The organism is Ancylobacter sp. VNQ12, assembly GCF_049445835.1.
Lineage (GTDB): Bacteria > Pseudomonadota > Alphaproteobacteria > Rhizobiales > Xanthobacteraceae > Ancylobacter.
This window is the reverse complement of sequence record NZ_JBMSDU010000010.1, coordinates 1-55,012: the sequence shown is the minus strand read 5'-3', so window position 1 is coordinate 55,012 and position 55,012 is coordinate 1. Positions and strand designations below refer to the sequence as shown.

Here is a 55,012-nt window from a genome sequence, read left to right as displayed (position 1 = left end):
CGTCATAAGGCCGAGCTCGCTGAGCTTGTCGCGGGCGATCTTCTGCATGGCCGGCCGGTCGAGCATGCGGAACACCGAGCCAAGGATGCCGGGCCGGCGGATCTCGCGGCCGAGGAACATGTTGTCGGCGATGGACAGGCTGGGCGAAAGCGCGAGCGACTGATGCACCGTCTCGATGCCAGCCCGCTGGGCGTCCATCGGCGAGGCGAACTTCGCCACCTCGCCGTCGAGCCGGATCTCGCCGTCATCTGGCATCAGGGCGCCGGAGAGCGCCTTGATGAGCGAGGACTTGCCGGCGCCGTTGTCGCCGATCACCGCCAGGATCTCGCCGGGATAGAGGTCGAAATCGGCGCGGTCCATGGCAGTGACCCGGCCGTAACGCTTCACCAGACCACGGGCGGAGAGGACGGGGGTGTTGGGGGCAGCGGGCTTGGACATGGCTTTCAGCTCTGCGAGAACCGTGTTCGTGATCATGCTGACACCCTGCGGATCCACTGGTCGAGGGCGACCGCGACGATGATGAGGATGCCGACGGTGAATTCCTGCCACAGCACGTCGACGCCAGCGAGCGCGAGGCCGTTGCGGAACACACCGACGATGAGCGCGCCGATCAGCGTACCGATGATCGAGCCGCGTCCGCCGAACAGGCTGGCGCCGCCGATCACCACCGCAGTGATGCTGTCGAGATTGGCGGTCTGACCGGCCTGCGGGCTGATGGAGCCGATGCGGCCGATCAGCGCCCAGGCGCCGAGCGCGCAGATGACGCCCGCGGCGACATAGACGGTGAACAGCACCTTGCGGGTACGGATGCCGGAGAGCTCGGCTGCCGCCGGATCGTCGCCCACCGCATAGAGATGCCGGCCGAAGGCGGTGCGGTTCAGCACGTACCAAACCAGCGCAATCAGCCCCAGCAGGAAGAAGGAGCCGTAGGTAAAGCGCGCGCCCAGCACGTCGACCGGCGTGCCGAGCAACTGGAGGAACGGCGCCGCCTTGGCAACGTCCTGCGAGCGGATGGTCTCGGAGCCCGAGTACCAGAGGTTCAGCGCGAAGAAGATCGACCAGGTGCCGAGCGTGACGATGAAGGGTGGCAGCCTCAGCCGCGTCACCAGCACGCCGTTGATCGCGCCGCAGCCGCCGCCGACCATGATGCCCGCCATGAAGGCCAGCGGCGCCGGCAATCCGAGCGTCACCGCCAGCTTGCCCATCACCACCGAGCACAGGACCATGATGGCGCCGACCGACAGATCGATGCCGGCGGTGATGACGATCAGCGTCTGGGCGATGCCGATGATGCCGATGATCGTCACCTGCTGGATGATCAGCGACAGGTTGAAGGACGACAGGAAGCGGGCGCCCACGATCAGGCTGAAGCCGATGATGCCGAGCGCCAGCACGATGGCCGGCACCGCGGTCGGGTTGGCGTGCAGGAAATGCTGCACGCGCTGAATCGGCGATTTGGGCGCAAAGTCGAACTCGGCAACACGGCTGTCGCGCTTTTCGAGCACCTGCTCGAAAGCCTGCATCGCCGGGTGACCCGAAGGGTTCGCTCCGGGGCTGCTCAGATCGGTCATCGCCATACCCTCCCGCAGACCGGCTTCGCGCTGGCGACGCACAGGGCCGGGAGAGGCACCCAGCGGGAGCCTCTCGGTTGATTCAATTGGACGATCCGTGCCGCTGGGGTGGCACAATGTCAGACCATCCGCGCCGCCCGGGGGATGGCGCGGAGTGCGATCAGCCCCAGCACTTCTTCAGCGCTTCCGAGGACGGGATCGACTTGATGCCGGTCACCGGCTTGTCGGTGACGAGCTCGACGCCGGTGTTCAGGAAGTCGAGGCCAGGGGTGGCCTGCGGCTTGGCGCCGGTGTCGGCATAGGCCTTCACCGCCTCGATGCCCTTGGATGCCATCAGCAGCGGGAACTGCATGGAGGTGGCGCCGATGACGCCGTCGGCGACGTTGCGCACGCCCGGGCAGCCGCCATCGACCGAGACGATCAGCACGTCCTTGTCGCGGCCGACCGACTTCAGCGCCTCGTAGGCGCCGGCCGCCGCCGGTTCGTTGATCGTGTAGACCACCGAAACGTCGGGATCCTTCTGGAGCAGGTTCTCCATCGCCTTGCGGCCGCCCTCCTCGTTGCCAAGGGTGGTGTCGTGGCCGACGATGCGTGGGTCCTTCTCGTCGCCAATGTCGGCGGGGTTGCCAAGGTCGACCCCGAAGCCCTTGAGGAAGCCCTGGTCGCGGGCGACGTCGACGGAGATCTCGTTCACGTTGAGGTCGAGCAGCGCGATCTTCGCCGTGCCGGCCTTCTCGCCCAGCGTCTTGGCGGCCCACTGCCCGATCATCTGGCCAGCGAGGAAATTGTCGGTGGCGAAGGTGGCGTCTGCCGCGCTGGCGGGATCGAGCGGCGTGTCGAGCGCGATCACCAGAATGCCGGCCGCGCGGGCCTTGTCGATAGCCGGGACGATGGCCCGCGAGTCGCTCGGGGTGATGAGAATGCCCTTGGCGCCGGCGGCGATGAGGTTCTCCACCGCCGCGACCTGCGAATCGTTGTCGCCATCGACCTTGCCGGCGAAGGAGCGCAGTTCCATGCCGAGTTCGTCGGCCTTGGCCTGTGCGCCCTCCTTCATCTTCACGAAGAAGGGGTTGGTGTTGGTCTTGGTGATGATGCCGACGATCGGCTTGTCGGCAGCAGCGGCGAGCCCGACGCCCGCAAGCGAGACACTGGCGAGCGCGACGGCGGAAACCGCCGAGAAAACGAGGTGATGCCGGAACGAGCGGCGCATTCTTCCCTCCCTTGGGACGATGTGAAATCGCGCAGGTTTGCCCCGCGACGTGCTCTTTGACGCTTTCATGAAGCCGCAGGGTCGAACTCCTGTCAATAAATAAATCACGAAGATTTAATAATTGACAGGGCCAACTTGCCTGCCTCATCCTTTCGACGATAGAGCTGCCCGATGAAGCGGTGGCGCGAGAACAAGACGACGAGGAGCACAGGGAGCATGGACGAGACGGCGTCCTTTCCGATCCCGGACGAGTCCGTGCCGCTTTCCCCTGCCGGCCGCGGCACCAACCCGACCGGCGTGCGGCTCTACAATGAGCGTGTCATCCTCTCGTTGATCCGCCGGCACCGGGCACTCGGCAAGGTCGATATCGCCCGCCTGACCGGCCTCTCCACCCAGACCACCACCGTGATCATGAACCGGCTGCATGCGGATGGCCTGCTGACGGCCGGCGAACGCCAGCGCGGTCGTATCGGCCAGCCCTCGGTGCCGTTCTCGCTGAACCCGGACGGCGCCTTCGGTGTCGGGCTGATGATCGGCCGGCGCTCCTCCGATCTCGTGCTGATGGACTTCACCGCCGGCATCCGCGCCCGCGCCCGCCTCACCTATGCCTATCCGCTGCCGCAGGCGCTGATGGATTTCGCGGAACGGGAGATCCCCCGCCTGACCGCTGTGCTCACCGAGGAGCAGCGCGCCCGCGTCACCGGCATCGGCGTCGCCATGCCCTTCGAGCTGTGGAACTGGGAAGCCGACCTCGAAACGCCGCCCGGCGCGCTTGCCGGCTGGCGGACCTTCGACGTCACACGGGAACTGGGGCAGCTGTTTCCGGACTGGCCGGTGCGCATGTGCAACGACGCCACTTCCGCCTGCGCCGCCGAGCTGACCTTCGGCCGCGGGGCAGCGTTCCACGATTTTGCCTATCTCTATATCGGCACCTTCATCGGCGGCGGCATCGTGCTGAATGGCAGCCTGTTCCCTGGCCGCTCGGGCAATGCCGGCGCGCTGGGCTCGATGCCGATCCTGCGGCGCGAGGCGGACGGCACGGCCAGCCTGCAACAGCTCATCCGCACCGCATCCATTTACCGGCTGGAGCGACGGCTGATCGCCCGCGGCCTTCCCGGCACCGACATCTGGCTGTCCCCGGACGACTGGTCGAAATTCGCCGAACCGCTGGAAGACTGGATCGACGAGGCGGCCGATGGCTTGGCACAGGCCATTGCCGCCATGCTCTCGGTGATCGATTTCGAGGCGATCGTCATCGACGGCGCCTTTCCCACCGCTATGCGGACCCGCCTGGTCGAGCGGACACGCCAGCGGCTCGCCACCATAGACCGGCAGGGCCTTACCGACGCCGTGGTGGTGGAGGGCTCGGTCGGGCGCGACGCCCGCGCCATCGGCGGCGCCGCGCTGCCGCTGCTGGCCACCTTCGCGCGCGATTTCGACGTCCTTTTCAAGGAATAAGCCATGCTCAAGGGCATCGATCCGCTTGTCGGTCCCGACCTGCTCAGGGCACTGCGGGCCATGGGGCATGGCGATGAAATCGCGATCGTCGACGCCAACTACCCGGCCGACGCGCATGCCCGGCGCCTTGTCCGCATGGACGGGCATTCCGCCCCGGCGATCCTGGACGCGGTGCTTTCGCTGATGCCGCTCGACGCGGCGGTCGAGCACGCCGCCTTTCGCCCGTGCGCCCATGGCGACTGTGGGCGGCTGGAGGAGGTATTCGTCGAATTCACGCGGATCATTGATCGTCGCGAGCCCGGATTCCGGCTCGTGCCGATCTCCGGCGAGCCGTTCTACGAGCGCATCCGCGCCGCTTACGCCATCGTCGCCTCGGGCGAGCGACGGCTCTACGGCAACATCATCCTGCGCAAGGGCGTGATCCGACCGGAGGGAGCCGCGGCATGATACTGGTCTGCGGAGAGGCGCTCATCGACCTGTTCGCCGGCCCGCCGGAGGGCACCGAGATGCCGGCCCGCGCGGTTGCCGGCGGCTCGCCCTTCAACGTCGCCATCGGCCTTGCGCGGCAGGGCGCGCGCGCCGCCTTTCTCGGCGGCATCTCGCGCGACCGCTTCGGCATGCTGCTCGCCGACATTCTCGACCGCGAAGGGGTCGATACGCGTTTCATCGTGCGTACCGACCGGCTGTCCACCCTCTCGGCCATCGCCACCGCTCCGGACGGGCAGCCGAGCTATTCCTTTCACGGCGAGGCGGCGGCCGACCGCTCACTGGCGCCGGAGCATCTGCCGCCGCGGCTGCCGGACGAGGTGCGCGCGCTCGCCTTCGGCTCCTACACCATGGTGGTGGAGCCGGTGGGCTCGGCCTATGCACTGCTGGCGGCGCGCGAGAAGGGTCGCCGGGTGATCAGCGTCGACCCCAATGTGCGCCCGACCGTGGTGCGCGACATGAAGCGCTGGGGTGCCGCCGCCGAGCGCTTCTACCGCTGCGCCACCATCGTTAAGGCGAGCGACGAGGATGTGCGCATCGCCCTGGGCGAAGACACCTCGCTTGCCGATGCCGCCACCTATTGGCTGGGTCTCGGCGCCCGGCTGGTGGTGATCACCCGCGGTGCCGCCGGGGCGGTTGCCTTCAGCACCGCCGGCACCGTGAACGTGCCCGGCCGCGAGGTGAGCGTGCGCGACACGGTGGGGGCCGGCGACACGTTCCATGCCGCATTGCTTGCCCGCCTTGCAGCCACCGACCGGCTCGACGAGGCCGTCATCGCCGCGCTGGATGCCGAGGCGATCGGCGACCTCCTTGCCTATGCGACAGCAGCGGCAGCGGTGACCATTACCCGCCGTGGCGCCGACCTGCCGCGCCGCGCGGATATCGAGGCGGTGCTGAGCACGCAGACCGCCTTGCCTGGCACGGCCGCCGCGGTCTTGTGCAATATCTGACACGGAGCTCATGATGATGTCCGCGACTGCGGATGTTGTCTCGCGTCTGGTGTCCGAAGCGGTCTGGAGCTTCCAGGTTTCCGGCGGCGTCCCAGGTACAAATGCCTGCAATTTCGGGCCTGATCCGAAGCCGGTGGAGCCAGTCTCCTTCGTGGCCGGCGCGCCGCGCGCGCACCCCGCAATTATCTCAGATCTTGCCGTTCGCCTCAGCGATCCCCTTCGTCAAGCTCCCGCTTGCCGGGAAGAGAGGGATGAGGCAGGTCGGAGATTCGGCTGATGGGAAACAAAGCGAACCTTCTGCGCACGCTTGCTGCCGCATCAAGCGTAGGAGCGGCGGCGAACGGCGTTCGCAGTTTTGTACCGAAGTGGCGCACCCGGCACGATTCGAACGTGCGACCTTTGCCTTCGGAGGGCAATTCATTCTTCACCTCATGACGTCCATGACGACCACAACGAATTGATTTTACACACTTCTCCCTTATAGTCATCGTGCTTGGCACGAACATCTATGTGGGACAATTTGTGGGACGCGCACCGCAGAGCGAAATTGATACCGCCCCGAAGAGAGCCCGGCTGGCTACACGGAAGAACCCATACTGGCAGGGTGTGAGCGGCGGCCGCGGTGGGGTCAGTCTTGGATACCGCAAAGCCACAACGGGACCAGGGAGTTGGATCGCCAAGATTGCCGTGTCAGGCAAGCGATACGAGCAACGCATCGGCATTGCCGATGACGACGGGGCACCATCCAACTGCGTTACGTATCGCGTTGCCGTGGCGGCTGCGCTTGAATGGGCTAGCCGGCAGCACGCCGCGATACAGGCGCGGGCGGAGTCGCCAGCATCGGCGACGGGGCCGACCGTTCGTTCTGCCGTCGAGGCTTATTCGCAGGCTCGGAAGCGCAAGTCAGAAACGACAGGGAAAAACGCGGAGGGCCGCCTAGCGCTTCACGTTCTCAGCGACCGGGAGTTTGCCGGTACATCGCTCGCCAAGCTTCGAGCTTCAACGATAGAGGCATGGCGAGACCGATTGCCGATGAGAGGTATGGAGAAGGAGACCAAAGGCGACCGGAGCACTCTCGCGCCTTCGACGGTGAACCGCCTGATGAGTGATCTCCGTGCAGCGCTGAACGCCGCCGCAGAGCGCCATCGCCGTGAGCTTCCGGCGCATATCCTGGCCGAAGTGAAAATCGGAACCCGCGCATTGCCGCTGGCCGCCGCTACGGCCCGCAAGCAGATCCTAGCCCCCGCCCAGATACAGAACATCATCGGCGCGGCCTTCAGCGTGGACGACAGCGGCGATTTCGGGCGCTTGGTTCTGGTCGCGGCCGCCACCGGCGCACGGTACTCTCAGATCACCGCAATCCGCGTGGGCGATGTTCAGGCGGCCCAAGGTCGAATTCTCGTGCCGGGTTCGCGTAAGGGTCGGTCGCCGCGCGCCAAACCGCCGGCCGCGGTACCGGTGTCGCAGGACGTCATCGAGAAGCTGAAGCCAGCCCTCGATGGCAGACCGGCCGATGCCCCTCTCCTCTCCCGCTGGGCATATCGGAACATTGGCCCTTTCAAATGGGAGCGTGATCACCGGCGGCCGTGGGGGCCGGCGTACGAGATCGAGAAGCACTGGGCTGCGTGTGTTGCAGCCGCCGAGGTGCCGCCGGAAACGGTGATGTACGCTTTGCGGCACAGCTCGATAGTTCGAGGCCTGACGGTCGGCATTCCCGTCCGACTTGTTGCGGCACTCCACGACACTTCGATCGAAATGATCGAGGCGCACTACTCAGCGCATATCACCGAAGCGACCGATGAGATCGCCCGGCGCGCAGTGCTTTCGTGGCCCGCAGCCTGATCGAAGCGCACCGCGCCAAATATTGTTGTATGTCGTTTTCTGTATGTCGCGGATGTATGACACATTTGTATGTCGTATTTGCTGTTGTTGCAATCGTCACAGTCGTATTGATCATCGCATTACTTTGATATATCCTTCCACTTGTCGCCGCAGAAGAACATGCCGAACCGGAAAAATGGAGACAGGCGACACTTTTTCGTGCACCTGATGACCATGAGGTTCGGTTATGCCTGCGACGCCCTCGCAAAAATCTAAGCCGTCCACGCTGATGGTGCCCCCCGACTGGCGCCAGCTTCCTCTCTTGCCGATGAAAGTCGCGAGCAAGATCGCGGGTGTATCCCCCGCTTCGCTGTACGCCTGCGCGAGCGATGGACGCCTAACGCTGAAGCGGCTGGCCGGACGTACGCTTGTGGCAACGGACAGCCTTATTGCGCTTGTCGATAGTGCCGAAGCCTGGACGCCGTCCCGTAAGACCGCCGTCGCGGTCGCCCGGCGCGCCGAACGGGCTCGCGCCAGTTGGGCCGCCTAGCTCCAAGCCCGCGTAGAATACTGGCGTATCCAAATAAAAGGCCGGCCGCTCCCGCGAAGAGCGCACCGGCCATAGAAAGTCTGCATATGAATATTAAGCAGAATTTCCCGGTGTCGCAAGACAAAGACACCGGAACGTTTGGCGATGTGTTGGGCCAAATGATGCGCGCTGCTCCGAGCGGGCAGTCGGAGACTACTGGCTTCGCGTCGAGGGCGGGAGACAACATCGTCGGGTTTCCGTCCGGCCAGGATGCCCGCAGATCTTCGGTGGTATCAACCAATGCCATGCTTTCGTTAGAAGCGGCGGGATTTGGGCCTTACATACGCCCCTGTGCGCCTCCGGGAGTGAACGTCGAATTCAAATCGGGCATCCGCCTGAGCGACGGAAAGGTGCCCTCGCGTTTTGAGAACCGGAGGTGGTTCGGCTTCCGCGGATGGCAGGCGTTCGCGCCATCTGGCGGAGACATCGCAGTTTGGGCTGAGTATCCCGACGTAAACTGTTGCCTAGCGACGGGTGACATCCTCGTGTTGGACGTCGACATCAAGATCGCCGCCAATGAACAGTCGGCTGAGGCCCAACGCGCGCGTGCCCTGGTCGGCGCAATTCGAGGGGAAATTGCTCGTAGCCTCGCGACAGAGCCTGACAAGCTGCCGATCCGTGAACGAGATGGCTCCACCAGCTGCGCCGTCTTCTTGCGCTGGACCGGAGCCCCGGCCTCGAAGCGGAAGTGGTCCCTAACCGATAAAGCAACCGGCCGCACCTTCTACGTCGAGGTGCTAGCCACGGGGCAACAGATACTCGTGGCTGGTCGCCATCCGTCGGGCGGCGCCGTTCGCTCGAACCTCGCCGAAATTGGATACCCGGACCTGCCACGGATCGGGTTTCAGCAGCTTGATGCGCTGGCCAAGTCGCTTTCTGAGGTCGGGGAACGGCATGGCTACGACTGGCAAGAAGGCAGCAAGCCGAGCGAAACGCACCAACGGGGCGAGACAGGGCCGTTCACGGCGGATCAGGCTGTTGAGCGAGCCGTGTGGCTTCGGCGGTCTGAGTGGGCGCGCGACATTCTACCCTACGACGCCACAGTGCCGAGCGTGGGAGAGTGGTCGGTTTCGTCGGAGCAGCTCGATCGCGACTTGGATGAGCGCCTTGCGATTTTCGACAACGGTCGTGGGGCCTTCGACTTCGGCACGGAACGACCTCACACGCCGATCTCTCTGATCTGCGAGTTTGGCGGCATCGATGCCCAAGGGGAAATAGTATTCGGCGGCTGCCCTGAATACGGACCTGCTGGCCCCCTGCCCTTCGCTGTGGTTGGTGAAGGCGACCCATCTGTAAGTCGGCCCACCAGCAGCCAAGCGCTAACATGGCTCTGCCGCCGCCTTGGTCGATCGGACTTCCCTGTCTTCGCGCCGGCGGCCGACTGGAAGTCGTCGTTGCCGTCCGTCGCGCAAGCTGTAGGCCTCGCATGGTCCGCCTTGCAGAAGGCGGAAGAAGCGTTCTGGTTCGAAGCTTCCGATAGCCAGGATGCCGCGCCATTCGCCTCGCTGCGCGGCTGGTCTGCAGATGATATCCGGCAGAATGTTGCCATGCTGCCCGCAGTGCAGGCGCGGTATCCGCGTCACTACGCGGAGTTGGTATCGCGATGGGGTCTTGCCGGCGCACTGCCAGAAAAGTTCGATCAGTTGGTCGAGATGGAGGCAGAGCGCGTCGCCAGGGAGATGCCGACCGTAGGTCTAAGCCCGGCGCAGCCGCCACTCGCCGGGGCGGCACCCGACACAATCAAATGGATCAACCCCGAAGACTGGCGCGACCGACCTGTCCCGGCGCGTGAGTGGGAAGTCGCGGGCCTAATCCCTCGAGGTGAAGTAACCTCGCTTTACGGTGACGGTGGCATCGGCAAGACGTTGCTTATGCACCAGTATGCGACTTGTGCGGCCGCGGGAGTGCCGTGGCTCGGGCAAGAGACCCGCCCCGCGCGCGTACTTTGCTTCTTTTGCGAGGATGGGGAAGACGAGCTCCAGCGCCGCCATAGCAATATCCTGTCGGCGCTCAGGCTCGATTACGGATCAACCGGCGGCCGTCTCCGGCTGACAAGCCGGCGCTTCATGGACAATCTGCTAGCCGTTTGGGACCGCTCTACCGGGCAGATGCGCCGTCAGGCAATTTGGGACCAGCTGCGTGCCGCCGCCATCGACTTCGCTGCGGACGTCGTTGTTATCGATACGCTTGCCGATGTGTTCGCCGGTGAAGAGCAGAACCGCGTTCAGGTCACCGCGTTCGTCAAAGGATGCCTCGGCCGTCTGGCGCAGGACATCGGCGGTTCTGTAATCGTGTTGGCTCACCCGTCACTTAGCGGACAGTCGTCGGGCCAGGGCACCTCCGGTTCGACCGCGTGGAGCAACGCGGTTCGGTCCAGGCTGTATCTGCGGCACCAGAAGGGCTCCGCGAAGGGAGACCTTCGAGAGTTAGAGGGCATGAAATCGAATTACGGCCCGAAGGGCGGACTTCTCAAGCTCCGCTGGCATCGGGGCGCATTCGAAGTGCTCGCCGGCTCTATGCCGGCAACGGCTGCTGGCGCATCTGTGCCGTTGTTGGACGACGCGGCAGAGCGAGCCGTGATCTCGGCTTTGCTCGACTGCCAGGGGGTTCAGCTCGGCGTCGCAAAGAATAGTCCGTACTTCGCGCCACGCGTTCTGAAAAGCCGGGCTGGGGAAGCCCTCCAAACATTGACGGAAACCGAGGTCTCGGATGCGATCGCTCGCCTCGAAGGTCGAAAGATCATTCGGCACGACACCGTCGGCCGCGACGCCAGCCGCCGCCCGATCAAAGGTTACGTCGTTCTGACGGACAATTTGTCCACCAGCAGCGCCGAGGAGGCCTCGGTATTCGAATGACAGGACGCCGAGCAATGTGCAGCAAAGTGATCGGCAGTTGCTGCAAAGTGCCTGCTAAGTCATTGATATTGCTGCTGCAAAGTACTTTGCGCAAAATGGCCGTGCAGAGTGCCGCAAAGTGCTGCAAAGCCCAGCATTCCCAAGGGTTTAAGGTGCAGCAAAGTGAAGTGCTGCAAAGTGCACCCCTACGGGGAAGGCCTGGCTTCGCCGCCGGGGGGCTCGGCCTTCTCCCCGAGTGGGTACGGGGTCAAATTCGGATGGCTTCGTCCGATAACTCCGCGACGCGGACAGAATGTCCCGACTGGTCGGGCGGACGGATACCTCTTGGTCCCGCTTTTCCGATGCTGCGCCTGGAGACTTCCCCATGAAGACACGTTCACCCCGTCAACAGGCATGGGCTGCCTCCGCACGCTTTCGCGAAATTGGCCGCGCGCTATTCCGAAAGATCAATCGGGAGCGGGCGGAGCTTCCCCGCTGCGGAGCGCACGCGCGATCGACGGGCGAGCCTTGCCGGCAGCCGGCGATGGCGAACGGGCGATGCTGGGTTCACGGCGGCCGAACGCCCTCGGGCGACGGTTGGCACCGGACGCGTTGGCCGAACGCTGACGCGCCCGATGCGATGCCGAAGCTTCACCGGAAGCTTGCGCGTCAAGAGCGGGCCGCAAAGGCCCGTGCTCGGCGCATCGCAGCAATGTCGCCCGAGGAACGAGCCGAGTACGACCGTTGGCAGCGCAGCCACAAGCCCGGCGCGCCGGCAAAGCGTGCTGCGGCACGCGCGGAGCGGGAGGCGAACGCCCGATTCCGCGAAAGCGCGCAGCGTTCGGACGCGCGCCCGCCGACCGCTGAGGGGCAGGCGATTGCGGCGCGCATCGCGGAGCTCGAAGACGAGCGCACTCGCCTGGTGCGCACCACGCCGGACGACGAAGGAGTATTTGGATGACCGACGGCACCTTGAGCTTTGGCAACGCCGAAGAGTTCGACGGCGACGAAGAGGCGGCACGCGCACGCGTTCTGCATCTTGCTCGAACCGAGGGGCTGGAGCATGCCTATAAGGCCCTGGTCGCTATCGCGGGCGACGGCACGTCCCCTGCTGCGGCGCGCGGAGCAGCTGCGCGCACAATATTGGAGATGGCCGGCGCCCTGAATTGGCGCGATCGGGCGGCCGTCGAAACGTCGAAGTCGCCAGCCGAAATGGACGGGATGGAGCTCGAAGCCGCTATCCAGCGGGCCCGGCGCCGCGCCCGAGGGCGGAAGGACACTTCAAGTTCGGGCGAAGGAGTCTTCGAGTAGTGGTCGCTGCTTCACGGTGGCTTCCGCATAGCAAACATGGGCCTAGCCGGTCTATGAGCTCCCATGCGCCCGTCGATCGCCGGGGCGCTCACCTAGCATCGCGATCTTCGCTGCGCCATTAGTGCGCTGCGATATCACTTCAGCGGCGCCGCGAAGATCATCCAGCATGAATTTCGCGTAGACCTTATCGACCATCTCGACAGAATTACCGAGGAACTTTGCGATCTTCCAGAGCGGCACACCGCTTCGCGCCATATGCGTCGCCGCTGTGTGCCGCAGAACGTGCGGCGAAATGCCGGTGGCCTTCGGCTTCGCCCCGGTGGAAATGCGCTGCCTCGGCGCAAGACCGGCTTTCATCGCAATGCTCTGCACAGTCGCCCACACAGCGCCCTTGTTGTCCAAGACCAGATCGCCTTGTCGCTCGCGATAGGCCCGTTCGAGGATTGGCAGAAGCGCCGAAGCGATAGGCACCACGACGCGCCGCTTCTTTGTGACGCGTCGTCCAGGCACATTAAAGTCGATCGTGCCCGTCTCGAAGTCGACCCTGTCCCAAGAAAGATCGAGAATTGCTTCCTTACGGGCGGCCGTATGCAGAGCGATCCATAGAAAACGCTCGGCTCGGCTCAATCGCCGCCTTCCACCATCGCGCGACGGGCGCCTCGTACCGACTGCGGCCGCTAGCAGCGCCTCGATTTCGTCATTGCGCAACCAACGCTGTCGGGGCGCACCGTCTGGCGGTAGGTCGAACGCCGGCACGTCGTCTGGGCGCAAAAATCTACGCTCTGGGCTCGCGCACCACCTAAGTGCCGCGAGCAGTGCCACCAATTCCCGCCGGATTGTTGCGCTCGTGCTGGGCCTCCCGATGGAACCGGCAGCTCTCATCTGCCGGTACTGGCGGACGCAAAAATAGTCGATTTCCGCGGGCTTTAGCTGTCCAAAGTGAGGAGAGAGGTTGCGCCAGGCGAACCCGGCTGAGCTCCCCGTGCCGTCCGTTCGATCCAGATAATCGACCCAGTAAATTGCCCATAGATCGGCACATGTGGCAGCTGGGGTCATTCGCAACCTCCTTGGGGCGAGCCATAACCGTATTGCAAGCAATGTATCTTAAATAATCTCAAATGAGTCAAACTGACAATATTGTAAGTTTTGTCGATATGCGTAGATATACAAAACATACATAAATTATATTGAAGTATATTTTCCTTGAGCTATGCTCGTTAACGGTTCGAAAAGCCACGCAGTGCAAAATACATCTACTAGCAACAGGCTAGCTTCTGGTGTGTCCGGGGTCCGCACGCGCATGTCCAAGGCGCGAGCCCAAAGGCGTGCGGAGCCCACTGTGCGGCTTTTCGGCCCCGGATAACCGCCGTCGAAAACGGCATTGGAGCACAGCCATGTCCAACGTTATTGATTTTTCCACCCGCCAAACCTCCCGCACGAACGTTCGCCGCGAGCCGATCGCTAAAAGCGGCCTGCGCCCATCGGTCGAAGTCATCCACGATGACGAAGGGGCCGAATGGGTGATCGTGGAGGCGTTAGTCCCGCGGCGGCGTATCGGCGACGTGGTGCCCGCGATATGGGCGGCTGTCCGCTGACAGCAGGCTAGCCGCGGCGCTTCCGGCGCCCCTAAACCGTGCCTTGACCCGAGACACGGCCGCGGCGGTCCATTGTCCGCGACCGGTCGCGGTTGGGATGCCTTCCGCGTTTAGCAGCGCTGCAAGTTCACGCAGAGACAAGCTGCGGTCGGGATCCAAACGGCTCAAAACCGGTTCGATGTCGCGCGCTCTGCCGAGAGCCTTAGCCGTTCGAGCGCTACGGGCGCGCCGGGCATCCTCGTCCGTTGCCGCGCGCCCGCGGAAGCCCCCGAGTACCGTTCCCCGCTCCTTCGCCGCTTTGAGCGCTGCCTTTGTCCGCCCGCTGATCATTTCGGCTTCAGCTTCGGCAACAACTGCGAGAATTCCCACCGTCACGCGGTTTGCGTCGGGCATGTCACAGGCCACGAATTCTATTCCGGCGTCACGGAGGCTGAGCAGAAACGCGGCGTTTCGCGCCAGACGATCCAATTTGGCGACAAGCAAGACGGCTCTGTGAGCGCGGCATAGCGCAATTGCTTCGGTGAGCTTGGGCCGATCCTTGCGTTTGCCGCTCTCGACTTCGACGATCTCGCCTACCAGGCCCGCGTGACCGCCCGCGAGATAGGCAGCGACCGCCGCCCGCTGAGCCTCAAGGCCCAAGCCTGATCGGCCTTGGCGATCAGTCGAAACTCTCAAATACGCAACGTATCGTTTTGCTGTCGACATGACCGTATCCTTCTATGCAACGACCGTTGCACAGAATGATACAGAAATTGATCAGGACGACCAGTGCCTGTTTTCGCTCTTTGAAGCCCTCAAAGAAGCCCCGCAGGCCCCGCAGGCCCCGCGCGGAGCTACCACGCCAACGGGACATCGCGGAGCGCGTCGCGACACATGTGCCGAACACGCTCGCTCCACGTCGTGGTTGCGATGGTCTGCAAACGGTCACGGTGGAAGCTGTGTGCGCTGTCCGAGAACGATCGGCGAAGCGCGGCAGCGCTTCCCCATGCGGCCGCCGCGTCGTCGTCGTCAAGGCCATCACTCGCGTGGTCTGCGGACGGCGACGCGGGCTTGCTGCCCGGCGTCTCGTCGAGCAATCCCGCAACGTGACCACGCGCCATGTGGACCAGGCGCCGCAGCCGTTCCGCATGCGCCGGCGCGCATGCAACGCGGTCCACTTCTCGCGCCAGAACGCTGAGCGCCGCAATGGCGCACCGGCCGCTGATTTCCGCATTGACGTGCACCGCCTTCTCCCTGTCGGTAAGCGACGGGTGCCAGCCCCTGGCCCACCCCCCGGGATCAGTCCAAGCGCATTCCTTTGGCGGCGCGTGGAGGCGCTACAAAATTGCGCCGCGTCTGAACTTTACGGAAACGCGCCAGCCACCTTAGTCATGAGGGTTCTTCCGCCCGGCGCGTTCTTAGATCGAGAGCGCGTCGGCGCATAGACGCCGGACACGAGCGTTGCCTGCGCTATTCATGATCCGGCGCAGATCGGAGCGGTGCATCTCAGCATCTTCCGGCGAATTGGCTGCGCGCAACGCCGCGGCGGCTCGCCAAGCTGCCGTAACATCAAAATGCAGTCGGTCATCAGTCTTGGAGAAAGGCGCCTTGGCGGGCGCATCGCTCAAGCTTACGGGTACGACGTCGTCTTCCCCAAGCAATTCGACAACATGGTCCCGAGCGGTCTCGACCAGACGCCGAAGCCGATGCGCCTGGGCCGGCGGGCATGGCGTATCGCCCAGTTCCCGCGTGAGGACTGCGAGCGCGGCGAGCCCGCATCGAACATTGGTTTCTCGATCGGCGATCATGGGTTCTCTCCGGGGTGTGTAGGCTTAGCGAGGGCGCTGGAATATCCGACCCGCAGGGCGCTGCGGATGGACAATTTGTCTTTGCGTGTACTGCTGTACGCAACGCTTTGACAAATTGTCATAAGCATACATTTTCGTATGCTCGCAAAAATAACCGATAATGGCGATTACGAAAAGTAAAAGATTCCACTTGTTGCCATTTTATGCTAAACACGGCGAGAAAGGTTTTGCGCCATGACTTTGCCCGCACGCACCTCGCCGCCGGATGCCGAACACGACGACGACGAGCTCCAACCGGATCCTCCGACCCAGGAGGATGAGGGGTTCGAGCTGAACGTCGATATGGTCTGGGGTTCGCTTTCAAGCATCCCCGGTCGGCACGATCGAGAGGACATCGCGTGGGCGCTAAACGTAGCGTTTGATTGTTGGGAGTCCGCTCGCCGCCTGAATAGCGCGGGAGTGGAGCTTGGGCCCAGTCAACGAGATGAGCTTCTCGTGGCGCTGTTGGCTGCGCGCCTGAATGTTGAGATTTACCTGGTCGGAGAAGAACGCGACGACGTCGTGAACGCGCTCATGGCGCTTCAAGCCACCGTCGTTCATCTCGCAAAGCCGCATAAGCACCGGACGCTGCCGCCTGATAGGGTCGCCGATCTTCGAGATCTCATTCGGCTGGGCCACAACGCGGCTCGCAATATCGGTCTTCGGGCTTCGCTCCTGGAGCGGGCGCGAAAGCGAGCGCTTCCCACCCTTAATTTCGCGGCCCGCCGAGCATGAGCGGTAGCTTGCTCCAGATTGACGCGATGTCCGAGCAGTCGCCCGTCTCGGATGCTTGTCGGGGCGCACATGCACGCGCAGTCGCCTTCTTCGATGCGGTCTCCGGAGACGAAACGCCGCTGCTTCACGCCATCAATGCGCTGATGGCGCTTCTCGACCTGCTTCAACTGCGAGGCGGCGCCCTGACATCGTCGGAGCTGGATCGGCTCGCGAGTGCTAGCCACTCCGCGTTGCCGCATCTCATCGCTTCCATCGACGGCCAACTGCCAGTGGATCGCGTGGCTGTAGCCATGGGGCAGACGATATTGGCGGTGAGGGCCTGCTGCGGTGGGCCTGAGGAACGTCACTGGATATCTGCCGAGCACGCGGAAGAGATGGGCCACCACATGCATTGGCTGCGGGCTGCGCTCGAAGAATTGCATCAGCGCCGTCAGATCGCGGAACGGGGAGACACGATCTTCCGCCACGTCCTGGCCCGCCGCGCCTTTGATCAGGCAGTCCCGGACGGACTGACGCACTGAGGACCGACGATGGCCATTCGAAGCAATCGCTACTTCAACGACCCGAACATAGCTGCAGCCGCGTCGAACCTCGCGTCGCTGTTCGCCCCGCCGAGCGGCGCGGACGCGGCCGGCTGGGCAGCGGCCAACGCCAAGAGCGCCGAAGCGCGCCGGCTCGCGGAGCTGTTCGACTACGCGAAGTCGCAGGGCGTCGATCAGGGCCAGTTCGACCGCATGGGCGTGGCCGTTGGCAACTACGCGCCGACGCAGAGCTACTATGCTGTGAACACGGACGCCGCGACCCGCATGCGCGGCCAGGACATCGACGCCGACACCTCGCGCGCCAACAACTCCAACACCGTGCGCGGCGGCGTGTTGAGCAATCTCTACGGCCCGCTGAACCCCGGCCAGATCCGGCCGGACGTCCCCTCCAATATCGCGGGCGCCGTCGGCATGCCGGCGATGCCAGGCGTGGCCGGCGCCGAGAAGCCGCTGTCCGAAAGCGAGTGGACCGCGACGCAGAATGAGCGCCTGCGTCAGCAGGGCTTGATCGGCGACGACATCCTGATCGACAAGATCATGGGCGACAAGGCCCCCGTCCAGGCCATGGGACCGGATGGCAAGACGCCGGTGTTCATGTCGCCCGGCGCGGCGGTGCGGCAGGGTGCGCGGCCTTACGAAAAGCCGAGCTCGACCAATCTCGAAGGCGACAACTACCTGGCGATCGCCCCCGATGGAAAGGAGATCCGTTTCGTTGGCCGTCCCGATGCCGCCGGAAGGATCATCGACATCAACTCGGGGCAGGTCGTTCAGAACGTCGTCCGCAAGGAAGGCACCGGCGGTGGGCTGTCGGTCACTTCCGACGGCAAGGGCGGTTTTACGGTCTCGACCGGCAATGCCGCCGGGCAGACGAATGCACGCGTCACCGACCTTCAGCGCCAGGAGGCAGAGGCCGCGCGTGCCACCAGCGAACTCACCTCGCTTTTCGATACGCTGCGGCCGGATGATCTCGGCGCCGCCGGCAACATCAATGAGCTGCTGACGAATTACGGCGCTCAGTTGATCCCCGGCCTTGCCCGACCCGATGTAGCCGCCACGCGGGCGCAACTCGAAGCGACGACGCTCGGGTTGGCGCGGACGCTGGTGCAGGATGAACGGCTGTCCGATGCCGACCGCCGCGCCGTCAACGACGTGATGGTGAGCGGCGGTCTCGGCGAGAGCCTGCCGGGCGCGCAGGCCAAGCTCGCATCGTTGATCGCGCTGAGCGCTTACCGGCAGAAGTTTGCGGGCAATGTCCGTACTGGCGGGGAGCGACTGCCCCCACTGGATGCGGGCATGCTCGGGCAGCTGGTTGACGAGAAGGCCATCTCCCCTCGCGTCGCTCAGGTCTATGCGCGCACCGTCCTGTCGCGGGGGCCACAGGCGACGAACTCGCCACTGCCTGGCGTCACCATTCCGTCGATCGCTGGGCAGTCTGCCCTCCCCACGGTGCGTACCCCAGAGGAAGCCGCAGCGCTCCCCTCGGGCACGCGCTTCCTCACGCCGGATGGCCGAGAGAAGGTCCGACCCTGATGGCTGACATTTGGGATCAGTTCCCCGACGCGCCTCCGGTTGGCCAGACCGCCCCCGCGCCGGCCAATGACGATCCGTGGGCCGCCTTTCCTGACTCTCCAGCGGCGGCTTCCCCCTCGGACGCAGCGCCCGGCGGTTCGGCATTGAAGATCACCGTAGGTGGCCCGACTCCGTATCCGGAACGCACCATTGGCGCCCGCGTGCTGGGCGCGCCCGTCGATGCGGTGAATACCGCGCTTGGTGCCCTCGGCGCACCAGCGAGCGACGCGCCGTTCATGGGCTCGGCGAAGATCGATGATACGATCCGGGCAATTACCGGCAACCGGGAGAGTGCCGAGATCGAGGCGACGAAACCCGATCTTCGGGCCGGCGGCGCACCCGTTGGCCAGCGCGCCTACGCCTCCTTCCTGAACACGCCGGGCGCCCGAGAGCGATATTTCACCGAGACGTATGGCCCCCAGGGCACCGGCTGGCGCTATCTGGAAGATCGGTTCGGCAATCCCACCGAACGCGTCGTTATCCGAGACCCGGCTGGTGCCGAGCGACTGTTTGACCCACCCGGCATCGATACGGGGGACGTCGCCAGCATGGCCGGCGGCGTGCCTGATCTCGTCGGTGCGATCATGGGCGGCGCGGCGAGCGTGCCGGCCTACGCCGCCGGCCCGGTTGTCGGCATTCCGGCCTCGGCGGCGGCCGGTGCCGCCGGCGCCCAGTTGGTCGGTGAGACGGTCGGACGACTGTTCCCCGAGAACCGGGCCGACGAGCCGAGCGTGACGCGCGACGTGCTCCCCCGTGCGGCTGGCGAGGCGGCGAGTGATGCCTTGATCGGTCTCGTGATGGGCGGCGCCGGGCGCGCGGCGAATGCTGTCGGCAATGCGGTGCGCGCTCCCTTCGCGCGCCGCGCCGCTGATCCCGTCAATGTCGAGTTCCGCGCCGCAGCGGATCGGCTGAAGGGTCAGGGTTACGATATTCGCCCGCTTCCCTCGGAAAGCGGCGCCGGCGGCTTCGTCCCTCGCATGGAAGGGATGCTGGCTCAGCTTCCCGGCTCCGCGGAGAAGATCCGCCAGACCCGCGAGGTGGGTAACCAAGCCATCACGCGCTACCAGTCCGACCTGGCGGGCGATGTCGATCCGGCTGCAATCGGCCGCGGCGTGGTCTCGGAGATCAGCACACAGCGCAAGAACCTGGTGATCGACCGGGAGGAAGCGCTGTCCCGTGCGGATGACGCAATTGCCGGCAGCGAACAGGCCCTCACCAGCCGGCAGGGGCCGGTAATGGGCGCGGAAGCGGCGGGCCAGCAGACCCGCGCCGGGCTGGAGCGGGCGCGTCAGGAGTTCCGCGCCGAGACGCGCAGGTTGTACGACGCGGCGCGCAATGCACCGGGTGGCACCGACCCTATCGTCGATATCCGGCCTGTACGCGAGCAAGTCGCCCGTATCCGCGAAGCACTGCCACCCTCACGGCAAGAGCCTGTCGAAGGCCGGCCGGCGCCAATGTCCCGCTTTACGCCGGATGGGCTGGCCAACTTCCTGCGCGGCGTTGACGACACTGCCGATCGCATGACGCTCGATCATGCGCGTCAGATGCGAACGCTGGTCAGCGACGCCATCGACGACAAATCGATCCTGCCGGGTGTGCCGGAACGCTATCTGGTGCAGCTCAGCAACTCGCTGTCGCGGGCGATCGACGACAGCGTGCGCAACGCCGGCAGTCCTCAATTGCGGGAGGCGCTCGCACGCGCCAACACCTATTACCGGGACAACGTCGACCGCTTCTCGCGCGTGGGCGTTCGCGAAGCCTATCGGGAACCCACGCAGGCCGGCTACGTCGAAGACAACCAGCTGGTGGCCCGGCTTATGTCCGGCCGCGGCAAGCCCGGCGTTGTCCGCGAGATGCGCGATACGATGGGGGCGAACAGCCCGGAATGGGCGGCAACCCGTCGTAACGCGATCGAGCAGATCCTTGACGCCGGCCGCGACGAGACGCTCTACGGCCGGCGGATCGTCGACATGAACGGGCTGAACGCCCGGCTCAACAGCTTGGACGACGAGACCATCCGCGAACTGTTCGGCGTCGCCGACGCGCGGCAACTGCGCAGCCTCGCCGCCGACATTTCGAACCGCACTCGCTATCTCGATGCAGATGCAATGTCGGCGTCCGGCTCGCCGAGCATTCTGGGACAGCTGCGCGGGGCCGCTGTCGCCGATGCGGAGATCTCCCGCGAGTATCGGGACGGCGTCATTGCGCCGTTCCTGCGCGGCGAGAACGGCGCAGCGGCGAAGATCCGGCCCGAGGAACTGGTGCCGTGGCTCTATCGCAAGGCGGCGCCGCACGAGGCCAGCCAGGTGCTGGGCAAGCTCTCCCCGGACATGCGCGCAGGCGTCGAGCGCGGGGTAGTCGCCGACATCATCGAGAGCTCGATTTCCAAGGGTGGCAACGATATGGCGGACGTGCGCCGTCTCGTCACGGGTGAGGCAAGCCCGGCCGGCAGCGACAGCATCGCCGCGGTTCTCGGCGCCGGCAAGGACGCCGCCGGGCGCCAGCAAGCCGAGCGCATCTCCGTGCTGCTCTCGCCCGAGAGTCGGCAGGCGCTGCAGGACTTGGCTCTGATCACAGCCCAGCGCCAGCAGCGCGACGCCACCACGCAGGCAGTCGGTGGCCTCGCCGCTGGTGCGGCGATCACCAGCATCCTCTCGCGTCCCACGCGTGCCATTCAGGCTGCTGCGATTTCACGCGGCTTGGCGCAGGCCATCACGAGCGAGCCGGTGCGCCGCTGGCTGACGAGCACGCGTCAGGTCCGCATAAGCGCCCCACGCCAGGCGCAGATTACCGCCACGGCGCCGGCGCTCGCCGAGGTGCTGCTTGGCGCGCTTGGCGAGAACGGGGACGTTCAAGCCGCAGCCGACTGGCTGCGCGAGGGCGAAAGTCAGCTGGGGGCGCTGGGGCCGCGTCTGACCCGGCCGCCGGAACATGCCGACGGTGGTTGAGGCGGCAAGTAGACTGGCCGGCCAAGGTTCCTTCGGCGACTCTATCCCTCGGCGCCGGTGATCTATCGCGCCTGTCGTAGTCGCCGATAGCTGGGCAGTGCCTGCAGCGCGAAATCGGTTAAGCGATCCTCGTCATCCTCTCCGTTATTGGTCGCCTCGATCAGCGCCAAAGCCATGATGGTGCGCAAACCCTCTCCATCGGCAGGCATGCCCAAGTCCGACGCGGCGGCTTGTGCCCGCGCCAAGCAGCGGTCCAAACGAGCGATGACTTCTGGTTCAAACTCGGTGTTACGAAACGGCATCGCGCCCTCCCGTGAATGCCAACGGCGCGCGATTTAGGAGCACATAACGGCCGCGCAAGGGGGACGAGGAACCTTTGCTCGACGACCGGAAGCATGGGCCGTACCCGCTCAACCAGCTCGACGAGATGGAACCTCATGCGCCCGAGGCCTTGCAACAGGTGCTGCAAATGCGGGGTATCCGTTGCGTAAAAAAGCGCCACTATGAGTAAGGCGAAAACCAGGTTAGAGCGCCATATTGGTGTAGCTAGATTTTAGGTCTCGGTGACGTTAGGAGCGTAACAGATGCCCTTTGTCGATCGATTCCTACGACATGAAGAGAATTTCGACTCAACGGAAATTGAAAATACTAGCGCTGCAGCATCGGCGAGATCGCCGCCGCCGGCGCCATGCACGCGTATTGAAAGAGCTTTCGCTCGCGCACCAGCGTCTATCTAGGAAGATTTCTGAATATAGAAGCATTTTCTCTCAATCTTACGGAATAAGTTTGCCTAAAGATGAGCGTCGCCTACCAATAATGCTCCCTCAGGTTATTTCTCTAAGGGATAATTACGACGAAACGGTGAGCGCGATAGCGCAGTTAAGGAATACTACGTTAATTAATCGACTTCCGGCATTTGTATATTTTGATCGCATTACCCACCTAGAGCCCGCCGCCGCGCTATTGTTGGCCGCTGAGATATATCGCTGCCGCGCCATTCGATCATATCGAAATGGTCCTATAATTTCTGGCAGCTACCCCAAAGACATTGATGTCTGCCTCCAGCTGCGCGATCTAGGGTTCTTTTCGCTCTTTGAGGTCGCGGACCTTCCAGACTTGGAGGGTGTTAGCAGTCGGGAGGATCGGCCGCACTTTCTGAAATTTGTATCTGCAAAAGCCGTGATCGCCGAGTTCGCCTCTGGCCTAACTGACGCGGTCACACGCGGCGCATTCCAAATGAATGCCAAGGCAAAAAGGAGGATGGTGGGTGCCCTCAAGGAGGCGATGGGAAACTCGGTGGAGCATGCCTATCAAGGAGCGGACCCCGCGCATTGCATGCATGGCCGCTGGTGGCTGTCAGCATACATCGACCCGGCCAAACGAGAGATGATGGTGATTGTGTTGGATCAAGGCGTCGGCATCCCACGGACGTTGGACCCGACATGGCCGGAAAGGTTCGCTGCGCTCAGATCGCTGACAGGCTTCTCACCAACGGACGCCCATATGATAATGGCGGCAACTGAGCTTCACCGGAGTTCCACGGGGCAAAGCGGCCGCGGCAAGGGTTTTCGCGATATGAAACGCTTCGTCGATCAATGCGACGATGGTGAGCTCCTTATCGTGTCAAACTCCGGACGATATCACTATATAAACGGGCAAGAGCAAATTCGCGACCACCTCGTGTCGATCGAGGGAACCCTGATCGAATGGCGTGTGCGGCACGGGGCGAGCGTAGAGACCCAAGATGACGAAGAAGACGAAATTGATATCAATAGCGCGTGATTTCTCAATCGATCCCGGCCCCCGCTTTCGGCAGCAGGGGAGGCATAGCGGTCAAGAATTCCGGGAAGATTACATCGCGCGTCACTTAAAGGACGGACCAGTTACGGTGGTGCTAGATGGCACGCGCGGATTTGGCTCATCGTTTATTGATGAAGCCTTTGGCGGCTTGGTTCGCGTAGAGGGATATTCGCCGGGCGATTTGCGAAAGTTACTTACAATAATATCTGAAGAAGACGAAACATACGGGGTGGAGGCTTGGGAGTCGATAGATCAGGCTCATAATCCGTCAAAGGAAAAACATGCCTGACACATCGGCAGAAGGTCTTAAAGTATTAAATTGCGAAATATTTAGAGGAGATAGTAATTCATTTTATATTCCGTCGATGCAAAGTTCATTTTCAATTACTATTTCAGAAAAGCCTACATATTTATTAAATCCTTCTCTTTACGCGCCTGCAATTCCAGGAATAGCTGTTGCGATTATAGGTTTGTTTGTTGCGCATTATTTGTCTCGCGTGAGAGATAGGCGCAAAGAAGTGAGGGACATCTGCGATAAGCTAAAAGACCAGGCTGAGAAGTGCGTCGACGTATCGGCTTTGGCTTGGTCTGAGTTGGACGGTACCAAGCGGGCGTCTCTCGTGGCAGAGACGAAACGCCGCCTTCAAATTCTTGGAACCACAGCGAGTCACATCAGGCAGTCCACTCGGACCGGCTGTTTTAATCCGATGAGATTTTGGTCGTCCGAATTAGACATTCGTCATTTGATCGTGCGATTGCGCCAAGCTTGCACAAAGGACCCTTTCGACGACCCCAGCCGGCTGCCAGCTGCTGTTCCTTGGGACGCTCTGGAAAAGGCCTTGTCGGACCTAGAACTGGGCACTGACGACGCCTTTCGACGGAGATATCCTTGAAGCTATGGTCAGTGAGATCGACCGCAAGCGCTTCACCGCAACCCCTTGTCAAAACTGCTGTTTCGTAGCCAAGCACTACCGCAACGCCTGCTTTACTCTGGGACGCGGTGCCGGGCACCGTCCCGAATAGCCTCCGCACAGACGGCCATGACCGCTCGCGGAAAGTCCCGTCCGTCTTCTGTGGTGTCGGGGAGGGCGTCTGCCCCCTGTTGGCTGGCGACGTAGCTCAGCACCTCGGCCGCGCCGGCGGCGGTTCGCGGGCGCTTCTCTGTCAGGAGTTTCAGCGCCTCCCGCTGGAGCGCCTCAGAGGCATCATCCAGCGCTTCCATGGCCGCTTGTATCTCCGTAGGCTCCCGGGTCTGTTCGGCAGCGCTCGCACGCTGCACCGCCGCCAGATGGCAGCTGCATGCCAGTCGCACCTTCTCGATCTGCTCGATTGCCGGATCCACCGCTTCACCTTCCGTCTAGGGAGTCCGGTGCAGTTTCGAATGGGACAACGCCGATCGGCAAGTTACATTCCGGAATGTATTAGGCGGCTATTTTCTGAGCGCTTTCAGCAGCTTCACGAGGTCGCTGGCCCCGGCGTGCACCCATCCGCCGCCTTCGGCTGGCAGGACATCGGCCAAGAAGCTGATGCGCACGGCGGCGACACGCTTGCGTAGCTCAGTGATGTCACCCGGCACGAAGGCGCACTGGCCGGTCCACACGCGCATCTCAGCCGGCGGATCTTCCGGGGCGATGACCCACTCATTCCCGGACTTGGCGAGCTTCTTTAGGACGATCTTGTAGGGCTCCATAGGAGGCTCTTCGCCGATTCCCTCCGATCCATCCATAGGGAGATGGTGGTAATCGACGTTATCACACTTGTTCTTGTTTCGTTCTCATGGAATCAATGTCTCCATCAGATCAGGGAGACGCCCATGACGAGCGAGCAGCCGCCCGCCGAGGCGGGAGCTTTTGCCGTTTCCGACGCCGATATCGATGAGGCGATAGAGGCCTGCGACGGCGACATGCGAGCAACAATCAGGGCGCTGCTGATCGGGCAGCAGTACCTGGAGATCGCACTGGAAATGGCTCGGCAGGAAGCATCGTGGGGCTATGCGCGAGGCCGGTCATCCCGGCAGATCAAGAAAGTGGGAGAGGCTTGATGGTCCAGCGCTCAAAGCGAGGCCTGACGTCGTCCGAGGCCGAGCGTATGCAGCGGGAGGTGCGCGAGTTCCAACGCAAGGTGGTGCAGTGGTCGGGCGAGATCACCATTGGTACGACGGTCTATGTCGCGTTGGAAATCCTAAACAATGATCTGATCGTGATGGACCGCCAACTCACCTCCGCGATCCACGAGGTGACCTACCAGTGGCCGCCGGGGAGCAACGGCTTGGTCTGAACAGGTCCATGAAGGGAGCCCGCGAATGGCCGTGACCTATTACGTCGTGCTGCCGTTTGGCCGAAACGATGAGGGTGACCTTGTCCCTGGCGAGGGGCACGAGTTGCCGAGTGCGATGGCCGTTATCCGCCGCGCAGCTGCGATCGCGCCACAGCATGCCGGCGTGATAGCCTTCTCGCGCGACGCCGACCTGGCGACTGGGGACTATTCGCCGGCAGTCATCCTCGCGCGCCATGGCGAGACGCCGGACGAGGTAGAATAGGAAGCGTCAGAACAAGCTCGCCTGCACCGGCGCGGGCGGCGGGTCTTCCTTGCCGCCGCGGGCCACGATGGTCAGACGATCATCCGCCAGCGGCCGCTGCAGTGACTTGGCCTCTTCCCACGGTGCGCGCAGCCATACCTTGCGCTCCTCCACCGTGGTGAGGATCACCGGCATGGCCTTCGGATGGATCGGCGCCACGACGGCATTCGGCTCAGTGGTGAGAAAGCCGAAAATGTCAGCCGTGACCTCGCCTTCCTTCACCTTGCGCACGCTGGTCCAATTGGTCCAGAGACCTGCAAAGAAGGCGAGCGGCCGCGTCTCATCGAGCGCGAACCACGTCACCTCATGTGTGACGGGCGCATTCTCGGAGAAGCTGGTGAACGGCACCAGGCAGCGATGCGACGGCCCGAGCCAGCGGCGCCAGTGCGGCGAGGCGACGTTCCGGATGTTGGTGACGCCCGGATCGCGGTTCTTGCCCTTCAGGACGAAGAGCGGCGACGGCATGCCCCAGCGCGCCATAGTGAGCTCGCGCTCTCCATCCTCGGCAGTCCGCACGATCGGCGCCGGATAATCCGGGAAGATGCCGGGTTGGGGCGGAAGGTTGCCGGCCCCATTGCGCAGCGTGCCTACCAGGTCGGTGATCGCCTGCAGGTTGGAGTGATGGCTGTAGAGGTTGCACATGGAGGGCGAGCGTAGGGCGTCGACGGAGCCCCGCCAAGGCGCCAGGGGAAACTTCGGCGAACCTTGCGGGTTGACCTCCACACGGAGGACATCGCCATGACGCTACATCACTCAGCCATGCCGCCAGACGACCTTGAAGAGAGCAGGGCCATCCGCTTCCATTTTCGCGGGGACAAAGACCTGGTCGCCTGCCTCGTGAGCTGGGACGCCCTTGATCAACTTGAGGACGGAAAGGCCACGCAACGGGCAGAACGAATGGCGCGCTTTGAACGTCATCGGTCGAAGATCGAAGCGGCAGCGCTGCGCAAGTTGGATCACATACACCCAGGTGATCATGCCTTGAGGCTGGAGGCGGCCGACGTCCTTTCCGCGCCGACGATCTATGATTCAGCTTCGTAGAGATCATCCCCGTTGAACTGACTGAGCGGATCGGATGCCGGCCCCTATGGTCGGGGCGAGGACATCGTCATCGACATGATAGTGAGGCCCCGGGCCCGGCGCGCTCCAGCCCAGGCCATCGGGCCCTTAGGTGCCTGCAGCGGCATCTAACAGGCCCCCTCCAGTTCAACGCGCTTGATCAACCAGCTAGAGGGCTCCGGCGTTTCGCCGACGCGGGTCGCGAGGATATAGACACGACAGACCTGGATCGTCGATCGCGACATGCCCGGCACGGTGCCGACCGCGGCGGTGAGATTGTTCGCCGCCGCGCCCAAATTTGGGTCGTTGTATCTGCGCGTCGCCGGGACATAGGGCGGCAGGGACGTCGTCACGATCACCGGATCCCCTTCGTAGAGAAAGATGCGACCTTCGGCGGTATCTCTCGAACTCACCGGGCGTACGCCGGTCGCATCGCGCTCGAAGACATCAAGCGTCGAGCCGACATAGGACGCCAATCGCTCAGCCGCTGTTTGCGTCGATGCACCGGGCCCGGCAGCGCTCTGGCAGCCGGCGAGTAGAATCACTGCGCCGAGCGCTGCCAGCAGACGGCTTGTGTGGGAAGCTTGTGTGGGACCAGCTCGAAACCAGAGCCAAAAATCAACCAACCCATTGAAAAGATTGGCGCACCCGGCACGATTCGAACGTGCGACCTTTGCCTTCGGAGGGCAACGCTCTATCCAGCTGAGCTACGGGTGCCGAGGGCGCGGACGCCGCTCTTACGAGGTGACTTCATAGTCGAAGCGGCGTGGGCGGGCAACCGTCCGCGTGGCGTGCGTCACCAGCTTCTCATCGCGGCCCGCTCCACTCATCGAGCGCCCGGCGGGAGGCGCCTGCCGGCATGCCCGCGCGACCATCCGCCCGCACTCCTGCCGCGCCACGATGCGGGCGGCGCGCATCGTTGCTATATAGGCGCCATGATCAGCTCCGATGCACCGCCCGTCCGGCAGACGGGCCCCGGCCGCCCTTCTCTGTTCTCGTCCGACGAGGTCGAGCGCTATGCGCGCCACCTCGTGTTGGCGGAAATCGGCGGGCCAGGCCAGCAGAAGCTAAAGAAAGCCAGCGTGCTGGTGGTCGGCGCCGGCGGGCTCGGCGCCCCCGCCCTGCTCTATCTCGCCGCCGCCGGCGTCGGGCGCCTTGTCATCGTCGACGACGACGTGGTCTCGCTCTCCAATCTGCAACGGCAGGTCATCCACACCACCGCGGCGATCGACCGGCCGAAGACCGAAAGCGCGGAGGCCTTCGTGGCCGCGCTCAACCCACATGTGACGGTAGAGGGCGTCAACCAGCGCATCACCGCCGAGAATGCCATGGCACTGATCGATGCCGTCGACGTCGTGATCGACGGCTCGGACAATTTCTCCACCCGCTATCTCGTCTCAGATGCCTGCGCGCTGGCCGGCAAGCCGCTGGTGACCGCGGCGCTGGGGCGCTTCGACGCCACGGTAACAACACTGCGACCGCATGAGACGGCAGCGGATGGCACGCCCAACCCGACCTATCGCTGCCTGTTCCCCGAGCCGCCGCCGGCCGGCACGGTGCCGAGCTGCGCGGAGGCCGGCATTCTCGGCGCGCTGGCCGGGGTGGCCGGCTCGCTGGTGGCCCTGGAGGCGATCCGCGCCATTGTCGGCTTCGGCGAAGGGCTGGTCGGGCGGCTGCTGATGATCGACACGCGCTCGATGCGCTTCGAGACGCTGAGCTATGGCTGGGACCCGGACAATCCGCTGACCGGCGAGAACCGCACCATCACCGATTTGTCCGCCCACAGGCGGTGACCCAAAAGGCGACATTCCACTTGGCATCGGTGACACCCGGCGCGCGGTGACGTCCACCTCACAGCATGTTGGGCAGCACCCGGTCGGGCGGGCGGTGGCCGTCCATGAACGCCTTGATGTTGACGATCACCTTCTCGCCGGTGTCGACGCGCGCCTCGACGGTGGCCGAGCCCATATGCGGCAGCAGCACCACCTTGCCGGCGCGGGCGAGCTTCAGCAGCTTCGGGCTCACCGCCGGCTCGCGCTCGAACACGTCGAGGCCGGCGCCGGCGATCTCGCCATTCTCGATCATCCGGATCAGCGCGTGCTCGTCGATCACCTCGCCGCGCGCCGTGTTGACGATATAGGCGTCAGGCCGGATCAGCTTGAGCCGGCGGGCCGAGAGCAGATGGAAGGTCCCCGGCGTGTGCGGACAGTTGACGGACAGGATATCCATCCGCGCCAGCATCTGATCGAGACTGTCCCAATAGGTCGCCTCGAGCTCGTCCTCGATATGCGCGGGCAGCGGACGACGATTGTGATAGTGGATCTGGAGGCCGAAGGCCTTGGCGCGCCGGGCCACCGCCTGGCCGATGCGCCCCATGCCGATGATGCCGAGCCTTTTCCCCCAGATGCGATGGCCGAGCATCCAGGTCGGCGACCAGCCCGGCCAGACGCCGTCATCGCTGGTGATCAGCGCGGCGCCCTCGGTCAGCCGGCGCGGCACCGCGAGGATAAGCGCCATGGTCATGTCGGCCGTATCTTCGGTCAGCACGCCCGGCGTGTTGGTGATGGTGATGCCACGCGCCGTCGCCGCAGCAACGTCGATATGGTCGACGCCATTGCCGAAATTGGCGATCAGTTTGAGATTCGGCCCCGCCGCCTCGATCACCTTGGCATCTATGCGGTCGCAGATCGCCGGCACGAGAACGTCGGCCGTCTCCACCGCCTCGGCGAGCTGCGCCTGCGACATCGGCACGTCCTCGACATTGAGGCGGGCGTCGAAGAGTTCGCGCATCCGGGTTTCGATCTTGTCCGGCAATCTGCGCGTGACAACAACCAGCGGCTTTTTGCGGGCCATGTCACTCCCCGTGCGAATAGCTGTCGGCATCAAGGTCCCGTTAACGCTGAGGGCACACACTCGCGCCGTCGGGGTGTTGCGTTCCTTAGCAGACGGGTCCGTGAAACACAAAAATGTACCGAATTGCGGTGCAGGCGATGCCTCGCGGTTGGCGCAGATGGACGGCGCCCGGGATCGACGAACGGTTGAATGGACGGAACGATGCGTAAGACATGGCTTCGGATTGGGGCGAGGCTCCGCAGCCATCGGGATTTGGGAATGCGGATCGGGCTCGGCGGCGCGCTTGCGCTCGCCGCGGCCCTGCTCGTGTTGCCGCCGGCCGCCGCGCCGGCACGCGCACAGGATGCGGAGGCCGGCGCGGCCGATTCCAAGGGGCCGGTGGGGCGCGCCAGCGGCCTGCCGGTGCCGCGCTTTCTCAGTCTTAAAGCCGACAAGGTGAACGTGCGCTCGGGCCCGACGCGCGACCACGCGGTCGCCTGGGTGTTCACCCGCGCCGGCCTGCCGGTCGAGGTGACGGCGGAGTTCGAAACCTGGCGCCGCATCCGCGATTCGGATGGTGCCGAGGGCTGGGTCTACCACTCCATGCTGTCGGGACGGCGGACCGCGCTGGTGAACCCCTGGGCCAAGAACGAATCGACGGCGCTCTATGCGGCGCCGGAGAAGGACGCCGCCGTGCGCGCCCGGCTGGAGCCCGGCGTGCTCGGCAAGGTCGACCATTGCGACGGCAAATGGTGCCGCTTCTTCGACAGCGGTTTCGACGGCTTCGTCGAGCAGGAAAAACTCTGGGGCGTCTATCCCGGCGAAAAGTTCGACTGAGGCGACGGCGCCGGACGGCCGGCGATGTAGCGGCGCTCCTGCGTCAGCCCGCCATAGCCATAGGCGTCGGCGCGCGCCTCCACCACATGGACATAGCTCTCCGGGTGGAGCGGACCGAGCAGATCGGCCATGGCCGCGAAGGTGGCGGCAATGAACGCCGCCTTCTCGTCCTTGCTGTTGGTGCCTTCGGTGATGCGGATGTCCAGCCAGAAGGCACTGACGCCGCTTTCCCTAAGACTTACTCCGCCACAGAACCAACGGGAGGGATCGACGTGTTCGACCAGCACCGCCGTCACCAGCGGGTCCTTGCTGAGCCATCGCTGGGCGAGACGCGCGGCCGCGCCGGCGATGGCCTCCTCGCCCTCCGACGGCAGAGCGGGCGACGCGAATTTTATCTGAACCATGGGCATGGCGGCTTCCTCCATAGGGCTATGAGGGAGTCGTAGCGCGGCCCGAAACATTATATAATGTTGTTTACAATGCTTTTTATGATAACAAATTTGTATGACTGAACGCCCACTCGACCTCGACCTCGTCCAGGCCTTCGTCCATGTGGCGGAGCTGTCCAGCTTCACCCGCGCCGCCGAGGTGCTGGGCGGCACGCAGGCCGGTGTTAGCCTGAAAATCCGCAAGCTGGAGGAGCGGCTCGGGCGCGTCCTGCTGGAGCGCACGCCGCGTCTCGTGCGCGTGACCGCCGACGGCGCCGACTTCCTTGAGCGCGCCCGACGCCTGCTGGTTGCGGATCGCGAGGCCCGGCGCTGGAATGACGCCCCGCCGCAAAGGCTGCGGCTCGGCATCAGCGACCACACGACGGGCGATGCCCTCCCTGCCCTGCTGCAACGGATTGGCGCGGTCAGTCCGGGCATCGTGTTCGAGGTGCGCATGGGTTTCTCGCGCCAGTTGCTCGACGCTTATGATTCGGGCGAGCTAGACGCCGTCGTCGCGCGCCGTGAGGCGGATCGGCGCGACAGCGAACCGCTGCGCCGCGATGCCTATGGCTGGTTCGCCGCCAAACCGTGGCGACATGCCGGCAGCGACCTGCCTCTTGCCCTGCTGGCCGCCCCCTGCGGCGTGCGCGCCATCGCCACCCGCGCCCTCGACGACGCGGGAATCGGCTGGCGCGAAGCCTTCACCGGCGGCAGCGTCTCATCGGTGAGCGCCGCAGCGGCGGCTGGCCTCGCCGTCGCCCCGATGGCCGCACATCTCGCGCCGGCGGGAAGCGAGGATGTCGGCCCGAGCCTCGGCCTGCCGCCGCTGCCGCCGGCGCCTGTGATCCTCGTCGCGCGTGCTGGCGCTCCGGAGAGCCGCCGCGCCCTGCGCGAGCTCGCCGCCTTCCTGAAGGCGGATGGCGGCTGAAGCCGCCAAACGAAAAAGGCCGGTCTCGCGACCGGCCTTCGGAAACACTGCGTGGGATAGATCAGCTGCGGCGCTTGGGGCGCAGCCGCACCACCACGTCGACGCGCGCGACCTCGTAGCCTTCCGGCGGCTCGGGAATGCGCTCCACCTCGACGGCGGCGCTGGGAATGTCGAGAAGGTTGTTCTCGCCTTCCAGGAAGAAGTGGTGATGATCCGAGGGGTTGGTGTCGAAATAGGTCTTCGACCCGTCGATCGCCAATTCGCGCAGCAGGCCGACCTCGGTGAACTGGTGCAGCGTGTTGTACACGGTCGCCAGCGAGACCGGGAAGCGCGCCTTGATGGCTTCCTCGTGCAGAATTTCCGCCGAGACGTGCCGGTCACCCTTGGCGAACAGCAGCCAGCCGAGCGCGAGGCGCTGGCGGGTCGGGCGCAGGCCGACATCGCGCAGCATGTGGCGCACGTCATGGAACGGACATCCGGTACGGCCGCTACCCGCACCGTCCCTCAGTTTGGCGACCGGGAGAACGGGCTCCCCGTCATCCACCACGACGCGGGAAACTGCAATTGGGTGGGGGCGAAAGGCTTCGCTCATCTCGACTTCCGACTACCGTAGCCCGGGCTCCTCCAGCCTCCCGTTTCCGGGGACCGACGGCGCCGCGATCCGTCATGTGACAAATGGCACCGCGACCTAAGCTTCGCCAGCGGCACCATGATTTTTCTCTGGCATTATATCTGCACGTGAAGCGCCGGGGCAATATCGCGGCGAGTGATAGTAATTATTCCAATCTGGGCTTGCGCGCGCGGGAGGCTGCCTGTTGTCACAGCCGTGACATTTTGGTTTCCGCAAGGGCCGGACTGCCGGCTTTGAGCCCGCAGGACCGTGTGATAGGAAGCGCAGCGATCGGCGGGCCGGGCCTTCGGTGCGGGCCGTCGTTCGTGTCCGCGGCAGGACTGCTCACAGGGTGCCGCTCAAGGCAGAAGAAACAAATGTTGGGTGATACGGGGACGATGGTCGAGCGCCAGTCTAGCTTCAGTTACGAGGAACTGCTCGCGTGCGGGCGCGGTGAGCTTTTCGGACCGGGCAATGCCCAGCTTCCTGCGCCGCCCATGCTCATGTTCGATCGCATCACCGAGATTTCGGAGACCGGCGGCCCGAACGGCAAGGGGCATGTGCGTGCCGAGCTCGACGTCAATCCGGACCTCTGGTTCTTCGCCTGTCACTTCATCGGCGACCCGGTGATGCCCGGCTGCCTCGGCCTTGATGCGCTGTGGCAGCTCGTCGGCTTCCATCTCGGCTGGCTCGGCGCACCGGGGCGCGGGCGCGCGCTCGGCGCCGGGGAGATCAAGTTCTCCGGCCAGGTGCTGCCGACAGTCAAGAAGGTGGTCTACGGCATCGACTTCAAGCGCGTGATGCGCTCGAAGCTGGTGCTGGGCATCGCCGATGGCTGGCTGGAAGCCGATGGCGAAGTCATCTATCGCGCCGGCGACCTGAAGGTCGGCCTGTTCCAGTCCTGACGGACGGACCTTGCGGAGCGCCGTGCGCGGCGCCATCTCGCCTGCTTTGAAGGAAAGGAAGCCTATGCGCCGCGTTGTCGTAACCGGAATGGGCATCGTCTCGTCGATCGGCAACTCCACCCAGGAGGTGCTGGCGTCGCTGCGCGAGGGCAAGAGCGGCATCACCCGCTCGCAGAGCTATGTCGACCTCGGCTTCCGCAGCCAGGTCTATGGCGCGCCCGATCTCGACGCGAGCGCCATCGTCGACCGCCGCGCCATGCGCTTCCACGGCGGCGGCACCGCCTGGAACCATGTGGCGATGGAGCAGGCCATCCGCGACGCCGGCCTTGAGGAACATGAAATCTCCAACGAGCGCACCGGTCTCGTCATGGGTTCGGGCGGCTCCTCCACCCGCACCATCGTCGAAGCCGCCGACATCACCCGCAAGAACGGCAGCCCCAAGCGCGTCGGCCCCTTCGCGGTGCCGAAGGCGATGGGCTCCACCGCCTCGGCCACGCTCTCGACCTGGTTCAAGATCAAGGGCGCGAGCTATTCCATCTCCGCCGCCTGCGCCACCACCAATATCTGCATCGGCAACGCCGCCGAGCAGATCATGTGGGGCAAGCAGGACGTCATGTTCGCCGGCGGCTGCGAGGACCTCGACTGGACCCTGTCGGATCTGTTCGACGCCATGGGCGCCATGTCCTCCGACTATAATGACCGCCCCTCGGTCGCCTCCCGCCCCTATGACAAGAACCGCGACGGCTTCGTCATCTCCGGCGGCGCCGGCGTGCTGGTTCTGGAAGAGCTGGAGCACGCCAAGGCCCGCGGCGCGCGCATCTATGCCGAGATCGTCGGCTATGGCGCGAGCTCGGACGGCGCCGACATGGTCGCCCCCTCCGGCGAGGGCGCGGCCCGCGCCATGCAGCTGGCGCTGAAGGGCCAAGGCGCACCGATCGACTACATCAACCCGCACGCCACCTCGACCCCGATCGGCGACCTCAAGGAAATCGAGGCGATCCGCGCCGTGTTCGGCGACAAGTGCCCGCCCATCTCGGCCACCAAGTCGCTCACCGGCCACTCGCAGGGCGCCACCGGCGTGCACGAGGCGATCTATTCGATCCTGATGATGCAGAACGGCTTCATCGCCGCGAGCGCCCATATCGACGAGATCGACCCGGCCTTCGCCGACATGCCGATCGTGCGCGAGCGCCTGGACAATGTGAAGCTCGGCCGGGTGCTCTCGAACGGCTTCGGTTTCGGCGGCACCAATGCCGTGCTGGTGCTTCAGCACCCGGAAGCGGCCTGACCGGCCCCGATCGGAAGGGACAACGACCATGAGCCTGATGCAGGGCAAACGCGGCCTCGTCATGGGTGTCGCGAATGATCACTCCATCGCCTGGGGCATCGCCAAGACGCTGGCCGGCCAGGGCGCCGAACTTGCCTTCACCTTTCAGGGCGAGGCGCTGGGCCGGCGCGTGAAGCCGCTGGCGGAAAGCCTCGGCAGCGACACGGTGTTGGCTTGCGACGTCGAGGATATTGCCTCGGTCGACGCCACCTTCGAGGCGCTGAAGGCCAAGTGGGGAGGCATCGACTTCCTCGTCCACGCCATCGGCTTCTCCGACAAGAACGAGTTGAAGGGCCGCTACGCCGACACCACCCGCGCCAACTTCACGCGCACCATGGTGATCTCCTGCTTCTCTTTCACCGAGCTTGCCAAGCGGGCGGCGGCGATCATGCCGAATGGCGGCTCGCTGATCACCCTGACCTATGGCGGCTCGACCCGCGTCATGCCGAACTACAACGTCATGGGCGTGGCCAAGGCGGCGCTGGAGGCGAGCGTGCGCTATCTCGCCGCCGATTACGGTCCGCAGGGCATCCGCGTGAACGCCATCTCCGCTGGCCCGATCCGCACCCTGGCGGGCGCGGGCATCACCGACGCGCGGCTGATGTTCAACTACCAGAAGCGCCACGCACCGCTACGCCGCACCGTCACCATCGACGAGGTCGGCGGCTCCGCGCTCTATCTGCTTTCCGACCTGTCGACCGGCGTGACCGGCGAGGTTCACTTCGTCGATTCGGGCTACAACATCATCTCGATGCCGCACCCCGATGCGCTGAAGACCATAGAGGATGCCGAGGAACGCGCCGCCAGCGGCGACGTCGCGGCGGAGTAGGCGGGCCGACGGCCCTGATCTGGCACCTTGATGTTGCCTGACGCTGCCCTAAACTTACCTTGGGACATGGGTCCCAAGCGGCGACGTTGCCCTCGGACGGTCGCGGCGGTCGAACGGGTAGGCGCATGGCCGGGCAAACGGACGACGGCTACCTCTCCAGCTGGCTAGTCTCGGTCCGTGAAGGGCCGGATCGGCCCGGCATGATGAAGCGCATGCTGGAAGTGATCCGCCGGCACCTCCGCATGGAAGTGGCGTACATCTCGGAGTTCGTCGGCAACCGTGCCGTTTTCCGCGATGTCGACGCGCCTGGCCTGGAGGCCATGATTAAGGTCGGCGATTCCGTTTCGCTCGACGATGTCTATTGCCGGCACATTCTCGCGGGTCGCTTGCCCGAATTCATGCCGGATACTGCGGCCGAACCGACCGCCGTGGCGCTGCCCATCACGCAGGCCCTGCCGATCGGCAAGCATCTCAGCGTGCCGATACATTTGAAGGACGGCAGCGTCTACGGCATGTTCTGCTGCCTCGGCCCCCATGCCGATCACACGCTGCGCCAGCGTGACATGCAGATGATGAGGGCGTTCGCCGAACTTGCCTCGTTCGAGATCGAACGCTCCCTGACCGTTCAGCGAACCTTCGACGAAAAGCGCACCCGCGTGAGGAAAGCCATCGACGAGCAGCAAATCTCGATCGTCTACCAGCCGATCTGGCATGTGGCGACGGGGCGCCCGCTCGGGTTGGAATGCCTGTCGCGCTTTTCGGCGCCTCCCTCGCGCCCGCCGAATGAATGGTTCGCCGAAGCCGCCGAGGCCGGGCTCGCAATCGAACTTGAGGTGGCGGCGATCAAGCTGGCGCTGTCGTCGCTGCCGTGCTTTCCGCCCGAGGCCTATCTCACCGTGAACGCGTCGCCGGCGACGATACTGAGCCCCGAGTTGAGCGCGCTCCTCGCCGCGCTGCCGGTGGAACGGATCGTCATCGAGCTGACCGAGCACGAGATGGTGGAGAATTACAACGAGATCATTGCCGCCCTGCAGCCGTTCAGGACGCGCGGGCTGCGGCTTGCCGTGGACGATGCCGGCACCGGATATTCGAGCCTGCAGCACATCCTGTATCTGCGCCCGGACCTCATCAAGCTCGACATGAACCTGACGCGCAATATCGATCTCGACCCCTCGCGCCGCGCGCTTGCATCGGCCCTGGTCAAGTTCGCCCGCGAGACCAACAGCCGGATTATCGCCGAAGGCGTCGAGACAGAGGCCGAGCTCGTGACGCTGCGCCAGCTCGGGATCGAGAAGGTTCAGGGCTATCTTCTCGGCCGCCCCGAACCCCTCGCTGCCGCGATGCAGATCTTCCAGACCGACAACAGGGCCGCCTAGGCGGCCCCGTTCTCACGCCCTGAGAGCGATCCGGTACTCATGCGCGGGGTACACGCCGAGAATGCGCACTTCCTTGGAGAAGAACGACAGTTCCTCCAGCGCCAGCTTCAGCGCGCGGTCGTCCGGATGCCCGTCGACATCGGCATAGAACTGGGTGGCAAAGAACTCGCCGTCGAGCTGGTAGGATTCCAGCTTGGTCATGTTCACGCCATTGGTCGCGAAACCGCCCAGCGCCTTGTAGAGCGCGGCCGGCACGTTGCGCACGCGGAACACGAAGGTCGTGACCGTCGGGCCATTATCAGCCGGCGCCCAATCGCCTTCGCGCGCAAGGATGATGAAGCGCGTGGTGTTGTGCGAATCGTCCTCGATATTCTCGGCGATGATGTCGAGACCATAGATCTCGGCGGCAAGGCGCGAGGCGATGGCCGCCCGCGTCGGGTCGCCCGATTCCGCCACCAGCCGCGCCGCTCCAGCCGTATCGACGCCGACAACGGCCTTCAGCCCCAGCTTGCGGATCATGTTGCGGCACTGGCCGAGCGCCATGACATGGCTCTCGGCCGTCTTCACCGTCGCCAGCGAGGCGCCCGGCACCGCCATCAACTGATGCGACAGCGGCAGGAAGAACTCGCCGATGATGGTGAGCCCCGAGGTCGGCATCAGATGATGGATGTCGGCGACACGCCCGGCGATCGAGTTCTCGATCGGGATCATGCCGAGATCGGCCTCGCCGTTCTTCAGCGCCGCGAAGGCATCCTCGAAGGTGGCGCACGGCACCGCCTCATAGTCGGGGAAGACCTCGCGGCAGGCTATGTGCGAATTGGCGCCCGGCTCGCCCTGAAAGACGACGGTGCGGCGGGTGGTCATAGGCTGTTTCCTTCAGCTTCGTGCGCGAGCAGCTCGCGCGCCCGCTCCAGATCTTCCGGCGTGTCGACGCCGAGCGGCACGGTATCGACAACGGCGACGTCGATGCGCATGCCCGCCTCCAGCGCGCGCAGCTGCTCCAGCTTTTCGCGGCTCTCCAGCGGCGAGGGCGGCAGCGCGACGAAGCGCTCCAGCGCGGCGCGGCGATAGGCATACAGGCCGATATGATGGAACAGCGGTCCCTCGCCATAGGGAGCGCTCGCGCGGGTGAAATAGAGCGCGCGCAGATGTGTCGGCGCCAGCGGGCTGCCGACGGCCTTCACCACGTTCGGATTGGTGCGCTCCGCCTCCACCGTGATCTCGGCAGCCAGCGTGCCGATGTCGACAGCCGGGTTGTCGAGCAGGTCGAGCGCCGCGCGGATCAGCGCCGGATCGATTGTCGGCAGGTCGCCCTGCACGTTGACGATGCGGGTGGCGCGGCCTTCCGGGTCGACATGGCCCAGCGCCTCGAAGATTCGGTCGGACCCCGAGGCATGATCGGATCGGGTCATCACGACGTCGAATCCGGCTGCCGTCACGGCGTCGCGCACGCCTTCATCGTCGGTCGCGACCACGACGCGGCCGATCTCTGCCGCGGCGGAACGCCGCGCCACCTCGACGATCATCGGGCGCCCGCCGACATCGGCGAGCGGCTTTCCCGGCAGCCGTGTGGAGGCCATGCGGGCTGGAATAAGAATAAGTACGTCCTGAGAGGACATCGACGCGCCTTCACGTAAGGTCCCGCGCTCGCCCGACCGCCGCCTCGGATGGCGAAAAGTGGCAACCGCGGCGCGCTTATACGGGTTGCACGTCAACCGTCAAAATGATTAGTTCCGCCGCGCGATTGGCGGCTGCGTCAAGCGGCTGCTACATTCGACAGGGGGCACCGGCGGACCGGCCGGAGGGGACGCCGCCCCCGGACTTTAGGGAGCGATAATTTCGATGGACAGCTTCGAGCTGAACAAGATTGCTGGTGCGGTTCTGGGCGTGCTGACCTTCACGCTCGGCCTGAACGTGTTCGCCGACATCCTGTTTTCCAGCCACGCGCCGGAGAAGCCGGGCTTCGAGATCGCCGTGCAGGAAGGCGGCAGCGGCGCGGCCCAGGCGGCAGCGCCGGCCGATGTGCCGATCGCCCAGCTTCTCGCCGCCGCGAGCGCCGAGAAGGGCGCCGCCGTCGCCAAGAAGTGCGCGGCCTGCCACAATTTCCAGGAAGGCGCCGGCGCCAAGGTCGGCCCGGATCTCTACGGCATCGTCGGCCGCCCGGTCGCCAGCGCCGAGGGCTTCGCTTATTCGGCCGCGCTGAAGGCGCATGGCGGCAACTGGACCTTCGAGGACCTCTCGGACTTCATCAAGAATCCGAAGGCCGACATTCCCGGTACCGCGATGGGCTTCGCCGGCATCGCGAAGGAAACCGAGCGGGCCGATTTGCTGGTTTATCTCAATACGTTGTCGCATAGCCCGCAGCCGCTGCCCCAGCCCGGTGCCGCGCCTGCTGCGGCGCCCGCGCCGGCCAATTGACGGCGAGGCGGCACGCCGCCTCCTCCCTGCGTAATTCACGTTTCCGTCAGGCCGGCGGCGCTTTGCGCCCCGGCCTTATTCTTTTCGGAACGTAACTGTTCATAATCCCCGCCATCGGCTGCAACACGCCCGGAAAGATCGGCAGCAGCAGCTGCCTGGTCTCGAGAAGGATGCCTGCATGAACACCCGCCTCGCCGCTTGCCGCCCCGCCTTTCGCCTCGGCGCCGCCCTCGTCGGGCTCTGCCTGCTGGCGGCACCGGCGAGCGCACAGGACGCCACCAGCGCGGCGTCCGGCAAGCGCCAGTGGCATCACGGCCTCTCGCTGCTCGGTCAGCCGAAATACCCGGCGGACTTCAAGCGCTTCGACTATGTAAATCCCGATGCGCCCAAGGCCGGGCTGCTACGCCTATCCGCCGACGGCACCTTCGATTCGCTCAACGACATCATCACCCGCGGTACCCCGGCCGGCGGGTTGCAGTTGATCTACGACACGCTGATGACCCCCTCCTCCGACGAGGTGGCGACGGAATACGGCCTGCTGGCGGAAGGCGTAAGCTACCCCGCCGACTTCTCCTCGGTGACCTATCGCCTGCGCCCGGAAGCCAAATGGCATGACGGCCAGCCGATCACCGCCGACGACGTGGTCTGGTCGTTCGAACAGCTGACCAAGAACAACCCGCGCCAGGCCTATTATTACAGCCACGTCAAATCGGCGGCGGCGACCGGCGAGCGCGAGGTGACCTTCACCTTCGACCAAGCGGGCAATCGCGAGCTGCCGCAGATCGTCGGCCAGCTCCGCGTCATGCCCAAGCATTGGTGGACCGGCACCGATGCGTCCGGCAAGCCGCGCGACATCAGCCAGACCACGCTGGAGGCCCCGCTCGGCTCGGGCCCCTACAAGGTCAAGCAGGTGGTGCCCGGCCGTACCATCTCCTTCGAGAGGGTGCCGGACTATTGGGGCCGGGACCTGCCGGTCAGCATCGGCACCAACAATTTCGCCGAGCAGCGTTACGAGTATTTCCGCGACAGCACGGTCGAGCTCGAAGCCTTCAAGGGCGACCAGTACGACTTCCGCGTCGAGACCTCGGCCAAGGACTGGGCCACCGCCTATGATTTCCCGGCGGTGAAGCAGGGCAAGGTGATCCTGGAGGAGTTCCCCAACCGCGCCTCCGGCGCCATGCAGGCCTTCATCCCCAATCTGCGGCGCGACAAGTTCCAGGACCAGCGGGTGCGCCGCGCGCTCAATCTGGCGCTCGACTTCGACGGCATGAACCGCACGCTGTTCTTCGGCCAGTACAAGCGCACATCGAGCTATTTCCAGAACACCGAGCTCGCCTCCTCCGGCCTGCCCCAGGGCCGTGAGCTGGAAATTCTGGAGAGCGTGAAGGACAAGATCCCCGCGAGTGTCTTCACCACACCCTACACCAACCCGGAAACCTGGAGCGAGGGCCTGCGGCGCGGCAATCTGCGCGAAGCGGCGAACCTGCTGCGCCAGGCCGGCTATGAGATCAAGGGCGGCAAGCTGGTGAACGCCAAGGGCGAACCCTTCACCATCGAGTTCCTGCTGTCCAATCCGGCCTTCGAGCGCATCGTCCTGTTCTACAAGCCCTCGCTGGAGCGGCTCGGCATCACCGTCACGGTGCGGCAGGTCGACACCTCGCAATATATCAATCGCCTGCGCGCCCGCGATTACGACATGATCGTCGCCGGCTGGGCCCAGTCGCTCTCGCCCGGCAACGAGCAGCGCGACTTCTGGGGCTCGAATGCCGCCGACCGCGAAGGCTCCAGCAACTATGCCGGCATCAAGGATCCCGGCGTCGACGCGCTGATCGAGAAGGTGATCTACGCCAGGGACCGCGACGAACTGATCGCCGCCACCCATGCGCTCGACCGCGTGCTGCTGGCGCACGACTATGTCGTGCCGAGCTGGAACTACCCCAACACGCGCACCGCGCGCTGGAACCGCTTCGGCCGTCCGGAGAAGCTGCCTGAATATTCCTTCGGCTTCCCCGACATCTGGTGGTGGGACGCCGCCAAGGCCGCGCAGACGGGTGGCACGCAGTGATTGGCCGCCTCTCCCGTCGGTCGGTTCTCTCGCTCGCGGCCGGCAGCGCCGCTGCGCTTGCCATGTCCCGCCGCAGCCTCGCGCAGACCGCCTCGGCGAGCGCTCCCGAAGCACACGGCCTCTCCGCCTTCGGCGACCTGAAATACCCCGCCGACTTCACGCATTTCGACTATGTCGACCCGGCGACGCCAAAGGGCGGCACCTTCTCGCAGGTCGGGCCGACGGCGGCGTACAACCAGTCGTTCCAGACCTTCAATTCGCTCAACGGCTACATCCTGAAGGGCGATGGCGCGCAGGGCATCGACCTCATCTTCGACAAGCTGATGGTGCGCGCCTTCGACGAGCCGGACGCGGTCTACGGGCTGGTCGCCCGGAGCGTCGCCATCTCAGCCGACGGCACGCTCTACCGCTTCCGCCTGCGCCCGGAAGCGCGCTTCCACGACGGCACGGCGCTCACCGCAGAAGACGTCGCCTTCTCGCTCAATATCCTGAAGGAAAAGGGCCATCCCGTCATCGTGCAGAGCCTGCGCGACATGGAAAGCGCCGAGCCGGAGGGTGCCGACATCCTCGCCGTGCGCTTCACCCCGACGCGGGCGCGCGACGTGCCGCTGTTCGTCGCCTCGCTGCCGATCTTCTCCAAGGCCTATTACGGCACCACCCCCTTCGACGAGAGCACGCTGGAGCCGCCGCTGGGCTCGGGGCCCTACAAGGTCGGCCGCTTCGAGCCGGGCCGCTACATCGCCTATGAGCGCGTCGTTGACTACTGGGCGGCCGGCCTGCCGGTGAACGCCGGAGTGAACAATTTCGACACGCTCCGCTACGAGTATTTCCGCGACCGCGAGGTCGGTTTCGAGGGCTTCAAGGCGAAGGCCTATCTGTTCCGGCAGGAATTCACCGCCCGCACCTGGGCGACCGGCTACAATTTTCCCGCGCTGCGCGATGGTCGCGTGAAGCAGGTGGTGCTGCCGGACAAAACGCCCTCGGGCGCGCAGGGCTGGTTCCTCAACACCCGCCGCCCGCAATTCACTGACCCGCGCGTCCGCGAGGCGCTGTCCTACGCCTTCGATTTCCAGTGGACTAACAAGAACCTGATGTTCGACGCCTACAAGCGCACGAGCTCGTTCTTCGAGAATTCCGACCTCAAGGCGGAAGGTCCGGCCGGGCCGGCGGAGATCGCCGTGATCGAACAACTCGGCGACAAGCTCACGCCGCAGGAGATCGCCGCGCTGAAGGGCGAGCCGTGGTCGCCGCCGGTCTCCGACGGCTCCGGGCAGGACCGTACCCTGCTGCGCAAGGCCACGCAGCTTCTCAAGGAGGCGGGTTGGCACATCCAGAACGGCCGGCTGACCGACCCGCAGGGCACGGCGCTTACCATCGAGTTCCTCGACGACGAGAACGGGCTGGAGCGCCACACCGCCCCTTTCATCAAGAACCTGAAGCTGCTCGGTATCGAGGCGAATTTCCGCCTCGTCGATTCCCCGCAATATCAGCGCCGGCTGAACGATTTCGATTTCGATGCCACGGTGCGGCGCTTCTCGGTCTCCACCGTGCCGGGCGAGTCTCTACGCAGCTATTTCGGCTCGCGTGCGGCGGCGACGCCGGGCTCCAGCAACCTGTCGGGCATAGCCGATCCGGTGGTGGATCTGCTCATAGACAAGGTGATCGCCGCCGACACGCGCGACAAGCTGCGCACCGCCTGCCACGTGCTCGACCGCCGGCTGCGGGCGGGGCGCTACTGGGTGCCGCAATGGTATTCGGGCGAGTCCCGCATCGCCTATTGGGACGAGTTCAGCTGGCCGGCTGCGCCGCGACCTGTCTTTGATCGGGCGATCCCGCTCATCTGGTCGGCGCGCATGAAGTCTGCGGGGTAAAGTCTTCGCGCGTGGCGACGGAACGACCTGACAAGACGTTAAGTTGACGCGGTAACGCCCGACCGCCACCTTGTGCGCCGCGGCTGGCAAAGCCCGGCGGAGGAAGCCTCAACGCATGCTCGCCTACATCGTCCGACGCCTCGCCCTGATGGTGCCGACCATCATCGGCATCATGCTGATCTCCTTCGCGGTGGTGCAGTTCGCGCCGGGCGGGCCCGTCGAGCGCGTCATCGCCCAGATCACCGGCGAGGGCACCGACGCCACAGCCCGCATCTCCGGCGGCAGCGGCGGCGATTTCGGAGGCGCCGGACAGGGAGCGCCGGCTGGCGATCCCACCGCCTCGAAGTATCGCGGCGCGCAGGGCCTCGACCCCGCCTTCGTGAAGGAGCTGGAGAAGCAGTTCGGCTTCGACAAGCCGGCGCATGAGCGCTTCCTGAAGATGATCTGGGACTATGCCCGCTTCGACTTCGGCCGCTCCTATTTCCGCGACATTTCGGTCATCGACCTCATCATCGAGAAGATGCCGGTCTCCATCTCGCTCGGCCTGTGGATGACGCTGATCACCTACGCCATCTCCATCCCGCTCGGCATTGCGAAGGCGGTGCGCGACGGCTCGCGCTTCGATGTGTGGACCTCGGCGATCATCATCATCGGCTACGCCATACCGAGCTTCCTGTTCGCGATCCTGCTCATCATCCTGTTCGCCGGCGGCTCGTTCTTCTCCTGGTTCCCGTTGCGGGGGCTGACTTCCGACAACTGGGACCAGCTCTCGCTGGGAGCCAAGATCCTCGACTATTTCTGGCACCTCGCCTTGCCGATCATCTCCATGGTTCTGGGCGCCTTCGCCACCATGGCGCTGCTGACCAAGAACTCGTTCCTCGACGAGATCCGCAAGCAATACGTCGTCACCGCGCGGATGAAGGGGCTATCAGAACGCTCGGTGCTGTACCGCCATGTGTTCCGCAACGCGATGCTGATCATCATCGCCGGCTTTCCCAGCGCCTTCGTTGCCGCGTTCTTCTCCGGCTCGCTCCTGATCGAGACCATCTTCTCGCTCGACGGGCTCGGCCTCCTCGGCTTCGAGAGCGTGCTGAACCGCGACTACCCCGTGGTGTTCGCCAATCTCTACATCTTCTCACTGGTCGGGCTGCTGGTGAACCTCATCTCCGACCTCACCTACACCTGGGTCGATCCGCGCATCGACTTCGACACGCGGGACGTCTGAAGATGGACGCCGCCAGCACCGCCCTGCCTCCGACCAACCCGACCGGCACCCCTGCGGAGGCGCCGCGGCGCCCCCTTCTGTCGCCGATCAACCAGCGCCGCTGGATCAATTTCAAGCGCAACCGGCGCGGTTGGTGGAGCTTCTGGATCTTCGCCGTGCTGTTCGTGCTGACACTGGGTGCCGAGTTCATCGCCAACGACAAGCCGTTCCTGGTCGAATATGACGGCGGCTACTACTTCCCCGGCCTTGTCGCCTATCCCGAGACCACCTTCGGCGGCGACTTCGAGACCGAGGCGGATTATCGCGATCCCTATCTCAAGCAGTTGATCGCCGAGAAGGGCGGGTGGATGGTCTGGCCGCCGATCCGCTACAGCTATTCGACGCACAACCTCGATCTGCCGACCCCCGCCCCCTCCCCGCCGACCTGGATGCTCACCAATGCGCAATGCGCACCGGTGGCGGAAAAGCTCGGCCATCCCGGCGCGGGATGCGCCGCGCTGGAATGGAACTGGCTCGGCACCGACGACCAGGGCCGCGATGTGCTGGCCCGCCTCATCTACGGCTTCCGCCTGTCAGTACTGTTCGGCCTGATCCTGACGATTATTTCCTCCGCCATCGGCGTCGCCGCCGGCGCGGTGCAGGGTTATTTCGGCGGCTGGACCGACCTGATCTTCCAACGCTTCATCGAAATATGGACGTCGATTCCGGCCCTCTACCTGCTGCTGATCATCTCTTCCATCCTCGCCCCCGGCTTCTGGGTGCTGCTCGGCATCCTGCTGCTGTTCTCCTGGGTGTCGCTCGTGGGACTGGTGCGCGCCGAATTCCTGCGCGCGCGCAATTTCGAATATGTGCAGGCGGCGCGGGCGCTCGGCGTGTCGAACGCCGTCATCATGTGGCGGCACATGCTGCCCAACGCGATGGTGGCGACATTGACCATGCTGCCCTTCATCGTCTCCTCCTCGGTGATGACGCTGACGGCGCTGGACTTTCTCGGCTTCGGCCTGCCCCCCGGTTCGCCCTCGCTGGGTGAGCTGCTGGCGCAGGGCAAGTCGAACGTGCAGGCCCCCTGGCTCGGCCTCACCGGCTTCTTCACCGTCGCCATCATGCTGAGCCTGCTGATCTTCATCGGCGAAGCGGTGCGCGACGCCTTTGACCCGAGGAAGACTTTCCAGTGAGCGCGGCGCCGGTGCACGATACTCCACCCCTCCTCTCCATCGAGGATCTGTCCGTCGCCTTCACGCAGGGTGAGCGGACGACGCTCGCGGTCGATCATGTCTCGTTCCAGGTCCGGCGCGGCGAGACGCTCGCGCTCGTCGGCGAGTCCGGCTCCGGCAAGTCCGTCACCGCGCTCTCCATCCTCAAGCTGCTGCAATATCCTGCCGCCAGCCACCCCTCCGGCCGCGTGATCTTCGACGGGCAGGACCTCATGAGGCTGTCCGAACGCGGCCTTCGCAGCGTGCGCGGCAACGACATCACCATGGTGTTCCAGGAACCCATGTCCTCGCTCAATCCGCTGCACACGGTGGAGCAGCAGATCGGCGAAATCCTGTTCCTGCACAGGGGTATGAGCGGGCCGGCGGCGCGCGCGCGGGTGATCGAGCTGCTGACCGAGGTCGGCATTCCCGAGCCGGAGACACGGCTCGGCTCCTACCCGCACCAGCTCTCCGGCGGCCAGCGCCAGCGCGTAATGATCGCCATGGCGCTCGCCAACGAGCCCAAGCTGCTGATCGCCGACGAGCCGACAACCGCGCTCGACGTGACGGTGCAGGCACAGATCCTCAAACTGCTGAAGGATCTGCAACGGCGCCTCGGCATGGCCATGTTGTTCATCACCCATGACCTCGGCATCGTGCGCAAGGTGGCGGACCGGGTCTGCGTGATGAACCACGGCCGCATCGTCGAGACCGGCTCGGTGGCGGACATCTTCGCCCACCCCCAGCATGCCTATACCAAGGCGCTGATCGCCGCCCAGCCGCGCGGCAACCCGGCGATGCCGCATCCCGAGGCGCCGGTCGTGCTGGAGGCCAAGGACCTCAAGGTGTGGTTCCCGATCAAGGCCGGCGTGCTGCGCCGCACGGTCGGCAACATCAAGGCGGTGGACGGCGTCTCGGTCGCCATCCGCCGCGGCGAGACGCTCGGTGTCGTCGGCGAATCCGGCTCCGGCAAGACCACGCTGGGCCTCGCCCTGCTGCGGCTGATTTCCAGCGCCGGGCCCATCGTCTTCATGGGCAAGCCCATCGACACGCTCGGCTTCAACGAGATGCGCGCGCAGCGCAACGAGATGCAGATCGTGTTCCAGGACCCGTTCGGCTCGCTAAGCCCTCGCATGTCGATCGCCGACATCATCGGTGAAGGGCTGCGCGTGCATCGGCCTGGCCTCAGCGCCGACGAACGTGATGCGCGGGTGGTCGCCGCGCTCGAGGATGTCGGGCTGGAGCCCGAGACGCGTCACCGCTACCCCCATGAATTCTCCGGCGGCCAGCGCCAGCGCGTCGCCATTGCGCGCGCCGTGGTGCTGGAACCTTCCTTCATCGTGCTGGACGAGCCGACCAGCGCGCTGGACATGATCGTGCAGGCGCAGATCGTCGACCTCCTGCGCGACCTGCAGCAGCGCCGCGACCTCACCTACATGTTCATCAGCCACGACCTGCGCGTCGTCGCCGCGCTGGCCTCGCGCCTCATGGTGATGAAGCATGGTGTGGTGGTCGAGCAGGGCACGGCCTCAGAGCTGTTCGCCGCGCCGAAGACCGACTATACCCGCACGCTCTTCGCCGCCGCCTTCGACATGGAGACGGCGGGCGACGCTTCCCACTGACATGCCGCACGAGGCCGGATTGTGAACGAGCGCGCAGAGTTCGGCGAGATTCTCGACCGTGCCGTCGAACTGACCTTCGAGGCGCCTCGCTCGGTCGGCGACGGTTTCCGCCCCTATGAGCGCTTCGAGGTCACCATCGCCGGCGCCGGCGGCGCGCCGCTGCACCAGCGCCGCGACATATTGCGGGTCGGGCCTGTCGTCGCCGTCCTTGCCTATGATCCTGCGGCAGGCTGCTTCGTGCTGATCCGGCAGTTCCGCATCGGCGCGCATCTGGCTACCAGCAAGGGCGAGATCATCGAGCTCGCCGCCGGTCTCGTCGACCCGGGAGAAGCGATCGAACGGGCGGCGGCTCGCGAATGCCAGGAGGAGATCGGCGTGACGCCGCGGGCGCTGCTGCCGATGCTCACCTTCCTGCCGAGCCCTGGCGTGAGTGACGAGTTCGCTACGCTGTTCCTCGGCCTCATCGATTCCACCGAGGTACCCGCCGAGGCCGGCGAGCCCGGCGAAACCGAACACACCCGCCCGCTGCTGGTGACCGTCGAGGAGGCGCTCCGCGCCCTCGCCACCCCGTTTCCGGGCACGATCGGCAACGCCTTCGTCCTCCTCGCTCTGCAATGGTTCGCGCTGAACCGCGACAAGGTCGAGGCCTTCATCAGCCGGCAGGGCTGAGACGTCCGGCGGCACCGGCTGCCGATCGGGGAAGGGCTGGAGCGGGCGAAGGGAATCGAACCCTCGTATGCAGCTTGGGAAGCCCCGGCACCGCGTGAGCTATACATATCCACGTTCCCTATCGCCGCAAGACGAAAGGGACGCAGTTGGAAGTCGGATCCGACCATACGGACCGTGCGATAATCGATGCCGTCTTCCCCGAAGGCCGGGAGACGGCTTCGATTTCGCCTGTGCCAGCGGGAAAGCGAGGGCGGCGCTCTCGGGCGTCGACGGTATCACACGCTACGGGCTGGCTGGAGGACTGCGCCCGGGACGATCGAGGCAAGCCCTTCGGCAACCTGGCGAATGCGGCTCATGCGCTGCGCAGCGATCCAGCTATCTCCGGCATCTTCTCCTATGACGCATTCCGAGCTTCGCTGATGCTCGAAAGTCCGGTGCCGGCGCCGGGCAAAGGCCACGTGCTCCCTGATGACGACTTCGTCCCGCGCCAGGTGTGCGACAACGACGTGAACCGGCTGCAGGAGTACTTGCAGTATGCCGGTCTAGGTCGCCTGGGCAAGGATACGACCTATCAGGCGGTCGATATCCGAGCGCATGAGCGAAGCTACCATCCCGTGCGCGACTACGTCGAAAGCCTTCGCTGGGATGACACGCCGCGCGTAGCGACATGGTTGCAGACCTATCTCGGCTGCGAGCCGACGCTCTACACGTCGCAGATCGGCGGCATGTTCCTGATCGCGATGGTGGCCCGCATCTTCGAGCCGGGCTGCAAGGCGGACTACATGCTCGTGCTGGAAGGGCCGCAGGGTGCGATGAAGTCATCCGCCTGTAGAATCCTCGGCGGCGACTGGTTTTCCGACAACATGCCGGACGTCACCAGCGGCAAGGACGCCAGTCTGCACCTGCGCGGTAAGTGGCTGATCGAGATCGCCGAAATGTCGGCTCTCAGCAAGGCGGAGGACGCCATCCTCAAGGCCTTCCTGACCCGCTCTGTGGAACGCTTCCGACCGCCCTATGGCCGCATAGAGGTGGATCAGCCGCGCCAATGCGTCTTCATCGGCACGACGAACAAGGCGACCTATCTGCGCGACGAAACGGGCGGGCGCCGCTATTGGCCAGTGAAGGTCGGCACCATCGATCCCAACGCGCTGCTGCGCGACCGCGACCAGCTCATTGCCGAGGCCTACCAGCTCTATCTGCAAGGTCGCCGATGGTGGCCAACAGCGGATTTCGAGCGCGAGCACATCAAACCGGAGCAGGAGGCGCGTTTCGAAACGGACGCCTGGGAAGAGACACTGCGGCAATGGCTCGTCGGCCAACAGCGGGTCACCATCAGCAACGCCGCGACGCTCGGCCTAGGAATGGACATGTCGCGCATCGGCACCGCCGATCAGCGCCGCATCATCGCCTGTCTTGACCGGCTCGGTTGGGGGCCAAGCGCGAAGCGCGGGACCGGCGGAATCCGCTGGTACGTCCCGAAGGGAAGTGCATCATGAGCACGCGCACGATGTCCCCGATTAGTGACGCAGTGACGGACAGTGACGCACGCGCCCCTATAAACCCTATACACCACACTCGCGCGCATGATGACGGGCGCGAGCGCGTGGGTGACGCGCGCACGCGCATTCCCTTTATAGGCACAGTGCGTCACTGTCCGTCACTGCGTCACTGGACAGTAGAAGCAAGCGGGGAATGGGGTTCGAGGCTGGAAGAGCTGGCGAACCGTGTTCGCCGCCTCGTCCCCTCGCATCGTAACCCCGAGGCCTTCCACGAAGCGAAGTCCGAGATCGAGGCCGAGCTGCGGCACCTGGCGCGGGTCCTCCCCCAGCCTAGGCGCACGGGTCCGGCGCGACGCGAGACTTTGCCAGACGGACCCGTTTTAGCCGCTAAACTTCCCGGCTTGAGGAAGGGTTGAGGATGCAGGATTTGCATAGCTCATCCCTTTTCGGTGATGCCGGCGGTAAGCCGGCGGAAACCCTGTCCAAGAAGGGTTTCGCTGAATTGCTCGGCGTCTCGCCTGGGCGGGTGTCGCAGCTCATCACCGCCGGCCTTCCCGTCGAGCCCAACCAGCGCATCCATGTCGGGCGCGGTACGGCCTGGGTAGCTGCGAACGTCGACCCGAACCGCCGCCGTGCGTCGGTCGATAGCGTGACGCCCTCGCCTGCCCTGCTGTCGTCTCGTGCGGTGCGCGACGCCGCCGAGGCCGAGATCGCCCGGCTGAAGGCGGAGAAGATGGGACGCCATGTCATCGACCGTGCGGCGGCGCTGCGCACGATCGAGAACCGCGCCCGCCTCGAGCGGGACGCCTGGCTCGGCTGGGTGAACCGTGCGGCACCGGAGATCGCCTCCAGCTCCGGGGCGGACCTCGCCGCCGTCGTCGCCGTGCTCGACCGCCTTGTGCGCTCCCAGCTGGTCACGTTGGCCGACATGCCGCTGGAGGGTATTCCCCATGACTGACCTCGCCGAGCTCACCACTGAGCTGGTCGACACGGCCTGGCGGCGTGGGCTGCGGCCCGAACTGCAGATGACCGTGACCGAATGGGCCGATGCAAACCGCACACTGCCGGGCACCAATGCCGAGCCGGGGCCGTGGCGCACCAGCCGCGTGCCCTACCTCGCCGAGATCATGAATTGCCTTTCCACCTCGTCGGCAATCGAACGAGTGGTGTTGATGAAGGGGGCACAGACCGGCGGCACGGAAGCCGGCCTGAACGCCATCGGCTATTGGATCGCCCATGCGCCGGGCCTAATCCTCGCCGTGTGGCCCTCGCTCGACATGGTGCGCCGAAACTCGCGCACCCGCATCGAGCCGCTGATCGAGGGCACGCCAGCGCTGCGCAGCCGCATCGCTCCCGCCCGCGCGAAAGATCCCGGCAATACGGTCGGCCTGAAGGAGTTTCCCGGCGGCGCTCTGATCATGACCGGCGCCAACTCGGCGACCGGCCTGCGCTCGACGCCGGCGCGCTATCTCGTGCTCGACGAGGTGGACGCCTTCCCCGCTGATGCCGATGGCGAAGGCGATCCGGTGGCGCTCGCCGTGCAGCGCACCGTGACCTTTCGCGGCAGGCGCAAGATCTTCCTCATCTCAACGCCGACAGAGGCCGGCGTGTCGCGGATCGAAAAGGCCTATGCCGAGAGCGACCAGCGGCGCTACTTCGTGCCCTGCCCGCATTGCAGCACGCACCAGGCACTCACCTGGCGCGGCGTTACCTGGCCGGACGGCGAGCCGCGCAAGGCCTTCTATGCCTGCGAGGCCTGCGGCGGCGTGATCGAGGAAGCCGACAAGCCGGCCATGCTGGCAAAAGGCGAGTGGCGCCCCACGGCCGAGGGCGACGGCCTCACCGCCGGCTTCCACCTCTCCGCCCTGTATTCGCCGTTTGAGAGCTGGGGCGAGATCGCCGTCGACTTCCACGCCTCGAAACGCGACCCCGCGCGGCTGAAGACGTGGACCAACCTGAAGCTTGGCGAGCCGTTCGAGGATCGCGATATGGCGCCACTGGCGCCGGATGCTCTCGCCGCCCGCGGCATCGCCTGCGACGTGCCGTGGACCGAGTTGCTGCCGGAAGACGTTGCCGTCATCACCGCCGGCGTCGACACGCAAGACGATCGCATCGAGGTGGAGTTCGTCGGCTGGGGCCGCGGCGAAGCGAGCTGGTCGCTCGACTATGAGATCATCCACGGCGACACCTCGAGGCCGGAAGTCTGGGCCGCGCTCGATCGGCTGCTCGCCCGGCGTTTCCGGCATCCGAAGGCCATCCCCGATCTTCCCGTGCTCGCCGCTGCCGTCGATTCCGGCGGGCATCGCACCGACATGGTGATGACCTTCTCCGCCGAGCGGCTGAACCGGCGCATATGGGCGATCAAGGGACGCGGTGGCCCTGGCGTGCCGCCGTGGCCGAAGCGCCCGCCCAAGCCGCGCATAGCGCACCTGGCGCCGGTCCATATCGTCGGCGTCGACACCCTCAAGCACGGGCTGCTCTCGCGGCTACGGATCGACGATGGCGGCGCCGGGGCCTGCCACTGGCCGGCCGAGCGCGACTATCATTGGTTTACCGGCCTCGTCGCCGAGCGCCCTGTGCGGCGCTACCTCAAAGGCGTCGCCCGCATCGAATGGGTGCCGGATCCCGGCGTGCGGAACGAGCCGCTTGATTGCCGCGTGTACGCGACTGCGGCGCTGCACGGCCTGTTTGCCGCGGGCCTCTCCCTCTCCGACGCCGCGACCAAGATCGCTGCCGCGCCGATGGCAAGCGTTGCGATCTCTGCCCCCTCCCCAGAACCGAAAGCACGGAGCGTGCTGCGCTCGAAGTGGCTTTCCGGCCACTGAACCCGAAAGGACATGCACCATGGCCCGCGAAATCGAAGCCAAACTGAAAATCTCCGCCCAAGACCGCACAGCGAAAGCCTTCGCCGCCGTCGAAGCGCGGATCAAGAGAGCCCAACGCGTGGCGGACGAGGCGGCCCGCAAGTCTGCCCAAATCGCCAGGGTCGAAAAAGCAGCCGCCCGGCATCAGGCGGTCGCGGCTGGACTTAGCCGCGCCGGCGGGCTGGCGGCCGGCGCGCTCGGCGGCATTGGCGCTGCGGCGGCGATCAAGAGCTTCGCCGCGCTTGAGCGACAGATGACGCGTGTAGGCCTGGCGGCAGGCGCCACCGACGCCGAAACGAAAGAGGCGACCAAGCAGATCGCCAAGATGTCGATGGATCTCGCCCTGCCGCTCGATCAAGCCTATGCCGGCCTCGACGCACTGGTTGCCACGGGCAAGAGCCTGCCGGAGGCCATGGCCTTCCTTCCGTCCATTCTCACGACGGCGCAGGCGAGTGGAGCGGCCACCGACGAACTATCGACTTCGGCGAACGCGCTGGGAACCTCGTTCAAGGTGGCAGGCAGCGAGATGCAGCGCGCCTTCGACATGCTGGTGGCCGGCGGGCAGCTCGGCCAGTTCGAACTGAAGGACATGGCACAGTACCTGCCGAGCCTGACGGCGTCCGCCGCCAAGCTCGGCTTTACCGGGCTGGAAGGCACCAGCAAGCTGGTCGCCATGCTGCAAACCGTGCGGCAGGTGTCCGGCGATTCGAGCGAGGCGGCAACGGCGGTCGGCGATGCGATCGAGAAGACGCTCTCCCCGACCGTGGCGAACGCCTTCAAGAAGCGCGGCATTGATATCGGCAGGGTGCTGGAAGATGCGGCGAAGAAGGGCCAGAACCAGTTCGAAGCCGTGATCGACGTGCTGCGCAGAATGACCAACGGCATGAGCGACACGCAGCGAAACATGCTCATCTCGTCCATCTACACTGACAAGGAAGCCCGGCGGGCCGTGACTGCCATGCTCACCCTTACCGATGCCTATCAGGGCTATGTCGACGCGGTGAACAACTCGGCCGGCACCACCGAGGCGAACCTCAAGCGCGTGTTGGCCGACTCGCAGACCAGGGTCGACCGCCTCAGCAATTCGCTCAAGGAGCTCACCAACGCGGCCGGCGGGTTCCTTGACGGCCTCGGCGTTACCGGCGGGGCGGAAGGGCTGGCCGAAGGCCTCAACAATCTCAACGAAATGCGACAGCGGGAACTCGACTTCTTCACGGCCGTGGAGAAGGGCAAGGAAGGCATGTCGGCATGGGAGCGACTGAAGTTCAACATGTCGTCTTCGCCCGAGGAGGTTCGAGCGATGGCGATCAAGGGCGGCTGGAAGCCAAACCCTGAAGATGTTGCGGCAACGGCGCAACGCCATCAAGCCGCAGCCGCTGGCTCGATCATCGACTATGAGAACGGCCTGTTTCCGCAGGTGCCCGGTGAGCTCGAACGACTCTACCAGGCGCATGCCGAAGCCGAGGCGAAGCGCTATGGGGCGGCTATCGACGCGGGTTCGTTCACGCCGCCTCTCTGGCTGCAGAAGCTGGAGGCGGCGAATTGGGGGAACATCACGGATCTTGCGACAGGCGTGCCGCTGCCTGCCGCCAATCCGCTTCGTACCGTGCCCCTGCCGCCCGCCAATCCGCTTCGCCCGGCCGGCGCCCCCCTGCGCTTCAACGAAGCTGTTCCCGGCGGCTCTGTCTTCGAGGACGGACACTCGGACCTACTGGCAAGCCCGGCACCGTCGCCCGGTCGCGGAGACAACTGGATACCGGCGCCGCCGCCGATCGAAAGCATCGACAGCCATTCAGTTGATCGACTACGCGCCGCCATGGACGGCGCCGGCGACTCCGTGAAGAGCGGCGGTGCCGATGCAGCGACCGCAATCCTTGACGCCATGCGTACCGGCGTCGGGTTGCTTGAGCGTGCCGCGGACCGGCTGAAACAAAGCCTCACCAGCGGCGCGGCAGCGGTTTCCTCCGCCAAGGTGCAGGTTCAGGTGCCAGCAGCGCGGACGACGCCGAACGCCAATCTGGGGCAATCCATGCCGAATGCGGGGCGGCTACCGGAGTCGAACTGATTAGGATCTGAGTGGTCGAACTGATGTATTTAGGAATGTAGACAGCTACGATTATGTCTCCGGTTGCTGAACGTGCAGGGTCGATCTGGCCACAACTCAAGTATTTATAGACTTTTTAACTCGCCTTCGACTAGCATTCGACAGATGTATCTGTTGAGGAAGTTCACCGAGAATGGGTTGAGACGTGCCCTAAGCCCAACCAAGAGAGCCTGACAGGCGCAGTGCCGAAACCCAAAATTTTGGGACGGTTCTTTTGCCCCCTTGCGTATTATTTAAAGTCGTATGAAATTTGTATAAATTCGTAGGTGGGGCAGAAGCATGCATATTTCTCTTGAGGACGCGGCGTATCTTACTCGATCGATATCGCAAGGAAACGGCCTACTCGTCCTCGGCGCTGGCGCATCGGCCACCTGCTCCAACTCTTCGGGATTTCCAGTTAACAGCCCGTTGACGAAGTCGCATTCGCCTGATTCCGTCTGAACATCGCGATTCGGACGGGGGCGTGTGAGATGGCGATGCGGCGGGAGACCGGGTCTCAGGGTGATCTGGTCGTGACATGGGCTGAGA

55 protein-coding genes and 1 tRNA gene (1 of these 56 cut by a window edge) are annotated in these 55,012 nt (G+C 64.9%); 37 read left to right on the top strand and 19 right to left on the bottom strand.

From position 1 onward, the window contains the following. The 3 genes from ACO2RV_RS14640 to ACO2RV_RS14630 form a co-directional block, all read right to left on the bottom strand. Positions 1–438, bottom strand: the 5' portion of a protein-coding gene (locus tag ACO2RV_RS14640; RefSeq protein WP_423294373.1) for an ATP-binding cassette domain-containing protein. 357 nt of this gene lie to the left of the window's left edge; the window shows 438 of its 795 coding nt (coding positions 1–438); it begins with the start codon at positions 436–438; the stop codon falls past the left edge of the window. 32 nt (positions 439–470) lie between these two features. After that, complete coding sequence (locus tag ACO2RV_RS14635) at positions 471–1,571, bottom strand: ABC transporter permease (protein ID WP_423294198.1); 1,101 nt, start codon at positions 1,569–1,571, stop codon at positions 471–473. A gap of 160 nt (positions 1,572–1,731) precedes the next feature. Beyond that, a complete protein-coding gene (locus tag ACO2RV_RS14630) occupies positions 1,732–2,781 on the bottom strand; it encodes a sugar ABC transporter substrate-binding protein (protein ID WP_423294196.1) in 1,050 nt (349 codons plus the stop codon). Positions 2,782–2,997: 216 nt separating this feature from the next. Here ACO2RV_RS14630 and ACO2RV_RS14625 point away from each other — a divergent pair, with 216 nt between their 5' ends. The 7 genes from ACO2RV_RS14625 (at position 2,998) to ACO2RV_RS14595 (ending at position 12,230) form a co-directional block, all read left to right on the top strand. Beyond that, positions 2,998–4,239, top strand: a complete 1,242-nt coding sequence (locus ACO2RV_RS14625) for an ROK family transcriptional regulator (protein ID WP_423294194.1) — start codon at positions 2,998–3,000, stop codon at positions 4,237–4,239. Positions 4,240–4,242: 3 nt separating this feature from the next. Further along, the gene (locus ACO2RV_RS14620; RefSeq protein WP_423294192.1) at positions 4,243–4,686 is read left to right on the top strand and encodes an RbsD/FucU family protein; all 444 of its coding nucleotides are present in this window, start codon (positions 4,243–4,245) and stop codon (positions 4,684–4,686) included. Beyond that, the gene (locus tag ACO2RV_RS14615) at positions 4,683–5,675 is read left to right on the top strand and encodes a carbohydrate kinase family protein (protein ID WP_423294190.1); all 993 of its coding nucleotides are present in this window, start codon (positions 4,683–4,685) and stop codon (positions 5,673–5,675) included. The genes ACO2RV_RS14620 and ACO2RV_RS14615 overlap by 4 nt, the downstream gene beginning before the upstream one ends. A gap of 1,041 nt (positions 5,676–6,716) precedes the next feature. Further along, complete coding sequence (locus tag ACO2RV_RS14610; protein ID WP_423294188.1) at positions 6,717–7,517, top strand: tyrosine-type recombinase/integrase; 801 nt, start codon at positions 6,717–6,719, stop codon at positions 7,515–7,517. 615 nt (positions 7,518–8,132) lie between these two features. After that, the gene (locus tag ACO2RV_RS14605) at positions 8,133–10,940 is read left to right on the top strand and encodes an AAA family ATPase (protein WP_423294186.1); all 2,808 of its coding nucleotides are present in this window, start codon (positions 8,133–8,135) and stop codon (positions 10,938–10,940) included. A 691-nt stretch (positions 10,941–11,631) separates the two neighbouring features. Beyond that, on the top strand, positions 11,632–11,880 hold the full coding sequence (locus ACO2RV_RS14600) for a hypothetical protein (RefSeq protein WP_423294184.1): 249 nt from the start codon (positions 11,632–11,634) through the stop codon (positions 11,878–11,880). Beyond that, a complete protein-coding gene (locus ACO2RV_RS14595) occupies positions 11,877–12,230 on the top strand; it encodes a hypothetical protein (RefSeq protein WP_423294182.1) in 354 nt (117 codons plus the stop codon). The genes ACO2RV_RS14600 and ACO2RV_RS14595 overlap by 4 nt, the downstream gene beginning before the upstream one ends. A 51-nt stretch (positions 12,231–12,281) precedes the next feature. On the opposite strand, the gene ACO2RV_RS14590 is transcribed toward ACO2RV_RS14595, so the two are convergent. After that, complete coding sequence (locus ACO2RV_RS14590; protein ID WP_423294180.1) at positions 12,282–13,286, bottom strand: tyrosine-type recombinase/integrase; 1,005 nt, start codon at positions 13,284–13,286, stop codon at positions 12,282–12,284. Positions 13,287–13,624: 338 nt separating this feature from the next. On the opposite strand from ACO2RV_RS14590, the gene ACO2RV_RS14585 reads away from it, so the two are divergent. Continuing rightward, on the top strand, positions 13,625–13,825 hold the full coding sequence (locus tag ACO2RV_RS14585; RefSeq protein WP_423294394.1) for a hypothetical protein: 201 nt from the start codon (positions 13,625–13,627) through the stop codon (positions 13,823–13,825). Here ACO2RV_RS14585 and ACO2RV_RS14580 read toward each other — a convergent pair. The 3 genes from ACO2RV_RS14580 to ACO2RV_RS14570 form a co-directional block, all read right to left on the bottom strand. Then, positions 13,766–14,530 (bottom strand): recombinase family protein, encoded by a 765-nt coding sequence (locus tag ACO2RV_RS14580; RefSeq protein WP_423294178.1) that lies wholly within the window; start codon positions 14,528–14,530, stop codon positions 13,766–13,768. The two genes, ACO2RV_RS14585 and ACO2RV_RS14580, sit on opposite strands and share 60 nt — an antisense overlap. 128 nt (positions 14,531–14,658) lie before the next feature. Beyond that, positions 14,659–15,048 (bottom strand): hypothetical protein, encoded by a 390-nt coding sequence (locus ACO2RV_RS14575; RefSeq protein ID WP_423294176.1) that lies wholly within the window; start codon positions 15,046–15,048, stop codon positions 14,659–14,661. A 174-nt stretch (positions 15,049–15,222) separates the two neighbouring features. Beyond that, positions 15,223–15,612 carry a hypothetical protein gene (locus ACO2RV_RS14570; RefSeq protein ID WP_423294174.1) on the bottom strand — a complete coding sequence of 130 codons (390 nt, stop codon included), beginning with the start codon at positions 15,610–15,612 and terminating at the stop codon, positions 15,223–15,225. A 234-nt stretch (positions 15,613–15,846) separates the two neighbouring features. On the opposite strand from ACO2RV_RS14570, the gene ACO2RV_RS14565 reads away from it, so the two are divergent. The 4 genes from ACO2RV_RS14565 to ACO2RV_RS14550 are packed head-to-tail and all read left to right on the top strand — an operon-like array spanning position 15,847 to position 21,445. Next, positions 15,847–16,386, top strand: coding sequence for a hypothetical protein (locus tag ACO2RV_RS14565; RefSeq protein ID WP_423294172.1), 540 nt, complete (start codon positions 15,847–15,849; stop codon positions 16,384–16,386). A gap of 8 nt (positions 16,387–16,394) precedes the next feature. Further along, positions 16,395–16,907, top strand: coding sequence for a hypothetical protein (locus ACO2RV_RS14560; RefSeq protein ID WP_423294170.1), 513 nt, complete (start codon positions 16,395–16,397; stop codon positions 16,905–16,907). Between the two features lie 9 nt (positions 16,908–16,916). Further along, positions 16,917–18,458: a hypothetical protein gene (locus ACO2RV_RS14555; protein WP_423294168.1), complete on the top strand. Its 1,542-nt coding sequence runs from the start codon at positions 16,917–16,919 to the stop codon at positions 18,456–18,458. After that, positions 18,458–21,445, top strand: coding sequence for a hypothetical protein (locus tag ACO2RV_RS14550; protein ID WP_423294166.1), 2,988 nt, complete (start codon positions 18,458–18,460; stop codon positions 21,443–21,445). Before ACO2RV_RS14555 ends, ACO2RV_RS14550 begins: the two co-directional genes overlap by 1 nt. Before the next feature lie 62 nt (positions 21,446–21,507). Here ACO2RV_RS14550 and ACO2RV_RS14545 read toward each other — a convergent pair whose 3' ends face one another. Then, positions 21,508–21,747 carry a hypothetical protein gene (locus tag ACO2RV_RS14545; RefSeq protein WP_423294164.1) on the bottom strand — a complete coding sequence of 80 codons (240 nt, stop codon included), beginning with the start codon at positions 21,745–21,747 and terminating at the stop codon, positions 21,508–21,510. 289 nt (positions 21,748–22,036) lie between these two features. On the opposite strand from ACO2RV_RS14545, the gene ACO2RV_RS14540 reads away from it, so the two are divergent. Genes ACO2RV_RS14540 through ACO2RV_RS14530 form a run of 3 tightly spaced genes read left to right on the top strand, consistent with a single transcriptional unit; the run spans position 22,037 to position 24,138 of the window. Further along, positions 22,037–23,227 (top strand): hypothetical protein, encoded by a 1,191-nt coding sequence (locus ACO2RV_RS14540; RefSeq protein WP_423294162.1) that lies wholly within the window; start codon positions 22,037–22,039, stop codon positions 23,225–23,227. Continuing rightward, entirely contained in the window at positions 23,190–23,534 is a 345-nt protein-coding gene (locus ACO2RV_RS14535; RefSeq protein ID WP_423294160.1) for an STAS-like domain-containing protein, read from the top strand. The genes ACO2RV_RS14540 and ACO2RV_RS14535 overlap by 38 nt, the downstream gene beginning before the upstream one ends. Then, positions 23,527–24,138 carry a hypothetical protein gene (locus ACO2RV_RS14530; protein WP_423294158.1) on the top strand — a complete coding sequence of 204 codons (612 nt, stop codon included), beginning with the start codon at positions 23,527–23,529 and terminating at the stop codon, positions 24,136–24,138. Before ACO2RV_RS14535 ends, ACO2RV_RS14530 begins: the two co-directional genes overlap by 8 nt. A gap of 92 nt (positions 24,139–24,230) precedes the next feature. On the opposite strand, the gene ACO2RV_RS14525 is transcribed toward ACO2RV_RS14530, so the two are convergent. Both ACO2RV_RS14525 and ACO2RV_RS14520 read right to left on the bottom strand, forming a co-directional pair. Next, positions 24,231–24,587, bottom strand: coding sequence for a hypothetical protein (locus ACO2RV_RS14525; RefSeq protein ID WP_423294156.1), 357 nt, complete (start codon positions 24,585–24,587; stop codon positions 24,231–24,233). Between the two features lie 87 nt (positions 24,588–24,674). Beyond that, positions 24,675–24,935 carry a hypothetical protein gene (locus ACO2RV_RS14520; RefSeq protein WP_423294154.1) on the bottom strand — a complete coding sequence of 87 codons (261 nt, stop codon included), beginning with the start codon at positions 24,933–24,935 and terminating at the stop codon, positions 24,675–24,677. Between the two features lie 123 nt (positions 24,936–25,058). On the opposite strand from ACO2RV_RS14520, the gene ACO2RV_RS14515 reads away from it, so the two are divergent. The 3 genes from ACO2RV_RS14515 to ACO2RV_RS14505 are packed head-to-tail and all read left to right on the top strand — an operon-like array spanning position 25,059 to position 25,784. Next, the gene (locus ACO2RV_RS14515) at positions 25,059–25,286 is read left to right on the top strand and encodes a hypothetical protein (protein ID WP_423294152.1); all 228 of its coding nucleotides are present in this window, start codon (positions 25,059–25,061) and stop codon (positions 25,284–25,286) included. Further along, the gene (locus tag ACO2RV_RS14510) at positions 25,286–25,522 is read left to right on the top strand and encodes a hypothetical protein (RefSeq protein ID WP_423294150.1); all 237 of its coding nucleotides are present in this window, start codon (positions 25,286–25,288) and stop codon (positions 25,520–25,522) included. The genes ACO2RV_RS14515 and ACO2RV_RS14510 overlap by 1 nt, the downstream gene beginning before the upstream one ends. A gap of 25 nt (positions 25,523–25,547) precedes the next feature. Beyond that, on the top strand, positions 25,548–25,784 hold the full coding sequence (locus ACO2RV_RS14505) for a hypothetical protein (RefSeq protein ID WP_423294148.1): 237 nt from the start codon (positions 25,548–25,550) through the stop codon (positions 25,782–25,784). Between the two features lie 6 nt (positions 25,785–25,790). Here ACO2RV_RS14505 and ACO2RV_RS14500 read toward each other — a convergent pair whose 3' ends face one another. Next, complete coding sequence (locus ACO2RV_RS14500) at positions 25,791–26,465, bottom strand: SOS response-associated peptidase (RefSeq protein ID WP_423294146.1); 675 nt, start codon at positions 26,463–26,465, stop codon at positions 25,791–25,793. 96 nt (positions 26,466–26,561) lie between these two features. On the opposite strand from ACO2RV_RS14500, the gene ACO2RV_RS14495 reads away from it, so the two are divergent. Next, complete coding sequence (locus tag ACO2RV_RS14495) at positions 26,562–26,864, top strand: DUF1488 family protein (protein ID WP_423294144.1); 303 nt, start codon at positions 26,562–26,564, stop codon at positions 26,862–26,864. 146 nt (positions 26,865–27,010) lie between these two features. Here ACO2RV_RS14495 and ACO2RV_RS14490 read toward each other — a convergent pair whose 3' ends face one another. The 3 genes from ACO2RV_RS14490 to ACO2RV_RS14480 all read right to left on the bottom strand — a co-directional run bounded on the left by ACO2RV_RS14490 (position 27,011) and on the right by ACO2RV_RS14480 (position 27,757). Then, positions 27,011–27,358, bottom strand: a complete 348-nt coding sequence (locus tag ACO2RV_RS14490; RefSeq protein ID WP_423294143.1) for a hypothetical protein — start codon at positions 27,356–27,358, stop codon at positions 27,011–27,013. Between the two features lie 164 nt (positions 27,359–27,522). Beyond that, positions 27,523–27,599, bottom strand: a tRNA-Arg gene (locus tag ACO2RV_RS14485). Between the two features lie 20 nt (positions 27,600–27,619). Next, positions 27,620–27,757 (bottom strand): hypothetical protein, encoded by a 138-nt coding sequence (locus ACO2RV_RS14480; protein WP_423294142.1) that lies wholly within the window; start codon positions 27,755–27,757, stop codon positions 27,620–27,622. Between the two features lie 60 nt (positions 27,758–27,817). Between ACO2RV_RS14480 and ACO2RV_RS14475 the strand changes: the two genes are divergently transcribed. Next, entirely contained in the window at positions 27,818–28,675 is an 858-nt protein-coding gene (locus ACO2RV_RS14475; RefSeq protein ID WP_423294140.1) for a HesA/MoeB/ThiF family protein, read from the top strand. A 58-nt stretch (positions 28,676–28,733) separates the two neighbouring features. Here ACO2RV_RS14475 and ACO2RV_RS14470 read toward each other — a convergent pair whose 3' ends face one another. Next, positions 28,734–29,735 carry a 2-hydroxyacid dehydrogenase gene (locus ACO2RV_RS14470; RefSeq protein WP_423294139.1) on the bottom strand — a complete coding sequence of 334 codons (1,002 nt, stop codon included), beginning with the start codon at positions 29,733–29,735 and terminating at the stop codon, positions 28,734–28,736. 258 nt (positions 29,736–29,993) lie between these two features. Between ACO2RV_RS14470 and ACO2RV_RS14465 the strand changes: the two genes are divergently transcribed. Continuing rightward, a complete protein-coding gene (locus ACO2RV_RS14465) occupies positions 29,994–30,551 on the top strand; it encodes an SH3 domain-containing protein (RefSeq protein WP_423294137.1) in 558 nt (185 codons plus the stop codon). Here ACO2RV_RS14465 and ACO2RV_RS14460 read toward each other — a convergent pair. Further along, positions 30,527–30,961 (bottom strand): 4-oxalocrotonate tautomerase, encoded by a 435-nt coding sequence (locus ACO2RV_RS14460; RefSeq protein ID WP_423294135.1) that lies wholly within the window; start codon positions 30,959–30,961, stop codon positions 30,527–30,529. The two genes, ACO2RV_RS14465 and ACO2RV_RS14460, sit on opposite strands and share 25 nt — an antisense overlap. Positions 30,962–31,055: 94 nt before the next feature. Here ACO2RV_RS14460 and ACO2RV_RS14455 point away from each other — a divergent pair, with 94 nt between their 5' ends. Continuing rightward, entirely contained in the window at positions 31,056–31,907 is an 852-nt protein-coding gene (locus tag ACO2RV_RS14455; protein ID WP_423294133.1) for a LysR family transcriptional regulator, read from the top strand. Positions 31,908–31,968: 61 nt separating this feature from the next. On the opposite strand, the gene irrA is transcribed toward ACO2RV_RS14455, so the two are convergent. Beyond that, positions 31,969–32,499 (bottom strand): iron response transcriptional regulator IrrA, encoded by a 531-nt coding sequence (gene irrA, locus ACO2RV_RS14450; protein WP_423294131.1) that lies wholly within the window; start codon positions 32,497–32,499, stop codon positions 31,969–31,971. A 416-nt stretch (positions 32,500–32,915) separates the two neighbouring features. Between irrA and fabA the strand changes: the two genes are divergently transcribed. The 4 genes from fabA to ACO2RV_RS14430 all read left to right on the top strand — a co-directional run bounded on the left by fabA (position 32,916) and on the right by ACO2RV_RS14430 (position 36,954). Continuing rightward, positions 32,916–33,422 carry a 3-hydroxyacyl-[acyl-carrier-protein] dehydratase FabA gene (fabA, locus tag ACO2RV_RS14445; RefSeq protein WP_423294371.1) on the top strand — a complete coding sequence of 169 codons (507 nt, stop codon included), beginning with the start codon at positions 32,916–32,918 and terminating at the stop codon, positions 33,420–33,422. Positions 33,423–33,486: 64 nt separating this feature from the next. After that, on the top strand, positions 33,487–34,710 hold the full coding sequence (gene fabB / locus ACO2RV_RS14440; protein ID WP_423294129.1) for a beta-ketoacyl-ACP synthase I: 1,224 nt from the start codon (positions 33,487–33,489) through the stop codon (positions 34,708–34,710). 28 nt (positions 34,711–34,738) lie between these two features. Beyond that, the gene (gene fabI, locus ACO2RV_RS14435) at positions 34,739–35,578 is read left to right on the top strand and encodes an enoyl-ACP reductase FabI (protein WP_423294127.1); all 840 of its coding nucleotides are present in this window, start codon (positions 34,739–34,741) and stop codon (positions 35,576–35,578) included. Positions 35,579–35,778: 200 nt separating this feature from the next. Continuing rightward, on the top strand, positions 35,779–36,954 hold the full coding sequence (locus ACO2RV_RS14430; RefSeq protein ID WP_423294125.1) for a sensor domain-containing phosphodiesterase: 1,176 nt from the start codon (positions 35,779–35,781) through the stop codon (positions 36,952–36,954). A 12-nt stretch (positions 36,955–36,966) separates the two neighbouring features. Here the strand turns inward: ACO2RV_RS14430 and ACO2RV_RS14425 are convergent, their stop codons facing one another. Together ACO2RV_RS14425 and ACO2RV_RS14420 are read right to left on the bottom strand one after the other, a co-directional pair. Then, on the bottom strand, positions 36,967–37,818 hold the full coding sequence (locus ACO2RV_RS14425) for a prephenate dehydratase (RefSeq protein WP_423294123.1): 852 nt from the start codon (positions 37,816–37,818) through the stop codon (positions 36,967–36,969). Beyond that, positions 37,815–38,573, bottom strand: a complete 759-nt coding sequence (locus ACO2RV_RS14420) for a 3-deoxy-manno-octulosonate cytidylyltransferase (protein ID WP_423294121.1) — start codon at positions 38,571–38,573, stop codon at positions 37,815–37,817. The genes ACO2RV_RS14425 and ACO2RV_RS14420 overlap by 4 nt, the downstream gene beginning before the upstream one ends. Before the next feature lie 223 nt (positions 38,574–38,796). On the opposite strand from ACO2RV_RS14420, the gene ACO2RV_RS14415 reads away from it, so the two are divergent. The 11 genes from ACO2RV_RS14415 (at position 38,797) to ACO2RV_RS14365 (ending at position 54,445) form a co-directional block, all read left to right on the top strand. Next, a complete protein-coding gene (locus ACO2RV_RS14415) occupies positions 38,797–39,372 on the top strand; it encodes a c-type cytochrome (RefSeq protein WP_423294119.1) in 576 nt (191 codons plus the stop codon). A gap of 178 nt (positions 39,373–39,550) precedes the next feature. Continuing rightward, complete coding sequence (locus ACO2RV_RS14410) at positions 39,551–41,437, top strand: extracellular solute-binding protein (protein WP_423294117.1); 1,887 nt, start codon at positions 39,551–39,553, stop codon at positions 41,435–41,437. Continuing rightward, a complete protein-coding gene (locus tag ACO2RV_RS14405; RefSeq protein WP_423294369.1) occupies positions 41,437–43,308 on the top strand; it encodes an extracellular solute-binding protein in 1,872 nt (623 codons plus the stop codon). Before ACO2RV_RS14410 ends, ACO2RV_RS14405 begins: the two co-directional genes overlap by 1 nt. Positions 43,309–43,423: 115 nt before the next feature. Further along, positions 43,424–44,533 (top strand): microcin C ABC transporter permease YejB, encoded by a 1,110-nt coding sequence (locus ACO2RV_RS14400; protein WP_423294115.1) that lies wholly within the window; start codon positions 43,424–43,426, stop codon positions 44,531–44,533. A 2-nt stretch (positions 44,534–44,535) separates the two neighbouring features. After that, positions 44,536–45,708, top strand: coding sequence for an ABC transporter permease (locus tag ACO2RV_RS14395; protein ID WP_423294113.1), 1,173 nt, complete (start codon positions 44,536–44,538; stop codon positions 45,706–45,708). Further along, complete coding sequence (locus ACO2RV_RS14390; protein ID WP_423294111.1) at positions 45,705–47,348, top strand: ABC transporter ATP-binding protein; 1,644 nt, start codon at positions 45,705–45,707, stop codon at positions 47,346–47,348. Before ACO2RV_RS14395 ends, ACO2RV_RS14390 begins: the two co-directional genes overlap by 4 nt. Positions 47,349–47,369: 21 nt before the next feature. Continuing rightward, on the top strand, positions 47,370–48,017 hold the full coding sequence (locus ACO2RV_RS14385) for an NUDIX domain-containing protein (protein WP_423294109.1): 648 nt from the start codon (positions 47,370–47,372) through the stop codon (positions 48,015–48,017). 146 nt (positions 48,018–48,163) lie between these two features. Continuing rightward, positions 48,164–49,513 carry a VapE domain-containing protein gene (locus ACO2RV_RS14380; RefSeq protein WP_423294107.1) on the top strand — a complete coding sequence of 450 codons (1,350 nt, stop codon included), beginning with the start codon at positions 48,164–48,166 and terminating at the stop codon, positions 49,511–49,513. A gap of 430 nt (positions 49,514–49,943) precedes the next feature. Further along, the gene (locus ACO2RV_RS14375) at positions 49,944–50,474 is read left to right on the top strand and encodes a hypothetical protein (protein ID WP_423294105.1); all 531 of its coding nucleotides are present in this window, start codon (positions 49,944–49,946) and stop codon (positions 50,472–50,474) included. Next, the gene (locus ACO2RV_RS14370) at positions 50,467–52,341 is read left to right on the top strand and encodes a phage terminase large subunit family protein (RefSeq protein WP_423294103.1); all 1,875 of its coding nucleotides are present in this window, start codon (positions 50,467–50,469) and stop codon (positions 52,339–52,341) included. The genes ACO2RV_RS14375 and ACO2RV_RS14370 overlap by 8 nt, the downstream gene beginning before the upstream one ends. A 19-nt stretch (positions 52,342–52,360) precedes the next feature. Beyond that, the gene (locus ACO2RV_RS14365; RefSeq protein WP_423294101.1) at positions 52,361–54,445 is read left to right on the top strand and encodes a phage tail tape measure protein; all 2,085 of its coding nucleotides are present in this window, start codon (positions 52,361–52,363) and stop codon (positions 54,443–54,445) included. Positions 54,446–55,012 lie beyond the last annotated feature (567 nt).

Coding starts and splice junctions, on each gene's coding strand:
- ACO2RV_RS14555 (WP_423294168.1), top strand. CDS start 16,917: ATGGCCATTCGAAGCAATCGCTACTTCAACGACCCGAACATAGCTGCA.
- ACO2RV_RS14515 (WP_423294152.1), top strand. CDS start 25,059: ATGACGAGCGAGCAGCCGCCCGCCGAGGCGGGAGCTTTTGCCGTTTCC.
- ACO2RV_RS14630 (WP_423294196.1), bottom strand. CDS start 2,781: ATGCGCCGCTCGTTCCGGCATCACCTCGTTTTCTCGGCGGTTTCCGCC.
- ACO2RV_RS14500 (WP_423294146.1), bottom strand. CDS start 26,465: ATGTGCAACCTCTACAGCCATCACTCCAACCTGCAGGCGATCACCGAC.
- ACO2RV_RS14475 (WP_423294140.1), top strand. CDS start 27,818: ATGATCAGCTCCGATGCACCGCCCGTCCGGCAGACGGGCCCCGGCCGC.
- ACO2RV_RS14455 (WP_423294133.1), top strand. CDS start 31,056: ATGACTGAACGCCCACTCGACCTCGACCTCGTCCAGGCCTTCGTCCAT.
- ACO2RV_RS14510 (WP_423294150.1), top strand. CDS start 25,286: ATGGTCCAGCGCTCAAAGCGAGGCCTGACGTCGTCCGAGGCCGAGCGT.
- ACO2RV_RS14495 (WP_423294144.1), top strand. CDS start 26,562: ATGACGCTACATCACTCAGCCATGCCGCCAGACGACCTTGAAGAGAGC.
- ACO2RV_RS14480 (WP_423294142.1), bottom strand. CDS start 27,757: ATGGTCGCGCGGGCATGCCGGCAGGCGCCTCCCGCCGGGCGCTCGATG.
- ACO2RV_RS14460 (WP_423294135.1), bottom strand. CDS start 30,961: ATGCCCATGGTTCAGATAAAATTCGCGTCGCCCGCTCTGCCGTCGGAG.
- ACO2RV_RS14615 (WP_423294190.1), top strand. CDS start 4,683: ATGATACTGGTCTGCGGAGAGGCGCTCATCGACCTGTTCGCCGGCCCG.
- ACO2RV_RS14620 (WP_423294192.1), top strand. CDS start 4,243: ATGCTCAAGGGCATCGATCCGCTTGTCGGTCCCGACCTGCTCAGGGCA.
- fabI (WP_423294127.1), top strand. CDS start 34,739: ATGAGCCTGATGCAGGGCAAACGCGGCCTCGTCATGGGTGTCGCGAAT.
- ACO2RV_RS14520 (WP_423294154.1), bottom strand. CDS start 24,935: ATGGAGCCCTACAAGATCGTCCTAAAGAAGCTCGCCAAGTCCGGGAAT.
- ACO2RV_RS14600 (WP_423294184.1), top strand. CDS start 11,632: ATGTCGCCCGAGGAACGAGCCGAGTACGACCGTTGGCAGCGCAGCCAC.
- ACO2RV_RS14535 (WP_423294160.1), top strand. CDS start 23,190: ATGACGAAGAAGACGAAATTGATATCAATAGCGCGTGATTTCTCAATC.
- ACO2RV_RS14570 (WP_423294174.1), bottom strand. CDS start 15,612: ATGATCGCCGATCGAGAAACCAATGTTCGATGCGGGCTCGCCGCGCTC.
- ACO2RV_RS14370 (WP_423294103.1), top strand. CDS start 50,467: ATGACTGACCTCGCCGAGCTCACCACTGAGCTGGTCGACACGGCCTGG.
- ACO2RV_RS14595 (WP_423294182.1), top strand. CDS start 11,877: ATGACCGACGGCACCTTGAGCTTTGGCAACGCCGAAGAGTTCGACGGC.
- ACO2RV_RS14545 (WP_423294164.1), bottom strand. CDS start 21,747: ATGCCGTTTCGTAACACCGAGTTTGAACCAGAAGTCATCGCTCGTTTG.
- fabB (WP_423294129.1), top strand. CDS start 33,487: ATGCGCCGCGTTGTCGTAACCGGAATGGGCATCGTCTCGTCGATCGGC.
- ACO2RV_RS14400 (WP_423294115.1), top strand. CDS start 43,424: ATGCTCGCCTACATCGTCCGACGCCTCGCCCTGATGGTGCCGACCATC.
- ACO2RV_RS14585 (WP_423294394.1), top strand. CDS start 13,625: ATGTCCAACGTTATTGATTTTTCCACCCGCCAAACCTCCCGCACGAAC.
- ACO2RV_RS14610 (WP_423294188.1), top strand. CDS start 6,717: ATGGAGAAGGAGACCAAAGGCGACCGGAGCACTCTCGCGCCTTCGACG.
- ACO2RV_RS14635 (WP_423294198.1), bottom strand. CDS start 1,571: ATGACCGATCTGAGCAGCCCCGGAGCGAACCCTTCGGGTCACCCGGCG.
- ACO2RV_RS14410 (WP_423294117.1), top strand. CDS start 39,551: ATGAACACCCGCCTCGCCGCTTGCCGCCCCGCCTTTCGCCTCGGCGCC.
- ACO2RV_RS14605 (WP_423294186.1), top strand. CDS start 8,133: ATGAATATTAAGCAGAATTTCCCGGTGTCGCAAGACAAAGACACCGGA.
- ACO2RV_RS14395 (WP_423294113.1), top strand. CDS start 44,536: ATGGACGCCGCCAGCACCGCCCTGCCTCCGACCAACCCGACCGGCACC.
- ACO2RV_RS14565 (WP_423294172.1), top strand. CDS start 15,847: ATGACTTTGCCCGCACGCACCTCGCCGCCGGATGCCGAACACGACGAC.
- ACO2RV_RS14530 (WP_423294158.1), top strand. CDS start 23,527: ATGCCTGACACATCGGCAGAAGGTCTTAAAGTATTAAATTGCGAAATA.
- ACO2RV_RS14465 (WP_423294137.1), top strand. CDS start 29,994: ATGCGGATCGGGCTCGGCGGCGCGCTTGCGCTCGCCGCGGCCCTGCTC.
- ACO2RV_RS14430 (WP_423294125.1), top strand. CDS start 35,779: ATGATGAAGCGCATGCTGGAAGTGATCCGCCGGCACCTCCGCATGGAA.
- ACO2RV_RS14425 (WP_423294123.1), bottom strand. CDS start 37,818: ATGACCACCCGCCGCACCGTCGTCTTTCAGGGCGAGCCGGGCGCCAAT.
- ACO2RV_RS14550 (WP_423294166.1), top strand. CDS start 18,458: ATGGCTGACATTTGGGATCAGTTCCCCGACGCGCCTCCGGTTGGCCAG.
- ACO2RV_RS14590 (WP_423294180.1), bottom strand. CDS start 13,286: ATGACCCCAGCTGCCACATGTGCCGATCTATGGGCAATTTACTGGGTC.
- ACO2RV_RS14505 (WP_423294148.1), top strand. CDS start 25,548: ATGGCCGTGACCTATTACGTCGTGCTGCCGTTTGGCCGAAACGATGAG.
- ACO2RV_RS14470 (WP_423294139.1), bottom strand. CDS start 29,735: ATGGCCCGCAAAAAGCCGCTGGTTGTTGTCACGCGCAGATTGCCGGAC.
- ACO2RV_RS14580 (WP_423294178.1), bottom strand. CDS start 14,530: ATGTCGACAGCAAAACGATACGTTGCGTATTTGAGAGTTTCGACTGAT.
- ACO2RV_RS14365 (WP_423294101.1), top strand. CDS start 52,361: ATGGCCCGCGAAATCGAAGCCAAACTGAAAATCTCCGCCCAAGACCGC.
- fabA (WP_423294371.1), top strand. CDS start 32,916: ATGGTCGAGCGCCAGTCTAGCTTCAGTTACGAGGAACTGCTCGCGTGC.
- irrA (WP_423294131.1), bottom strand. CDS start 32,499: ATGAGCGAAGCCTTTCGCCCCCACCCAATTGCAGTTTCCCGCGTCGTG.
- ACO2RV_RS14420 (WP_423294121.1), bottom strand. CDS start 38,573: ATGTCCTCTCAGGACGTACTTATTCTTATTCCAGCCCGCATGGCCTCC.
- ACO2RV_RS14625 (WP_423294194.1), top strand. CDS start 2,998: ATGGACGAGACGGCGTCCTTTCCGATCCCGGACGAGTCCGTGCCGCTT.
- ACO2RV_RS14415 (WP_423294119.1), top strand. CDS start 38,797: ATGGACAGCTTCGAGCTGAACAAGATTGCTGGTGCGGTTCTGGGCGTG.